We start from the raw sequence: 57,494 nt of genomic DNA, 5'->3' as shown, positions 1-57,494 counted from the left end.
TCCTGTTCGAATAAATCTGCCAGCCGCGCTCGAGAATCCGCGGGAAACACCAGCACACGCCAAGGATGTAGACCACCATGATCTGGTGCGCTCAACGCCGCCTCGATCATCAGGTCGATCTCCTGGCTGTCCGCTCCCGGTGCCTCAAGTCGCTTCGGTGAGACGGAGCGTCGATCCAGAAGAGGGGCAATCGCCTTTCTGCTGTTCGAAACCGCAAATACATGCTTGAGGGTGGAAATGGCCTCCGACAAGCCTTGGGCCCAGACAACGACCTTCTCGCCTTCAGTCGTGAACCCCCGAAAGACTGTCCCGGTTTTCACCAGGGAGCAGCCGTACTCGCGTTCGGCTTCTGCCACAGCTTTCTTCAGCTGCGCTTGAGAGATTTGACATGCAATTGCTGCTGCCGCCCAGTCCTGCTCCCGATGGAGGACCAACAGGTAGGAAATGTGATCTTGCTTCACTAAAGCCCTCTACTAAACATGATCGTCGCGAAGTACGAACAAGGCATTGATTATTCGAACCAGCTTATGAACGGTGATATGGGCGAGCCGTGTTCGTCATGTCTTTGCCCATAGAGCGCACACCTTCTTGAATCGATGTCTGTCCTTGCAAAGCCACGCCTGCTTGCGCAAATCTTTGAGGGGAGGATGTGGCGTTCAGTCTGCAGCCCCTGAATATCGAACCAAGGGACGCAGCATGGGTTTGAGCGGATCAGGCGTGTTGTCCAACTCGGACAGCGCATCCGCCTGTTCATACAAAGCAGCAGTCACGCCTGGTGAGTACGCCTGGTGCAGGTTGGCCACTTCAAGGCGGGTATACAGAGCAGACGCGATGGCCTTGCGGTGCTCTGGCCGCTCGAGATGGAGCCCCCAGATTGACTCCTCCAACAGTATTTCCAGCACTTGCAGCCGCTCTTCAACGCTGAGCTTTTCGCTTCCCATACAGGTCTCAATTCAAATAGGCATAAGAGTTCGGGAGGCAGTGGCAGGTGGAAGCAGGAGGAGCCGCTGCGCGCCAACTAGACGAAGTCTGCATGCCAGTCTTCGTTGTATTCAAGTATATATTACGAAGAAATGAGCCACCCACTGAATACGGTGGGTGAGAATTAGGCAGCACTGCTTGCTCATGGTTTGCGAGAAGCAGGCCAGCGTTTCTGACGGAATTGATGCGATGCCTTCACCGCCCTGCCCTCGTGGTGACGGGGAGGCGATGAGCGTTAAGCGATGAAACTCGTACTTGAGCCGCAGCACGAAGCTCAATGCCATGAGAGATTCTTTGCACTACGCCACTGCGGGCAAGTGCCTGTGCCGTCAGCCTGCCTAGCTGCTATGGACCAAGGCGACCAGCTTGTCCAGATCGGCTTGACATGCCCTAAGAGCATGTTGCTCGATACGCCTATACAGAGCAATCACCAGATGCCCCGTTTCAGTGAGCTCCGTACCACCTCCATGAGAGCCGCCCGTCGATGTAATCACCGCCGGCTTATTCAGCGCATGATTGATGCCATCGACCAGCAACCAGGCCCGACGGTAGGACATGCCCAGGGATTTGGCTGCCGCAGCAATGGATTTGGTTTCGTTAATGGTCTCCAGGAGTTCGATTTTCCCTGGGCCGATGGCAATGATGTCACCGGCCATAACACGCATGCGCAGCTTCACTTGCGGTGAAGCGAGATTGGAGCGTGAAGGTGTATTGGACATGTGGTTTGAAAGCACAAGATGTGAAGTTACTGAAGGCTCAGCGTAACCACGTCACCCTGGGCGGAACTATTTCGGCACAGCACGGATTATGACGATGGCTGAAGCCTCAAGTCCGAAGCATCAGCGTAGTCAACAGGCTCGGTTCATATGGTCGGAGTGCCAAAACCGCGGAATATCGAGGCTGAATGCGCGGCAATAGGCCTTCAGCTCTTTTGCGTGAGCCCTGACCGCGGACTTTGCCGTGAATCATTTGCTCGCTCGTGACTGCGCAGCCCCCGGAGCCGTGGCTCAGCTGAGCGCTGTGAAATGATGGCCGACAGGCCGCGACGTGACCATGAGCAGCTCCAATCGCGGCAAAGCCGTCTCCTGGCACAGGACTGCATTGTGTCGATATGCGACAGCCGCAAAACCAGCCCTTGTTGCCAATCGACTCTGCGATCTGCTGATTCCAGCGCTTCACTCCATATCGGAGCCTGTGACGCCGCATACTGGAGCAAATTGCAGGCTCTGCAACCTCGAGCTTGGCAAACGTGCCTCCCTGGCGCCTTTTGGCTCCAGGTTGTCGAGAACCGGCAGCTACCATGAGCTGCGCACACAGACATTAGCTTTAGCATTGGCATGGCTTGTAAACCCAATCTGCCTGCAATAGGCTTTGATACCTCCTGTCAACATCTGTGAAGTGCGCATGGCGGATCATCACAGCCCAATTCAGGAGGCTCGTCCCTGATGACGCGTGCGATGTCAGCGGCGGTGTGTATGGGTCGCGCGCAAGGAGACTCTGATGTCTCATTTCTCGTTCGCTCGTTCGGCCAGCCTCGTCGCGCTGGCAGTGATTCCTATGGCATCCTGGGCCATCCACGGCACCGAAGGTGTCGAGTGGGGAGCACCGCCTCCGGTTCTCGCCAAAGGAGCCAAGTTCGCGGTACTCCTAGGTGATCCCAATCAACCCGGCCCCTATGTGGTGCGTCTGTCCGTGCCCGCCGGCTATCGCGTCTTGCCGCATTGGCACAGTCAAGCCGAGAACGTGACCGTCATTTCGGGCACGGTCATGATCGGGATGGGCGACAAGTGGGACTCGAAGGCACTCAAAGTCCAAAAAGCCGGCAGCTTCGGTTCGATTCCGGCCAAGGCCAATCACTTCGCCATGTTCAAGGTTCCAACAGTGATCCAGATCCACGGGGAAGGCCCATTCGACCTGAACTACGTCGATCCGGCGGATGATCCGCAGAAGGCGCACAAGTAAACCCAAGTTGCACTCCCAGCGTGCTCTCGGCAGGGCCGCTGCGTGCCCCCTCGCGCAGACCAAGCGCATCAAGAACAGGTTGGCAGATGGCATCGTTCCCGGTCAGCATCGTAGATACAGGGCATTTGACATTCTCATGATGTCAGGGTTGAGACTTGACTCACAACCTTGAAAGGAGCATGCAATGACTGCTTTTCGTGTGACCGACATGACATGCGGTGGCTGCGCGGGGCGCATCAAACGATCCATTGTGGCCATGGATGACAAGGCCTGTATCGAGTTTGAGCTTAAGGAGCGAACCGTGCTTATCTCGGGAACCGCATCTGACGCCGAGTTTGCAGAAGCCATCCAGGATGCTGGGTATACGCCTGAGCTGATTGAACCGACCTCCGCCCAGGCAGGCGATGCAGGCCCAAATACTGCTCGATGCAAATGCCGGGCAGTTCATCCCGGTGTTTCATGCTGCGGTGGCGATGATGCGCCCTCATGAGCTTCGACGACGGCTCGAGTGATGGGCAGAGCGGATTGAGCCAAGGATCTCGCCAGAGCGACCGGTTCACTCCCTGAAGCGCTGGTGCATCCATCGTTCTCCTCATAACTCCCGACTCTTCATACTGCGATTGCAACCCCGCTGATCTTCGATGGATGAAATGAAAGCGGCCTAAAAGGCCAGGCTTTCATTTCGGAGCGTCGGCCATGGCCAGCTTGAGCGTGCCTTGCTGTGGGGTGCTATCGCCACCACCACCGCCGCCACATGCTGCCAGGCCGGCAGCAATCAAACCCAAACCCGTCCAGCACAAGGCCTTGGCAGATCGGAATCCATGCAAGTTGCTCATACCTTACCTTTTTGAAAATAAAGACAGCGCAATGCTAGGAGTACCCTTGGATACAGTGTTACGACTCGTAGACCCCGCATTCGAGCCAATCTCTGAGCAGATCCAATCATGCTCTACCTTCGGTAACAATGCCATTGAAACCTGCCTCCATATGCCACAGTCATCGCCGAAAATAGGACATGGCCGAGGTGATCCAGGTATGGGGTCCATGAAGGCTCGGATACCAAGCCTGCATTGCCGCCATCGAGCAATCATTGATAGAGAAGTACAGACAAAAGCCATGCTGCGCAGCAAATTCGGAACACTGCTGGTGATCAGTGCGGCACTTTCTTGTGCGGCAGGATTTGCTCTGGATGCCCAGGGCAGCATCGCAAACCTTGAGCTTTGGATAGCTTTGGCAGTCCTGCTGCTCCTCAGCGGTGCAGTCCTGATCGTCCTGGGACAGAACGACTAGCCCTTTGAGGCCGAACGACGCTGTTGCCGGCATTAATCGCGACCGCCAGTTCCAGGCCCTGGGCAAAAGAAATAGTGACGTCACCGAGATCCTCCCGATCATTCTCAGGGCCTCGCTGCAGCTCACGGTGACATGCGTCAGATCGAAAGGATTTCTATGAAAAAAGTGCTAGCGCTGGTCGCCACAGCTTTGCTGCTCAGCGGCTGTGTCGTGTATCCGAACGGCTACTACGACGACGGATACAGAAAACCCCACCCTCATGGGTGCCCACCTGGGCAGGCCAAGAAAGGCAACTGCTAGCACTGAACCTCGCTGTGCTCAGCCCATAAGCACTTGCAGGCATGAATCCATCTGATTGACTGTCATTGGCCCACCATGGAGCCACCGTCGACACAGGCTGACTGCCGGCACAGACCGGGACCAGGCGGTCACCAACTAAGGCAAATTTTCTAGACGACGCAGAGCCACCAGTTGCCATATCGACAGAATGAATGTTGCCAGCATCAACGCAATCGACATGGGCTGAATGAACGACTCGCTGCCTTGGAAGAAGAAAAACGCGTGAATGCCTACGGTTAAAAGGCCGAGACAGGCCAAGAGCTTGTAGTAAGGCAAGCCGGTTTTCAGGTTGGCGACAACCCGGCTGTGCGAGTACATGACCAATCCAATGATTGGAATATTGAGGAGCAGGTTGATTTGATTGCCGCCAGGAATGAGGAACAGCTCCCATTCATGCCAGTAGGCTGCGTCAATTTGATGCGTGATCAGGATGGTGGCATTTGCCAGAAAAAGAAGGCGAAGGCGGTCTTGCATGGGCATTGACAGTGCTTCTGTCTATTTTGCGGACATAAAGACTACCCTGGCCGGACTCTTCAACCAATTCAATCGGGGATAGCCTCTCACGACCAAGAGCGATCGGTCATGAGCATTTGCGGACCGCTCGGGCTGAACTTGAGCAAGTGACTTTGACGCCTTGACGCAGGCTGCTCCCCATGCAGTCAACGTGCCCCAAACCAGCCGTTGCCCGCAAACCCGTCAGATCCGGCCACGGGAAGACTGCACAGGCCAAGCATTCACTGCCGCAACCAATCCGCAAGAATTCGATTGCCGATGCCTGCTTGGTATCCACTTTCACCGGTCAAGCATCGCCGGTTGGCTGAATGCGTCAGCTCGTCGCGAATGCAGACAGTCTGTTGTCTCGGCCAACTCCATGTAGATATGGACTCAACGCACGATCAAAACCGGCATCCGTGCCAAGCGCAAGACTTTGCAAGTCACAGACCCGAGCAGTACGGCTTCTGTTGCCGTTAGCCCGTGGGAGCCGATGCAAATACCGAAGCAGCCAAGAGATTCAGCCAAACCCACGATAGCGATTGCATCATCACCCATGACGACATGAAGATGCCAGGGGATAAGGGTAGCTGATTCTGCGAGCGCTCGGCGCGCCCGGGCCGTGGCTGCCCAGCCGTATCGACCCAACTCGGTTTCCGCAGCCTCTTTGCTCAACCAGGGCTGCACATTCACGAGGTCAAGCATGCTGCCTTGCCCCATTGCCACCAAACGGGCACCAACGGCAACAGCACGCGAAGAGCATGCAGAGCCGTCCACTGCCACCAGCCAACGTTCGCCACCGGTATTTGCACAACTGCACTTGCCTTTCCACGTCAATGAAATCAGCCTGCCAAGGCTATCGCGCCGCTCGAGATCAGGCGCAGGCATGAGTGCAGGCATCGCTGCATCGCTCATAGAACACTCCTTGAAGATTTTCGGCCTGAGAGCTTCACGCTAAGCAGCACGGAAATCAGGACAATCGAGCCAACAATGAGTAGCGACCAATGCACGGGCATATGAAACCAGGGCATCATCAGCATCTTGCCTCCGATATAGATCAATACCAGAGCAAGGCCGTACTTGAGCAGATGGAAGCGTTCGGCCATGTCGGCCAGCAGGAAGTACAGCGCCCTCAAACCCAGTATCGCGAAGATATTGGATGTAAAAACGATAAATGGGTCGGTGGTGACAGCGAAGATGGCCGGAATACTATCCACGGCAAAGACCAGGTCACTCGCCTCAATCATCAGAAGCACCAAGAACATCGGTGTTGCATGAAGCAATCCATCGATGCGTACGAAAAACGACTGGCCGTGAAAGCCTGGCGCTATACGCATGTGGCAGCGCAACCAGCGTAGCAGTGGATTCTTTTCCAGATCGGGCTTTTGCTCAGCCATGATCAACATCTTGCCGCCCGTGACCACGAGCAGCAGCCCAAAAACGTAGAGCACCCACTCAAACTCGGAAACGAGCCAGATTCCGCCAAGAATCATTGCTGCCCGCATCACGATCGCTCCAAGAACCCCATACAGCAGCACGCGTCGCTGCAACTCTGGCGGGACAGCGAAGTAGGTAAAGATCATCACGAAGACGAACATGTTGTCTACCGACAATGCCTGCTCGATGAGGTAGCCGGTAAAGAATTCAAGTGCCTTGCGATTGGCAATTTCACGACCTGCGGTAGCGTCCAAATACCACCATAACAACGCGCCGAATGTGGTGGCAAGAGCCACCCAGGTGGCAGTCCAGCTTGCAGCTTCCTTGGCCGACACGCGGTGAGCCTTGTTTCCTCCGAGGACAAATAGATCCAGGCCCAGCATGATGAGCACAAAGACAATGAAGCCGATCCACATCGGGCCGGTTGCCAAAGTTTCGATGTTGTGCATGAAATGGCCCCAAGCGTTTGCTTCTTTGCCTTGAGATACTGCTTGCACCATGGGCCGCTGACATGCCCCGGCCAACTGCAGAGACAAGGCGAAACAACGGCGTAGCGAGGGCAGTGCGAGCGGCTCTCAACGTCGCTGTCGAGCTCTTAACTGGAAGCCATCCATAGAGCCACAATGCCCGCTCCGGCACCGACTCCCGCTGGAATACCAATGCGCTCCAGTTTCGAGGCAGGCTCGCCCGGGATCACCTCTACAGGCACGCTGGTTCGCTCAAGCACCTGATTCGTCACTGAATTCTCGATAAGACGCACCAAGGAGCTCTTGCGCGCCGTGCTCATGACAATCAGGTCGCAATGAAGCCTGCGCGCGACACCCACAATGCAGTCAACCTTGTTGCCGACTTCCGAGTGGACAGCATAGGGAATCCCGGCGGCATCCAGCATTTGTCGAGTGCTCAAGAGCGCCGACTCCGTCTGCTCGTGATGAAACTCCATCCGGTCACTCCTGCTTGAGTAATCGGTGATGAGTTTCGAGAATGGCGGCTGCACGTTCAGGAGATGAATCTCCAGATCTTCGCTCTTCCTGAACTCGTCGATCACGTGACGTATTGCAAACAACGAATTGGCTGATCCGTCTGACGGGACAAGAACTCTCAGCATGGTGCTTCTCCTTTGAGGTGAGCTGCTTGGTGCAGTGACTCACCTGAGTGGATCCTCGTTCAAAGACTGCTTGCGCCTTCTGATTCGAAGGTTTTCTGCCGAGCACTTCTCCTGGCCCTGGACGACACCAACAATAGCCATCCAGCAATTTAATAAAAGCAGATAATTCAGAAGCAATAGCTCCGAAAAGCCGAACAATGAGCCCTGGCTTTAGTTACAGGCACCTTTACTATTTTTGGGTTGTCGCCAAAGAAGGAGGCATGGCCCGTGCTGCCGAGCGCCTGGGCATGGCTGTACAAACTGTTAGCACCCAAGTTCGTGAGCTGGAGCGGTCACTGGGCTATGCACTGCTCAAACCTGCAGGGCGAGGCGTTGTCCTGACAGACGCAGGACTTGCCGCCATGCGGCAGGCAGAGCAAATCTTCCAGCTAGGGGAACAGCTGCCTGCAGTAGTGCGTGACGCAGTGGGCATGCCGACCATGCGTTTGATCGTCGGCATCGCCGACGAGTTGCCCGAACTGGCGGTGCGAAGCCTGATGCAACCTGTGATGCAGGAACCCCATCTTCGACTTTTGTGCTTGGTTGACGAATTCGAGGATTTGCTGGGTGACCTGGCTTTGCATCGACTTGATGTCGTTCTAGCCGACCGTGCCGCTCCTCCAAATCCCAACCTCAAGGTCTATAGCCACTCTCTGGGCTCATCCCCATTGGCCTGGTATGCACCTGCATCCTTGTTTGCGGCAGCTCGGCAAGACTTTCCGCAGTCTCTGGCCAAAGTTCCCGTACTTCTGCCAACGGCCCATGCGGCAGTGCGCGCAAGGCTTGATCAGTGGTTTGAACGAGAGTCCATCAAACCGCATGTCATAGGCGAGTTCGAGGACAGTGCATTGCTCAAGACGTTTGGAGCAGCTGGCATGGGTGTCTTTCCAATGGCCAGCCTGGTTCACGAAGACTTGACGACCCGATATGAGGTGAAGCGTTTGGGCGATTGCGAGGGTGTGGAGGAACACTTCTTCGCGATTGGTGCAAGCAGGAAGGTACTACATCCGCTGGTGCAAAAGCTATTTTCGACCAGAGGCTAGATTGCCTCGAGAAGCAAGCGCTCAGTACTGTCGGCGAATCGAGGTGTGATGAAGCTCGCCCCTGCGATCACAAACCGTCTATGGCCGAAATCCCCAAGAGCCATCAAAGCAGACTGTTGTGAAATGTGAAGAAAGCGCTGTGCTGACTTATTCAAGCACAATCTTTACAAGCTCGATATCACCAGTGCAGGTGCTTAGACAATATGAAATCAACTCATTGGTTTGCTATTGATCGCAGTCACTTCTCCAGCATTTCCTATGCAATGCTCTTCGTGGCTGGAGCAATTGCGCTCTCGATGGCGGCGATCTGCGCGACAGCTCTTTATCAAAGTCGAGTGGACACGATGAAGCACGCGGTGGAAACATCGCGTAATGTGGCTCTTCTCGCCGAAAATGATGTGGTTCGAAATCTCGAACTCTATGCGCTGTCATTGCAGGCCGTGATTGATGGATTGAACGATCCCGAAGTCATGGCGGCATCGCCGCACCTGCGCGAAGTTGCCTTGTTCGACAAAGCGGCGACTGCATCCTATTTGGGATCAATTCTGGTCTTGGATACCGAGGGAAACATTGCCCTCGATGCACGAAAAGTCAAGCCAGGCAATGTCAACTTCTCCGGCCATGACTTCTTCGCCGTGCATCGAGAAAATTCAGTCAAGGGGCTCTATGTGGGAGACCCATACGCATCACCGCTGCATGGCGGCGCCCTGAGCATTCCCCTGAGCCGTCGGCTTTCTCATGCAGACGGCTCTTTCGCAGGCGTAGTGCTGATCGATGTCCAGCTTGAATATTTCAGAAAACTATTTTCCGGACTGTCGCTGGGTGAGAATGGATCGCTTGCATTGATACGAAAAGATGGCGCGATGATGATGCGCCAACCCTTCGATGCCAAGGTCATAGGGCGCAATATACGCAACGCAAGCACATTCAAGCGGTTCATTGCGGAGCCTGAGGGCAGCTTTTCAGATATTTCCTACCTTGATGGCACTCATCGCCTGTACTATTTCAAGAATCTTCCGAGCTTGCCGTTCATTATCATGGTCGCGAGAGCGCACTCCGATATTTTCACGGCTTGGCGACAACGTGCACTGATCATTGCCTGTCTGATGGGGGTGCTCACAGCAGCCTTCATCGGCTTGTCCATTGCTTTCGTGACACAGCTCAAGCGACGAATACGCGCCGAGTCGGAGCTGGCCTTGCTAGCTCGTACCGATGGGCTGACGGGCTTGAACAACCGCCGCAGACTCGACGAAATGCTGGATCAGGAATGGCACCGGGCAAGACGAAACCATAGTATTTTTTCATTGCTATTTGTCGACATTGACAGGTTCAAGGTCTACAACGACACATACGGACACCAAGCTGGGGATGACGTCATCGCAACCATAGCCAAATGCATTGGTGACAGTATTCGCAGGCCAGGAGATATCGCAGCTCGTTATGGAGGAGAGGAGTTCATCGTTGTTTTGCCGGATACATCTCTAGAGGGCGCGTCATGCATTGCGGAAAACATCCGCGCCGCCGTCTCGCAACTCTCTATCGAGCACTCAGGAAGCGAATTCGGCTACATCACAGTCAGCATCGGTTGCGCGGCATGGGAGCCAGAACACGATGCAGATGTAGCCTCGGTGATCCGTTCGGCCGATGAGGCGCTGTACAAGGCCAAGACGACAGGTCGCAACAAAGTTGTTGTATTCACCAAATGTCCGACACAGCGAATAGCAGAATTTCGGGACACCACGGAAAGCCATAGCCAGTCCCTGATCTGAATCCGTCGTGGAAGCGGCCCCAGTGCTGGTGCACGATGAACACAAGAAAGAATGACGAAAGATTGCAATGCCGCTCAACAATGTCTGCGTTGCCCTGCCAGCAGCAAAGGCTGCAACGGATCTTGCCGACGGCCAGAAGCTGTCTGTCACAAACTTCAGCTTCTGCACTGGCGAGCTGCATTACGATCGACGCGAAAACTGCCGCTACATTCCCAGCGAGCCACTCGACCGATATCAAGTTGAGGAGCAGGATGCATGTGCATTGGCTGCTCGGGCTCCCGGTCGCCACAGACAATGTTGAAAGGCCATGCTCAGCCTGGATTGCTGGAGCGTGACCTGCGAGCTCAAGGGGCTCAGGCTGAGAGCACTACAGCCACTGGCCCTGCGGGCATTGTGAATGCGGCGCTAGCTCCGCATCTAACGGTCAATTCAGCAGGAGTGAAGAGATGTCATATATCGATGGTTTCGTGATCGCCGTCCCCACCGCCAACAAGCAGAAGTTCATCGAGCACGCGCGCAAGCTCGACCCGATATTCATCGAGCTGGGCGCAATCAGGGTGATCGAGGCTTGGGGAGATGACGTCCCCGATGGCAAGGTCACCGACTTCCGCCGCTCGGTTCAGGCCACTGCCGAGGAGACGGTTGCTTTTTCATGGGTCGAATGGCCGGACAAGGCCACGCGCGACGCAGCCATGAAGAAGATGATGGAAGACCCGCGCATGGACCCATCCGCCCCTGACAACCCGCCCATGCCCTTCGACGGCAAGCGCATGATCTTTGGGGGTTTCGAACAAGTCGTCGAAGTGAAGCCCTGAAGTCTGATGTTCAGCTCATTGAGCTGTCAGGTTCAAGCCCAGGCGACATCCCCCTCTCACCAGTTGCTTGATGCAATGCAGCCTGGTCTCCACCTAGCTGCGCCGGTGATCCCTGCGGCATTCTCCTCATTGCGATGCACAAAGACATCGCCCTTGCGCATCCGGGCATTCTCTCTAGGGGGAGTGATGGGTGTGGCAGGGCGACATGCAGGGGGCTGTGCGTCATGAACTCCACGAGCCGTGACGATCAACCGCAACTCATCGCCGTGGGTTGCGCCTGCAATTGCGGCAGTACCGCCACCCCGGGAATTTGAGTCCGGTGGGCTCAGCAAGCAGAAGCAGCCCGCCCTCACTGGATTGATGCGCCACTTGCCGATACCGGCTATCGCCACCTCCGGCACAAAGCCGGCAGCTGAGCGCTGCCTTGTACTGCGCCCAGTTGGTGCTCGATAGCGGGGCTGGACTGCTGCGGCGACACTGATTGATTCAACAATGCCGCCGCAAGCATCTGCCAGATGCGCCCTTCAATGACGGAAGCACCTGGGCACACATGGGCATCCATATGTGGCCGGGTGCATGCCAATCGTGCTTATTTGGGAGAGAACAGGAAGTTCATCACATCGCCGTCCCTGACGATGTACTCCTTGCCTTCGGCGCGCATCTTGCCGGCATCCTTGGCACCTTGTTCGCCCTTGAAAGCGACGAAGTCTTCAAAGGCAATGGTCTGGGCACGAATAAAACCGCGCTCGAAGTCACCGTGAATCACGCCCGCAGCCTGGGGAGCCGTAGCGCCGACACGCACAGTCCAGGCACGCACTTCCTTTTCACCTGCGGTGAAATAGGTCTGCAGGCCCAGCAGCTTGAAGCCAGCACGGATCAGGCGATTCAGGCCAGGCTCTTCCAGACCCAGCTCCTGCAGGAACATATCGCGGTCTTCGTCTTCCATCTCGGCCATCTCGGCCTCGATCTTGGCGCAGATGGCGACCACGGGTGCGCCCTGAGCTTCTGCATATTCCTTGAGACGATCCAGAAAAGGATTGTTTTCAAAGCCGTCTTCGGACACGTTGCCCACAAACATGGCGGGCTTGGCAGTGATCAGGCAGAAAGGCTTGAGCAGGGGCGCATCTTCCTTGGACACCGACACCACACGGGCGGGCTTGCCTTCATTCAGGGCAGCCTGAATGGGAGTCAGCAGTGCCACCAGCTTGGCGGCTTCCTTGTCGTTACCGGACTTGGCGGCCTTGCTGTAGCGATTCAACGCCTTTTCCACCGTGGCCAGGTCGGCCAGGCACAGCTCGGTCTGGATGACTTCGATGTCGGAAATCGGGTCCACCTTGCCCGCCACGTGAATCACGTTGGGATCTTCAAAGCAGCGCACCACGTTGACGATGGCATCGGTTTCACGGATATGGGCCAGGAACTGGTTGCCCAGTCCTTCGCCCTTGGAAGCACCAGCCACCAGGCCGGCGATGTCCACGAATTCCACGATAGCGGGAACGATGCGCTCGGGCTTGACGACCTCGGAGAGCTGATCCAGACGCGGATCGGGCACTTCCACCACGCCGGTGTTGGGCTCAATCGTGCAGAAGGGATAGTTCTCGGCCGCGATGCCGGCCTTGGTCAGGGCGTTGAAAAGAGTGGACTTGCCCACGTTGGGCAGGCCCACGATGCCGCATTTGAGGCTCATGGAAATTCCTTATGTATCAATGCACTATCGAGCACCACACCCATGTGGCGGAAGTGCCCGATCCGCATCGTCGCGAATCCGGTTCTTTTGAAGCGTGACCCATAGGCACTCTGTTCACCCAGAGTTTCGTCCCGGTTTGGCCACGGAAAGCCCCCGATTGTAATGACCCGGCAATCTCTGCTCATCTGCGGTAGATTGCGCCACTGTTCCGGCCAGAAGGCAAAAAAGCCTGCGCAAAGACAGGCCTGGGAGAAAAAGTCCGGGAAATGTCGGATCAATCAGCGGTCAACGCCGGCGAACTCTGTCGCATGGGGCCAAACAGTTGCTCCAGCCCGGCCGTCTCCTCCAGCCGTCGGAACTGGGATTGCGGACTGCACAGATATTTGGTCATGCAGGGAGTCCGACAGCTGCGCATCAAGGCGGGCACCTTCTGGGCAAACTCCAGCACCCAGTCTCCGGCCTCACAGCCAATATGGCCATGACCGTCCGGCAGACAGAAATCTCTGTCGGGGGCACGAAAAGACAGGCGAGCGATCTTTCCGGCAAAAGCACTGCTGCCGGTGAGAACCACGAAATCGCCAGATTTGAATTCAGCCATGTCGCCCTCCCCCTCATTGCTGCTGCCAATGGCCTTATTGGACACTGGTTCTGCTGCATCACTATTACAGGGATGCCCCAAGTCTTTGAGGGTCAAAGGCCTACAACCTCAATCAAAGCGCAGATTGCCCGCCAGTTGCTGGCCCACAGCCAGCTCTGCTGCAGCACCCGCAACGTCCGGCAGACCCAGCACCATGGCATTCATACCAAAAGTAATAGCACCATCCACGCGCGGATTTTGGCGATAGCTGGAAATTGAATATCCCACTGCCGTGCCGGGTACGGCGGTGTCGGGATCTATATCGGGAATCGGGCAGCGCGTACAGGGCTTGCAGGGCAGCAGGCTCAGACCGGGCAACTGGGGCAGATCCAGCTGTTCCACACGATCTTCATCATGGGCTTCGATATCGGCAATCACGATATTCGGACGAAAGCGTCGCGCATCGACAGCAGCCTCGCCGGCCTGCGTCAGTCGCTGATTGAGCTCGTCCACGGCCGACTGGCTGAGCAGCAGCAAAGGGTAGCCGTCGGCAAAATGCACCGGAGCGTCGCCATCGCCCACCCAGCGTTCGCTGGCCCGGCGCGGTTGCGAATTATCAAAGCGCACCAGATGGCAGTCCTGCGCCAGAGCCCGGCTCAGCCAGCTGCGTGCAGGCGCGGCCCATTCGCCGAGGTCCCAGGCATCGACCGTATCCTTCCAAACCCGCGCACGGCATTTGCTGCCCTGTACCAGCAAAGGAATCTGCAAGCTGTCCATACCCGGAAAATGCAGCAGCAAGTATTCGTCCGTAATCTCGGGCCTGATCAGCGCCATGCGCGGATGACTGCGCTGGGTCAAGAAATCGCCATTGGCATCGACCACCATCCAGTGCCTGTCCCATTGCAGGCCATGGCGCGAGAGCGCGGCCTTCGGCACGGCAATACCGGCGCAGGATTTGACGGGGTAGATCCACAGTTCGGCAATCCGGCCCTGCACGTCATAGGCGGTGTCGGTCATCACATCTCCTTCGATTACGGATTCATCTCTCATTTTGCCCTCTAGTCCCTGCTTGACCTGCACAGCCCGCTATCAACAACATAGTTGGCTGCGGTCGGCGACCGCATGGCATGAGGTTTCCTCTATGGGCGCAGGCCCTGCCCGCGCCTCCTACAATGCCGGACATGGCGCAAACCTTTGATGTATGTATTCGTGGAGCCGGCATTGTGGGCCGGACCTTGGCTCTTTTGCTGGCGCGTGAGCGTCTGCGTGTGGCGCTGGTGGCGCCGCCACAGCCTCGATCCCCGCAAAAGGATGTGCGCGCCTATGCGCTCAATGCCAGTTCCAGGGCCGTGCTGCAGTCGTTGCGCTGCTGGCCTGACGACGAGGATGCCACGCCCGTGGTCGGCATGCAGGTGTTTGGCGATCTGGACGGCCAGGTTCAGTTCGACGCAGCTTCTCAGGAAGTGCCAGCACTGGCCTGGATTGTCGATGTCCCCGCGCTGGAGCAGCGCCTGGCCGAGGCCGTGCGCTATCAACCCCAGGTGGAAATCGTCAAGGAACCGGTGGAGGCCGCACTCACCGCCGTCTGCGAAGGCCGCTCCAGCAGCACGCGCACCGAATTCGGCGTGGATTTCTCCGTCACGCCCTATTCCCAGCACGCCATTGCCACCCGGTTGAGCTGTGAGCTGCCGCATGGCGGCATTGCACGTCAGTGGTTCACGCCGGAAGGAATCCTGGCCTTTCTGCCCATGGGCGGGCCCGACGGTCACGAAGTGGCCGTTGTCTGGTCGCTGGAGCAATCACTGGTGCCTGACTGGCTGGAAAGCGACGAAGAGAGCTTTACCACCCGCCTGCAGTCCATCAGCCAGGATGCGCTGGGCCAGTTGGAGCTGGTGGCCGAGCGCGCCACCTGGCCTCTGCAGCAGGCTGTAGCCGATCGTTGGTGCGGACCGCTGGACAGGAACAGCCAACAAAGCTGGGTGCTGGCAGGTGACGCCGCCCACAACGTCCACCCGCTGGCCGGCCAGGGTCTGAACCTGGGCCTGGGCGATGTGCAGACTCTGGCACGCATCCTTCAGGAGCGCGACTACTGGCGCAGCCCCGCCGATCTGAAGCTGCTGCGCCAGTACGAGCGTGAGCGCAAGGCATCTCTGGCCCCCATGGGCCTGGCCATGGACGGGCTGCAGCAGCTGTTTGCCCGTCCCGAAGTGCCTGTGCAGATGCTGCGCAACTGGGGCATGAAGGGCTTTGAGCGCAGCGGCCTGCTCAAGTCCTGGATGGCCAAGCAGGCCATGGGTCTGCTCTGAGACGCGGGCTCAGGGAACCCTTGGCTCAGTCCGTACTCCAAGCAACAGCCCTGCCGTCCATGCATAGTGGATGGCAGCCGATCTCATTCTTTCCACGCTGCAGCGCGCTGCAGCCCACGACATCTTCCATGAAACTTGTTGCCTGCCTGCTGGCCACCGCCAGCCTGACCTTCGGCCTGAGCGTGCATGCCCAGGATGCCAACCTCAAGAAGACGCTGACCGAGCGCATTCCCCAGCTCGAAAAAATCGACGAGGTGCGCTCCACCCCCATGAGCGGCCTGTACGAAGTACGCGTGGGCACGGACATCTTCTACACCGATGCCAAGGGCAACTATCTGATTCAGGGCGAGCTGATCGACACCAAGGCGCGCCGCAATTTGACCGAAGACCGCATGACCCAGCTCACGGCCGTGGACTTCAAGCAGTTGCCCATCAAGGACGCCATCACCATCGTGCATGGCAAGGGCGAGCGCAAGATGGCCGTGTTTGAAGACCCGAACTGCGGCTACTGCAAGCGCTTCGAAAAAGACCTGCAGAGCGTGGACAACGTCACCATCTACCTCTTCCTCTACCCCATCCTGAGCCCGGACTCGGCCGAGAAGTCGCGCAATATCTGGTGCGCCAAGGATCAGGCCAAGGCCTGGCATGAGCAGATGCTGAACAGCAAGAACGCGCCAGCCGCCCAGTGCGATCCTGCCGCCATCCAGCGCAATCTGGCTTTCGGCCGCAAGTACAAGATCACCGGCACGCCCACCGTGATTTTCTCCAACAATGTGCGTGTGCCCGGCGCCATCTCGGCTGCCGAGGTCGAAAAGCACCTGGCCGCCGCCAAGTAATCCCTGTCTCATTGCCGGAGCAGCGTGCACCTGATGCAGTTTCAGGCACGCTGCGATAGGTTCGCATGCTCCGGCCCGCATTTCTGGAGCTGCCATGACCTCTGTCCCCAATGCCTGCGGCATTCGCCCCGACATCCGCTTCGCCGTGCAGGCCAGCGCGGTGGACGCCCATCTTTTCGATGTGCAGCTGCATATCGCCCAGCCCGCGGCGCAGCAGCTGCTGTCGCTGCCGGTGTGGATTCCGGGCAGCTATCTGGTGCGCGAGTTTTCCAAGAATCTGCAGGGCTTGAAGGCCACGCAGAACGGTCAGCCCGTGGCCGTGCAACAGCTCAGCAAGAATCAATGGAAAATCGCCTGTAACGTTGATGCAGATTGCGTTATCAGCTATCAGGTTTGCGCCTACGACACCTCGGTGCGCACAGCCTGGCTGGATCGCAGGCGTGGTTTCTTCAACGGCACCAGCCTGTGCCTGCGCGTGCATGGTCAGGAAAACCGCCCCCATGCGCTGGAGCTGCTCGCCAGCCCTGCCACACAGGGCTGGCAGGTGGCCACCGGCCTGACGCCCGCGCAAGTCGATGCCAGCGGCTTCGGTCTCTACACGGCTGCCCATTACGACGAGCTGGTGGACTGCCCCGTGGAGATGGGCCGGTTCTGGCGTGGCAGCTTTGTAGCAGGAGGCGTGCCCCACGAGTTCGTGGTGGCCGGTGCCGCGCCCAGCTTTGATGGCGAGCGCCTGCTGGCCGATACGCAAAAGATCTGCGAGGCCGAGATCGCCTTCTGGCATGCCGACGGCAGCCAGCTGCCCATGGATCGCTATGTCTTCATGCTCAATGTGGTGGATGACAACTATGGCGGCCTCGAGCACCGCAACAGCACGGCATTGATCTGCGGCCGCCGCGATCTGCCGCGCAAGGGTGAGGCCAAGGCCGGCGAGGGCTATAACACCTTGCTGGGCCTGATCAGCCACGAGTACTTCCACACCTGGAACGTCAAGCGCCTGCGCCCGACCGAACTGGCCCGCTACGACTACGAGCAGGAGAACTACACCGAGCTGCTGTGGTTCTTTGAAGGCTTCACCAGCTACTACGACGATCTGTTCCTGCGCCGCGCCGGACTGCTGGACAACAGCCAGTACCTCAAGCTCGTCACGCGCACCATCAACCAGGTGCTGCAAACGCCGGGCCGCCTGGTGCAGTCCGTGGCCGAGGCCAGCTTCGACGCCTGGGTCAAGTACTACCGCCAGGACGAGAACACCGCCAATCACACGGTCAGCTACTACACCAAGGGCTCGCTGGTCGCTCTGTGCCTCGATCTGGCGCTGCGCGCCAACGGCACCAGCAGCCTGGACGATGTGATGCGCGGCCTGTGGCGCAGCAGTGAAGGCGGCCCCATCAGCGAAGCCGATGTGCTGGCAGTGGTCAGCGAAGTGGGCAACCCTGAGATTGCCGGACAGCTGCAAGCCTGGGTACATTCCACCGAGGACCTGCCGCTGCGCGAGCTGCTGGTCCTGCATGGCATCAAGAGCAAGGCCGAGCCCGCACAGTTGGCGCAGAAACTGGGTCTGCGTGTCCAGGAAAACCACAGCGTGCAGATCAAGACCGTGCTGCGCGGCGGCGCTGCCGAGCAGGCCGGCATGATGGCTGGAGACGAGTGGCTGGCCGTCGAGGCCGATGGTCAGCGCTGGCGCATCAGCAAACTGGACGATGTGCAGCTGTACGCGGCCGGCTCCAATCAGCTCACGGCCTGGGTAGCACGCGACCAGCAGATTCTGCAGCTGACGCTGAACACGGGCAGCCTGCTCGCCAAAGCCGCCAGCGAGGATGCAGATAGCGCCAGCCCCATCAGCAATCTGGGGCTGGAAATCAGCGACAAGGCCGCCGCAGAGCGCTGGCTGACGGGCATTGCGGCCTGAGCCCGGCCCCAAAGTGGCGCTGCAGCGCGACAGCTGGCAGCCAGACTCAGCGGTTATTCTTGGCAGCAGCCATTCATTCTTTAGCAGGAGACAAACTTGGCCTACGAAACCATCGAAGTCCGCGTGGAAGCGGACAAAGTCGGCGTCATCACGCTGAACCGTCCCAAGCAGCTCAATGCCCTGAACGACCAGCTCATGGACGAACTGGGCGATGCGCTCAGGAAGTTCGATGCCGACAAAAGCATTGGCTGCATGATCATCACCGGCAGCGAACGCGCCTTTGCCGCCGGTGCCGACATCGGTGCCATGGCCAAGTACAGCTTTGCCGACGCCTATGGCGGCGACTACATCACGCGCAACTGGGAAACCATTCGCAGCATCCGCAAGCCCGTGATTGCCGCCGTCGGCGGCTTTGCCCTGGGCGGCGGCTGCGAGCTGGCGATGATGTGCGACTTCATCATCGCTGCCGATAACGCCAAGTTCGGCCAGCCCGAGATCAAGCTGGGCGTGATTCCCGGTGCCGGCGGCACGCAGCGCCTGCCCCGCGCCGTGGGCAAATCCAAGGCCATGGACATGGCTTTGACCGCCCGCATGATGGATGCCAGCGAGGCCGAGCGCGCCGGTCTGGTCAGCCGCGTCGTGCCTTTTGACAAGCTCATGGAAGAAGCTCTGGGTGCGGCCATCATCATCAGCGGCTTCTCCCAGCTGGCCGTGATGGCTGCCAAGGAATCCGTGAACCGTGCATTCGAGAGCGGCCTGTCCGATGGTGTGATGTTCGAGCGCCGCCTGTTCCATGCCCTGTTTGCCACCCAGGACCAGAAGGAAGGCATGGACGCGTTTGTGAACAAGCGCCCCGCCCACTTCACCCATCAGTAAGCACCAGATTTTTCGCAAGAAATTTCAGAAAACCACTTGAAGCAGCCATTTTTTGCATATAATCGCTGTCTTCGGTCGTATAGCTCAGTTGGTTAGAGCGCAGCATTCATAATGCTGATGTCGTAGGTTCAAGTCCCACTACGACCACCAAACAGGAAACCGCAGTGCTTGCAAAAGCACTGCGGTTTTTTCTTTATCCCTGAGACCGCTGCAGGCCGCACACAAAAAATCCCAACTTGGCTGCCAAGGCCATTTCTTCCTATACAATTGCGGGCTGTCGGTCGTATAGCTCAGTTGGTTAGAGCGCAGCATTCATAATGCTGATGTCGCAGGTTCGAGTCCCGCTACGACCACCAAATCCAGGCCCCAGTTGCTCACGCAGCTGGGGCTTTTCGCTTTTTACAGAGGCGACATTGCGCCGCACTGCTCTTTCTGCCCCGCAGAAATCAACGCAGTCCGCGCCGCCATGCTCCAGCCGCTCAAACCTCCCCTTCAAGGACTTTTTCGTGCCCGTTGCACCTCAAGGATGCTGCACGCACGCTGCGTGCCCGCGCGCTGGTCTTGCGCCCAGCGAGGGCCTGCTTTTTTCTGCAAAAGCCGGCCTGCAGGCACCCACAGTCCGTCTTCGCTCAAGGACTCTCCCGTGACCATACAAACCACAGGCGCCGTGGCAGGCACAGCCGCGCCCGCCGCTCCAACAGAAGTCAACGGATACAGCTGGAAAGCACTCATCGGTTCGGCCGTCGGCTACGCCATGGACGGCTTTGACCTGCTGATTCTGGGCTTCATGCTCTCGGCCATCTCCAAGGACCTGAACCTCACGCCCGGCCAGGCCGGCTCTCTCGTGACCTGGACCTTGATCGGCGCCGTCTTCGGGGGCATCGTCTTCGGCATGCTCAGCGACAAATACGGCCGCATCCGCGTGCTGACCTGGACGATCGTGCTGTTTGCCGTCTTTACCGGCCTGTGCGCTTTTGCACAAGGCTATTGGGACTTGCTGATCTACCGCACCATCGCCGGCATCGGCCTGGGCGGCGAGTTCGGCATCGGCATGGCACTGGCCGCCGAGGCCTGGCCCGCACGCCATCGCGCACGCGTCTCGTCCTATGTGGCGCTGGGTTGGCAACTGGGCGTGCTGGGCGCAGCCATGCTGACCCCGCTGCTGCTGCCCTCCATCGGCTGGCGCGGCATGTTTCTGGTCGGCGTGATTCCTGCTGTCGTGGCCTGGGTCATCCGCAACAAGCTGCATGAGCCCGAAGTTTTCGTGGCGCGCAGCAAGAAGGAGCAGCCCTCGGCCATGCAATGCCTGAAACTGCTGATGAAGGACAAGGCCACACGCAAGATCAGCCTGGGCGTGATCGTGCTGACCTCCGTGCAGAACTTCGGCTACTACGGCATCATGATCTGGATGCCCAGCTTTCTGTCCAAACAGATGGGCTTCAGCCTGACCAAGTCGTCCGTGTGGACGGCCGTCACCATCATCGGCATGTCGCTGGGTATCTGGGTCTTCGGCCAGCTGGCCGACCGCATCGGCCGCAAGCCCACTTTCCTGATCTTCCAGGTCGGCTCCGTGATTTCGGTGCTGGCCTATTCCCAGCTCACCGATGCCACGGCCATGCTGTGGGTGGGAGCCATCATGGGTCTGTGCGTCAACGGCATGATGGGCGGCTATGGCGCCGTCATCAGCGAAGCCTATCCCACCGAAGCCCGCGCCACGGCGCAGAACGTGCTGTTCAACATCGGCCGCGCCGTCGGCGGCCTGGGCCCGGTCGTCATCGGTGCGCTGGCCATGGCCTACTCCTTCCAGGTGGCCATTGCCCTGCTGGCCGCCATCTATGTGCTGGACATGCTGGCCACGGTCTTCCTGATCCCCGAGCTCAAGGGCAAAGAGCTTCAATAAAGATCGCTGCCATCGCAGACTCACCAAGCGCCAGAGCCTTCAAGCCTGGCGCTTTTTTATTACCGCCGGGCCATCCCAAGGCAACAAGCGCACCCTCGGGTCGCCCGGCGCGGGGGCAACACGAGGCGGGCAGATGTGAGGCCGAGCCCCTTATCTGCGCTGCCCGAACACTTCGCTGACCAATTCCCGCAGCCACTGGTTCGCGGGCTCCTGCGCAAAGCGCCAGCTCCAGTGCAAAGAGACATCGAAAGCACTCTCTGGCAGATCGGCCTGCAGCACCACATAGCCGCCCTGTGCTTCAAAGGTCTCGGCAATCTCGGCGGGCATGATGACGGCCAGATCCGTCTGATGCACGATGGAAGGCACGGCCATGAAGTGGGCCGCCGACAGCCGTACCTGATCCTGCAACTCGAGCTTGTGCAGAATGCGCAGCGTCTCGGAATGCGAGCGCACGGCCACATAGTCGAGGCCGCGCAAATGTTCAGCGCCCAGCCTCTCGGTCTTCAAACCATTGAGCACCGGGTGCCCCTGACGCAGCAACAGGGCGTAGTGATCGGACAGCAGCACCTTCTGCTGCGTGCCCGTCACGCCAGGCAGAAAGCCGATGGCGATATCCAGCGAACCACGATCCAGCGCATCGGCAATCTCGCCCATGGGCATTGGCAGGGTTTCCAGCTGCACATGGGGCGCCCGGCCTCTCAAGGCCTGCATCAGCGGTGGCAAGAAGCGCGCCTCGCCGATGTCGCTGAGGTGAATGCGAAAGCACTGATTCGCCTGCAAGGGGTCGAAGGTGTGCGCCTCCGCCAGAGCCACCTCCAGGGTTGCCAGCGCCGTTCTCACCGCCTGAGCCAGCCGCTCGGCGCGTGGTGTGGGGCGTACGCCGCCATGCATGCGCTCGAACAGCGGATCGCCCAGCAAATGGCGCAGCCGCGTCACCGCCTGGCTGGCTGCGGGCTGGGAAAGACCCAGCTCCTGCGAAGCGCGGCTGACGCTGCCGTGGCGGAACACCGCATCGAAAACGCGCAACAGATTGAGATCCAGACCCGATATATCCATGAAACGAATATCTCTTAGATGATTTATTCAATTGCTGGAAATTATCTATCAAGGCAGGATTGACGCCAACAGTGCCAAGGCCCAGTGCCAGCCCGACCCAAGGAGAATTTTTTGCTCGCCAACACCGCCCCCAATGCCCAGGCCGCCGAGGTCTTCACCGTACGCCACGCCGTCATCAACATGCTGCGCGAGCTGGGCATGACGCGCATCTTCGGCAACCCGGGCTCCACCGAGCTGCCTTTGTTTCGCGACTATCCCGAGGACTTCTCGTACATCCTCGGTCTGCAGGAGACCGTGGTCGTGGGCATGGCAGACGGCTACGCCCAGGCCACGCGCAATGCCAGCTTCGTGAACCTGCACTCAGCCGCCGGCGTGGGCCACGCCATGGCCAATATCTTCACGGCCTTCAAGAACCGCACGCCCATGGTCATCACGGCCGGCCAGCAGACGCGCTCGCTGCTGCAGTTCGACCCCTTCCTGCATTCCAACCAGGCCGCCGAGCTGCCCAAGCCCTATGTGAAGTGGAGCTGCGAGCCCGCGCGTGCCGAGGACGTGCCACAGGCCCTGGCGCGCGCCTACTACATCGCCATGCAGGAGCCGCGCGGCCCGGTCTTCGTCTCCATTCCCGCCGATGACTGGGATGTGCCCTGCGAGCCCATCACGCTGCGAAAAGTCGGCTTCGAAACCCGACCCGACCCACGTCTGCTGGACAGCATAGGCCAGGCGCTGGAGGGTGCGCGCGCACCGGCCTTCGTGGTCGGAGCGGCCGTGGACCGCAGCCAGGCCTTCGAGGCCGTCCAGGCCCTGGCCGAACGCCACCAGGCGCGCGTCTATGTGGCACCCATGAGCGGGCGCTGCGGCTTCCCCGAGGACCATGCGCTGTTCGGCGGCTTCCTGCCCGCCATGCGCGAGCGCATCGTGGACAGGCTTTCGGGCCATGACGTGGTCTTCGTCATCGGCGCACCGGCCTTCACCTACCACGTCGAAGGCCACGGCCCCTTCATCGCCGAAGGCACGCAGCTGTTCCAGCTCATCGAGGACTCCGCCATCGCCGCATGGGCCCCCGTGGGCGACGCTGCCGTGGGCAATATCCGCATGGGCGTGCAGGAGCTGCTGGCCCGCCCCCTGGCGCGTCCGCGCCCTGCGCTCCAGCCCCGGCCCGCCATACCTGCACCGGCGGCACCCAAGCCGGGCGAGCTGATGAGCGATGCCTTCCTCATGCACACACTGGCCCAGGTTCGATCGCGTGACAGCATCATCGTCGAGGAGGCGCCTGGCTCGCGCTCCATCATCCAGGCCCACCTGCCCATCTACGCTGCCGAGACCTTCTTCACCATGTGCAGCGGCGGGCTGGGCCACAGCCTGCCTGCTTCCGTAGGCATCGCGCTGGCCAAGCCCGACAAGAAGGTCATAGGCGTCATCGGCGACGGCTCGGCCATGTACGCCATCCAGGCGCTGTGGAGCGCAGCCCATCTGAAGCTGCCGGTCACCTACATCATCGTCAAGAACCGCCGCTACGCTGCCCTGCAGGATTTCTCCAGGGTGTTCGGCTACCGTGAGGGCGAGAAGGTCGAAGGAACGGACCTGCCCGACATCGACTTCGTGGCCCTGGCCAAAGGCCAGGGCTGCGACGGCGTGCGCGTCACCGACGCAGCCCAGCTGCCCCAGGTTCTGCAGGATGCCCTGAGCAGCCCGCGCGCCACGCTGGTCGAGGTCGAGGTCGCCTGACCCGGCCCCGCGCCCTCGGAGACAAGACATGCACAACACACAAGAGCCGCAAGCGGCCACCGTCGGCATCCTGGGTGCGGGGGCCATGGGCACCCTGTTCGGCACCCGGCTGGCCCGGGCCGGCATCCCCGTCACGCTGGTGGATGTCAACGCGCAGCTGCTCCAGGCCATACGCGAGCATGGCGTGCACTGCGAGACCGACCAGGGCCCGTTGCACGCCGGCGTTCAGGCCCTGCAGGCCCATGAGCTGACGCAGCCACCCGCGCGCTGGCTGATCTTCACCAAGGCCGCCCACACCCAGGCCGCGCTGCAAAGCATTGCCCACCTGATAGGGCCTGAAACCCTGCTGCTCAGCCTGCAAAACGGCATAGGACATATCGAGACCCTGCACGGATTTGCCGATTCCCGGCAGATCGCCGTGGGTGTGACGACATGGCCGGCCCGGTTGCTGGCTCCCGGAAAAGTGAGTTCGCTGGGCAGCGGCAAGATCCGCTTCATGCCACGCACCGGACAGGTGGACGCCGGCTTCCAGGACTTCTGCGACGACCTCAACCGCGCCGGACTGCATTGCGAGATCGACCCCGAGGTCGAGACCGCCATCTGGGAGAAGCTGGCCTTCAATGCGGCCTTCAACGGCCTGTGCGGCATCACGCGCCAGACCGTGGACGGACTGGCCAGCCCTCTGGGCCGCAGCCTGATCCGCGAGGTACTGGACGAGGTCGTTGCAGTGGCTGCGGCCAACGGCATCGCTGTGGACACCCTCCGCATCCAGGCCACGGTGGAAGACGCACTGAATCACCATGTGGGCCACCAGCCATCGCTGCTGCAGGACCTGCTGGCGGGGCGTCCCACCGAGACCGATTCCATCCACGGCGCGGTGGTGCGCGCGGGCGAGCGGCATGGCATTGCCACGCCCATGACACGCACCCTGCACCGGCTCATCAGCATGACACAGCAGCGCACGCCATAGACCCCGGACTCGGCGAAGACGCATCGAAGGCTCGGGAAAGACAGCGAAAACAAAGAGAAAGACAGCAGGGACCGGGCCCATGGATTCAACAACAAGGAGACAACATGCGCAGAACCTTTCTCAAAGCCGGCGCTGCTTGCGGTGTACAGCTCATGCTGGGTACGGTCCACGCCCAGCCGGCGTCCGGCAGGCCCATGGAGTGGGTGGTCGGCTTTGCTGCGGGTGGCGGCTCGGACTCCGTTGCGCGCTCCGTGGCAGAGGCCTGGGCCAAGTCCCTTCATCGCAACATCGTGGTGATCAACAAGCCGGGCGCCGGCACCAACATCGCCGCAGAATATGCGGCGCGCTCGCGCGACTATGGCAACCTGGTCTTCACCGCCAACTTCGCCACCCTGGCCGCCAACCCGCATCTATTCCCCAAACTGGCCTACAACGCCGAGCAGGACTTCGTCCCCATCAGCCTGCTGGCGCACTTTCCGCTGCTGCTGGTCGTCAACAACGAATTGCCGGTGCGCAGCTTCCAGGAATTCGCGGCCTGGGCCAGGGCCAACCCCGACAAGCTCAGCTATGGATCTCCCGGGCTGGGAACCGTTCATCACCTGGCCACCGAACTGCTGGCCCAGAAGATGGGCGTGAAGATGACCCATGCGCCCTATCGTGGCGCCGGCTTGGCCATGCTGGATGTGATCGGAGGTCAGATTCCCTTCATGCTGCTGGACAGTGCCGCAGGCCTGCCCCACATCAACGCCGGCAAGGTCCGTGCCATCGGCGTGGCCAGTGCGCAGCGACTCAAGAGCCTGCCCCAGATGCCCACGCTCATCGAGCAGGGCGTGGCCGGCTTCGAGGCCTTCGCCTGGCAGGGCCTGGTCGCCCCCAGGGGCACGGACGACACCACCATACAGATGTGGTCCAGGACGCTGCAGGAAACCCTCAAGACTCCGGCTGTGCAGGCCCGTTTCGAGACCCTGGCCCTGGAACCCCTGCCCAGCACCCCAGAGCAGATGCGTGAATTCTGGCTCTCCGAGAAGAAGCGCTGGGGAGAGGTCATCAAGACCGCAGGCATCAAACTGGACTGATCGATATCAATGACAAACAGGAAAACACATATGGAGACTCCCATCAATCAACGCCTCTCTGCGCACAAGCCGCTGCGCGCCCTGATCACCAAAGGCTGGGCCAGCCTGGGCATGGCGCTTTGCCTGGCGCCGGCCGCCCAGGCGCAGGCATGGCCAGATCGTCCCATCCGCCTGATCGTGAACTTCGCCCCTGGCGGCGCCGCCGATGTGATGGGGCGCGCGATCTCGCCCACCATGAGCCAGGTGCTGGGCCAGTCCGTGGTGGTGGACAACAAGCCCGGAGCCAACGGCAATATCGGTATCAGCGAAACCGTACGCTCTGCCAAGGACGGCTATACGCTGCTGCTGAGCAGCGGTGGCGGCATCAGCATCAATCCGCTGATCTACAGCAAGCTGCCGTTCAACCCTGAAAAGGACCTGGTCCCCGTGGCGGCCGTGGCACGCGTGCATGTGTTCCTGGAAACCAACCCCAGCCTTCCTGTGAGCAATGTGCAGGACTTCATCAAGCACCTGCAGGCCAATCCCGGCAAGCTGTCCTACGGCTCGCCAGGCCCGGGCAGCTCGCCTCATCTGGCCGGTGAAATGTTCAAGCGCGCGGCCAAGGTCGATGCCAGCCATATTCCCTACAAGGGTGCCGGCCCTGCCTTGACCGATGTGCTCAGCGGTCAGCTGCAATACTGGTTCGATCCGGGCCCGGGACTCAAGCAGGTCGAGGCCGGCAAGCTCAAGCTGCTGGCCATAGGCAGCCCGCACCGCTCGCCTCTGTACCCCAAGGTACCCACGCTGGCCGAAAGCGGCCTGCCGGGCTTCGATGCCGACACACTGTTCGGCATCTACGCGCCGGCCGGCACGCCCGCACCCGTGGTGGATGCCGTGCGCGCCAGCGTGATCAAGGCACTGGAGCAAAAAAGCGTGGTCGATGTGATCCAGGGTCTGGGCGCCACGCCCGAGCCGCGCATGAGCCGCCAGGACTTTGTGGACCACCATGCCAAGGAACGCGCCCGCTTTGCACCGCTGATCAAGGAAATCGGCTTGAAAGTGGACTAAGAAATTTCAGTTCAACGTGGGAGTCCGGTTACCCGAAAACTCCCTTTTGACCGCCCGTCTGAAAGGACCGGCGGTCTTTTTTTACAGGACTTACGCAAACAAGAATGCACAACAGGCATGCCTGCCGACAAGGCACCAGGCCTGATCCGGATTTGCGCAAGTCGTGTTTCAGTGGGAGGCCACCGCCACCACTACCGCAGACTCGGCCACCTCCAGCCAGACACTGTCATTGGCCACCAGCCCGCTCATCGCTGGCGCAAAGCCCACGATCTGAGCACCCCAGCTCAAACGACAGATGGCTTCGTCGCAAGCCAGGCTCTCTTCTGTCACCGTGGCTGCACCATAGGTCGCACGCTGCACCACGGCAGGCCAGATATTGATGGGCTGCGTGGACGCAGCAGGCCGCTCCTGCCCCAGCCAGACCTTGACCGCCGTGGCCTTGCACAACGCCAGCACCTGCACACCGGGTGCCAGACCCAGCAGCTCATAGCTTTCGGGCGTGATGCGCGCAGCAATCGTCCAGTCCGAGCCTGCATCGCTTGCGGCACGCAGCCAGACCCGAATCTGCCCGCCTATGGACTCGACCTTGAGCACGCTGCAGGGCCACTGATTGCGCATGCTGGTCATCAGGCCCAGATTGGGTTGCCCGCCACCTGGCGTGCCGGCCTGCATGCGTTGCAGCAACTCGGTACGCAAACGCATCATGGCCTCGGCCGCATGCAGCAATTCTTCGCCCGCCGGCGTGATCTGTGCACCGCCCCCCCCAGTGCCGCCCACGCTGCGCTCGACCAGCGGCACGCCCGCCAGATTGGTCAGGGTATCGATGGCCTGCCAGGCCGCCTTGTAGCTCACACCCACGTCACGCGCTGCCTGAGAGATGGAGCCGCTTTGCGCAATGCCGCGCAGGATGGCGATGCGACGGTCGGCCATGTCATAGCCCAGCGCCTGGGAAACCGAGTCGGACGATAGTGCGCCACCCGGCGCAGCCTCGTCGACGGGCATATCCAATTGTTCTTGTTCGAAATTTTCTGTGTCTGACATAGACCGCCATCATGCCCTGACAGCCAATTTCCTCGCTCGACCTCAGTTGTTCATTCACGTTACACTCGCTATTCCATTAATGAATAGCGAAATCTCAATGACTCAGATCACTGCCCGCTCCACCGGTTTTTCCTTTCAACTGGCTCGCTCTGCGGCCGTGATCGGCACAGTCGTGCTGGGCCTGTGGTCTGCTCAGGCGCAGGCCGCTGAGGTGGCGGTTGCCGTGGCAGCCAACTTCACCGCTCCCATGAAGAAGATTGCGGCCGAGTTCGAGAAGGATACAGGCCACAAGGCCGAGCTGTCGTTTGGCGCCACCGGCAAGTTCTACGCCCAGATCAACAACGGCGCGCCCTTCGGCATTCTGCTGGCCGCCGACGACACCACACCCGATAAGCTGGCCAAGGAAGGCAAGGGCGTGACCGATTCGCGCTTTACCTACGCCATCGGTACGCTGGTGCTGTGGAGCCCCAAGGCCGGCTATGTGGACGACAAGGGCGAAGTGCTCAAGACCGGCGACTACAAGCACATCGCGATTGCCAACCCCAAGCTGGCCCCTTATGGCACGGCGGCCATGGAGGTGCTGAACAAACTCGGCCTGAGCGCACAGGTGCAGCCCAAGGTGGTGATGGGCGAGAACATTGCCCAGACCTACCAGTTCGCTGCCACCGGCAATGCGCAGTTGGGTTTTGTGGCGCTGTCCCAGGTCATGGAGAACGGCAAGATTCGCGAGGGTTCGGCCTGGCAGGTCCCCGGCAATATGCATGAACCCATCCGCCAGGACGCCATTGTGCTCAACAGCGCCAAGGACAACGAAGCCGCCGCGGCTTTGATGAAGTACCTGCGCAGCCCCAAGGCACATGACATCATCCGCTCCTACGGCTACAGCTTCTGACGCCTGACCGGCAAGTCCTAGAGCCCGATTTACTCCAACCAATCCGCTCTACCCTTGGCGCTGCTCGGCTAAGCTGGGCACTCCAAGGGTCTTTTTTTAGACTTGCGCAAATCCGGATCGGGCATGGTTTGAGTCGATAGAAATGTCCGTTGTGCATACTTGTTTGCGCAAGCCCAGTTTTTGATTCCATGCAACTGAATGCCGAAGACTATGCAGCCATCTGGCTCACGCTCCAGCTCGCGGGCGTGACTACCGTGCTGCTCATGCTGTTGTGCACACCGCTGGCCTGGTGGCTGGCCCATACCCGTTCGCGCTGGCGCGGCCCGATCGGTGCCGTGGTGGCACTGCCGCTGGTACTGCCGCCCACCGTCATCGGCTTCTATCTGCTGGTCACCATGGGCCCCAACGGACCCGTAGGCAAGCTTACGCAGGCCATGGGACTGGGAAATCTGCCTTTCACCTTTGCCGGTCTGGTGGTCGGCTCGCTGATTTACTCGATGCCGTTTACGGTGCAGCCGCTGCAGCGCGCCTTCGAGGCGCTGGGCTCGCGCCCCATGGAGGCTGCAGCCAGCCTGGGCGCCAGTCCGCTGGACCGCTTTCTGACCGTGGCCCTGCCGCTGGCGCGCCCCGGGTTCATCACCGCCGCCGTGCTGACCTTTGCCCACACCGTAGGCGAATTCGGCGTGGTGCTGATGCTGGGCGGCAACATCCCCGGCGTGACACGCGTGGTCTCGGTACAGATTTACGACCATGTGGAAGCCATGGAGTACGGCCACGCCCATCTGCTGGCGGCCGGCATGGTGGTGTTCTCCTTCATCGTGCTGCTGGCCTTGAACTGGTTGCAGCCCAAAGCGGAGCGCCGCGCATGACAGTCACCCATTTCATCACCGCACAGCTCAAGCTGAGCCGGCCGGACTTTGAACTCGATGTGGATCTGCAGCTCCCCGGCCATGGGGTCACGGCCCTGTTCGGGCCTTCGGGCTGCGGCAAGACCAGCTGTCTGCGCAGCCTCGCTGGGCTTGAGCGAGCGCAAGGCCGCGTCACCGTCAACCAGACCGTGTGGCAGGACGACGCCGGCCGACAATGGCTTCCCACGCACCAGCGAGCACTCGGCTATGTGTTCCAGGAAGCCAGTCTGTTTCCGCATCTTTCGGCGCAGCGCAATATCGATTACGGCCTCAAGCGCACGCCACAGGAACGCCGCAAAGTCTCCAAGGAGCGGGCCGTGGAACTGCTGGGCATCGCCCATCTGATGGATCGCATGCCCGCCACGCTGTCGGGCGGCGAACGCCAGCGCGTGGCGATTGCACGGGCTCTGGCCACCAGCCCCGAAGTGCTGCTCATGGACGAGCCACTGGCCGCGCTCGATGCCCAGCGCAAGGCCGAGGTTCTGCCCTATCTGGAGCAGTTGCAGCGGCATCTGCGGATTCCCGTGATCTATGTGAGCCACTCCATGGACGAGGTTGCGCGCCTGGCCCAGCATATGGTGCTGCTCGGCGCGGGCAAGGTGCTGGCGCAGGGCTCCGTCACCGAACTGCTCTCCAGCCTCGATCTGCCGCTGGCCCATGGAGACGTTGCCTCCAGCGTGGTCCATGCCACGGTGCAGGCCCATGACGCTGCCGACCATCTGAGCACGCTGATCTTCGACGGCGGACAACTGCAGCTCGTCATGGCCCGTCCGCGCGAATTGGGCAGCACGGTGCCGCTGCGCGTGCAGGCGCGCGATGTCAGCCTGAGTCTGCTCAGGCCCGAGGGCAGCAGCATTCTCAACATCCTGCCGGTGCAGGTGCTGGGCCTACGCGAAGACGGGCCGGGGCAGGTCATGGTTTCGCTGCAGGCGGGCGACACCCGGCTGCTGGCCAGAATCACCCAGCACTCGGCCAAGGCCTTGCAGCTGCAGGCCGGCATGCCGGTGTATGCACAGATCAAGGGAATGGCACTGCTGGACTAAATGCTTGATGCATATCAAGAATTTTCCGTTTCATACCCGAGGCCTGCGCTAGCCTTTGCTGGACAAACATTCGCTTACTGAATAGATTCGCGTTCCTTTGACTTTTATCTAAGAGTCAAATGACAAAAAGCTTGAGGGCTTTTGTCGCGCTTCCTCGCTTTGCGAACCTGGCTATGCCAGCCGGTTCAATTGCTTGCCATTGGCATCCCTCAACATTCGACGTGGCCCGTGAGGTCCGGCAATGCGTGAGCAATCGTCAAGGTCGAGGCCCCGAGTCCGGGCTGTTCCCCCGGCTCACGGGTGGCTGCATCTGTGCATGCAGCCACCTGCAAACCTAACGCCCTCCATGGTCATGGGAGCGCGGTTGAAGAAAACAACACATGATGAATCACGGCAGAAGACGTTTCTTCAAGCTGTGCGGTGCCGGTGTCGCCGGTGCCACTGCTGCATCCCTGGGCTTTGCCCCATCGGTGGCCATGGCCACACTGCCCCGCCAGTACAAGCTGCTGCGCGCCAAGGAAACCCGCAACAACTGCACTTACTGCTCGGTGGGCTGCGGCATGCTGATGTACAGCCTGGGCGACGGCGCCAAGAACGCCAAGTCCAGGATCTTCCACATCGAGGGCGACCCCGACCACCCCGTCAGCCGCGGCTCGCTGTGCCCCAAGGGTGCAGGCGCGCTGGACTACATCCACTCCGACCAGCGCCTGAAGTACCCCGAGGTGCGTGAAGCCGGCAGCAACGAGTGGAAGCGCATCAGCTGGGACGAAGCCAACGAACGCATCGCGCGCCTGCTCAAGGACGATCGCGACGCCAACTTCATCGAAAAGAACGACAAGGGCCAGCGCGTCAACCGCTGGCTCAGCACCGGCATGCTGGCCTCCTCGGCCGCCTCCAACGAAACCGGCATCCTCGACTTCCGCTTCGGCCGCGCGCTGGGCATGGTCGGCTTCGACTGCCAGGCCCGCCTGTGCCACGGCCCCACGGTGTCGGCCCTGGCCCCCTCTTTCGGCCGCGGCGCGATGACCAACCACTGGGTGGACATCAAGAACGCCAACGTGATCCTGGTCATGGGCGGCAATCCCGCCGAGGCCCACCCCGTGGGCTTCAAGTGGGCCATCGAAGCCAAGATCCACAACAAGGCCCACCTCATGGTGGTGGACCCGCGCTTCAACCGCACGGCCTCGGTGGCCGACTTCTACGCCCCCATCCGTGCGGGCTCGGACGCCGCCTTTCTCATGGGCGTGGTCAACTATCTGCTGCAGCACGACAAGATCCAGCACGAATATGTCAAGGCCTATACCAATGCCAGCCTGATCGTGCGCGAGGACTACGGCTTCGACGAAGGCCTGTTCAGCGGCTATGACGCCGACAAAAAGGCCTACGACAAATCCAGCTGGACCTATGAGCGCAATGCCGAAGGCCATGCGCTGACCGACGAGAGCCTGCAGCACCCGCGCTGCGTGCTGAACCTGCTGAAAAAGCATGTAGAGCGCTACACGCCCGAGATGGTGCAGACCATCACCGGCACCCAGGTCGCCGACTTTCTGCATGTCTGCGAGCAACTGGCCAGCACCTGCGTACCGGACCGCACGGCCACCTTCCTCTATGCCCTGGGCTGGACCCACCACACGGCCGGCGCGCAAATCATCCGCGGCGCGGCCATGATCCAGCTGCTGCTGGGCAATATCGGCATGGCCGGCGGCGGCGTCAACGCGCTGCGCGGTCACTCCAACATCCAGGGCTATACCGACCTGGGCCTGCTCTCGACCCGCCTTCCCGGCTATCTGAACCTGCCCGAGGACAGGCAGCAAACCATAGAACAGTACCTGGCGGACGCCACGCCCAAGGCCGACCTGCCCGGCCAGGTCAACTACTGGAAAAACACGCCAAAGTTCTTCGTCAGCCTGATGAAGGACCTGTACGGCGAGCACGCCACGCGCGAGAACAGCTGGGGCTACGACTGGCTGCCCAAGTGGGACCGCAGCTACGACATGCTGGCCTACTTCGACCTGATGTATCGCGGCAAGGTCAACGGCTACATCGCCCAGGGTTTCAACCCCGTGGCCGCCATGCCTGACTCGGGCAAGATCCGCGACGCCCTGTCCAGGCTGAAGTTTCTGGTCATCATCGATCCGCTGCAGACCGAGACCTCCACCTTCTGGAAGAACCACGGCGAATTCAACGACGTGGACCCCGCAAAGATCCAGACCACGGTGTTCCGCCTGCCCTCTTCCTGCTTTGCCGAGGAGAACGGTGCCATCGTCAACTCCGGCCGCTGGCTGCAATGGCACTGGGCCGCGCAGGAGCCGCCGTTCGAGGCGCGCCACGACGGTCGCATCCTGGGCGGCATCTTCATGAAGCTGCGCGAGCTGTACGCCAAGGAAGGCGGCACCTGCCCCGAGCCCGTGATGAATATGCGCTGGGACTACCACGATCCTCACGACCCCCATCCCGAGGAAGTGGCCAAGGAAGCCAACGGCTACGCACTGGCCGATCTGTTCGACGACAGCGGCAAGCTGATCGCCAAAAAGGGCGAGCTGCTGTCCGACTTCGGCATGCTGCGCGACGACGGCACGACCTCCAGCTACTGCTGGATCTTTGCCGGCTCGTGGACCGAGGCTGGCAATCAGATGGCCCGCCGCGACAACACCGACACCGGCCTTGGCAACACGCCGGGCTGGGCCTGGGCCTGGCCGGCCAATCGCCGCCTGCTGTACAACCGCGCCTCGGCCGACCCGGCCGGCAGGCCCTGGGACCCCAAGCGCCAGATCCTGCATTGGGATGGCAGGAAATGGGGCGGCTCCGACGTTCCCGACTACCCCCTGACCGCCGCACCCAACAGCGGCGTGAGTCCCTTCATCATGCAGCCCGAGGGCCTGGGACGCCTGTTCTCCGCCAAGGGCATGAACGACGGCCCCTTCCCCGAGCACTACGAGCCCACCGAAAGCCCGATTGCAGCCAATCCGCTGCACCCCAAGGTCAGCAAGAGCCCCGTGGCGCGCGTGTTCGCCGACGACGCGGCCCGCATGGGATCGCGCGAGCAGTTCCCCTATGTGGCCACGACCTACTCCATCACCGAGATGTTCCGCCACTGGACCAAGCACTCGCGCCTGAACGCGATCGTGCAACCCGAGCAGTTCATCGAGCTGTCGGAAAAGCTGGCCGACAGAAAAGGCATCAAGGCCGGCGACATGATCCGGGTCTCCAGCAAGCGCGGCCACATCAAGGGCAAGGCCGTGGTGACCAAGCGCGTGATGACGCTGCAGGTCGATGGTCAGGAGATCGAGCAGATCGGCATCCCCTGCCACTGGGGCTACGAAGGCACGACGCGCAAGGGCTATCTGGCCAATACGCTGAGCCCCGGCATCGGCGATGCCAATGCCCAGACCCCCGAGTTCAAGGCCTTTCTGGTCAACATCGAAAAGGCATAAGGCGAGCACCCATGACCATGCAATCCCAAGATATCGTGCGGCGCTCGGCCACCAACGAGCTCACGCCCGCCGCGCGTGCCCGCGACCACAAGGCAGAGGTCGCCAAACTCATCGACGTCAGCATCTGCATTGGCTGCAAGGCCTGCCAGGTGGCCTGCAGCGAATGGAACGATCTGCGCGACGATGTGGGCGAGAACTTCGGCGTCTACGACAACCCTCGCGACCTCTCGCCGGAGAGCTGGACACTGATGCGCTTTGACGAGTACGTCAACGAGCAGGGCAAGCTGGAGTGGCTGATCCGCAAGGACGGCTGCATGCACTGCGAAGACCCGGGCTGTCTGAAGGCCTGCCCCCAGCCCGGTGCCATCGTGCAGTACGCCAACGGCATTGTTGACTTCCAGTCCGAGCAATGCATTGGCTGCGGCTACTGCGTTGCCGGCTGCCCCTTCAACATCCCGCGCATCAGCAAGAAAGACAACAAGGCCTACAAGTGCACGCTGTGCTCGGACCGCGTGGCCGTGGGCCAGGAGCCGGCCTGCGTCAAAACCTGCCCCACGGGCGCTATCGCGTTCGGCAGCAAGGACGACATGCTGATCAAGGCCGAAGGCCGCGTGCAGGAGATGAAGACCCGCGGCTTTGACCAGGCCGGCATCTACGACCCGCAAGGCGTGGGCGGCACCCATGTGATGTATGTGCTGCACCATGCCGACCAGCCCGAGCTCTATCACAAGCTGCCCAAGGATCCCAAGATCAGCGCCGTGGTCGAGGGCTGGAAAGGCTGGTTCAAGCCGCTGGCCGCGCTGGGCTTCGTGGCCACGCTGGCCGGTGCCGCGGCCCACTACATGGCCGCCGGCCCCAACGAGATCGACGAAGACGATGCGGGCGAGGACCGCGCCAAGAAAGGAGAAACGGCATGAACAAAGACCGCATGATCTTGCGCACCCCGCTGCCCGACCGCCTCTGCCACTGGGCCATGGTGGTGTGTTTCTTTCTGGTCGCCATGTCGGGCCTGTCCTGGGTGTTTCCCAGCCTGAACTGGTTCAACAGCGTCTTCGGCACGCCGCAGCTGGCGCGGCTGCTGCACCCCTTCTTCGGCATCGTGGTGTTTGTGGCCCTGGTCTATCTGTTCGTGCGCTTTGTGAAATACAACCTGTTCGTCAGGGAGGACCGCATCTGGGTGGAGAACGTGAAATCGGTGGTGACGGGAGACCACAGCCAGCGGCTGCGCATCGGCAAGTACAACGCAGGCCAGAAGCTGCTGTTCTGGGGCATCATGAGCCTGATCTGCGTGCTGCTGCTCACCGGCCTGGTGATCTGGCGCGCCTACTTCGCCCATCTGTTCCCGATTCCCGTGCTGCGTGTCGCGCTGGCGCTGCACGCTCTGGCGGGCGTGGGCCTGATCCTGCTGATCCTGGGCCATATCTATCTGGCCTTCTGGGTCAAGGGTTCGATACGCGGCATGGTCACCGGCTATGTCAGCCATGCCTGGGCCCGCGCCCATCACGACCGCTGGCATGAGGAGATCAGCGCCAAACCTGCGGCAGCAGGCAAAGCCAAGACAGGGGGCACACGATGAGCATCCATCTGGTTCCCGAATCCGAACGCTCGCCGGGAGTGGGCCATATCGCTCCCGTGCAGTTGCCCGCCGCCAAGCTGCCCTATGCCCGTCGTGCCAGCCGCCTGCAGCATCTGGCCCAGGGCCATGCCATGGCCGAGTATCTGCTGTGGGCCGCCGAGCTGGCCGGCGCCCAGCAGGCCACGGCCGAGGCCCTGCCCCTGCCCGAGCAGGAAGCCGTCGGCCTGGGCGCAGCCCTGCAGCAGCGCACGCAAACGCCTTTGCATTCGGCCCAATGGCCTCGCTCGGCCCACTGGCTGGCCCTGCTCGACGAGCTGCTGAACCGGATGGCACAGCAGTCCCGCATGCAGACTCCCGCCATCCGGCAGGCATTGGCGCGCTTGCAGCAGGCCGATGCCGCGCAACGCCAGGCCTGGGCCGACGCCCTGCTGACGGCCCTGCGCAGCGAAGCACTGGCCGACGACGCGGTCCTGCCCGAAGCGGGCGTGGCCCAGCTGTTGTGGAGCGCACTGTCGCTGTACTGGCGCCAGCTGGCCAGCCAGTTGCCCGCCGCCGGGCGGGCCGAGCCGGGCGAGCAGCGCCATCTCTGCCCCGTCTGCGGCCATGTGCCCACGGGCAGCCTGGTGCTTGGTGGCGCCCAGGCCGGCGTGCGCTATCTGCAATGCAGCCTGTGCGAATGCCAGTGGCATGTGGTGCGCAGCAAGTGCAGCAACTGCGACAGCACGCATGCACTGGACTACTGGTGCCTGGAAGACGAAAAAGCCCCCATCAAGGCCGAGAGCTGCAACGAATGCCAGACCTACCTCAAGGCCTTCTACCAGCAGGCGGACCACCAGCTGGAACTGGTGGCCGACGACCTGGCCAGTCTGGCCCTGGATGCCGAGATGGAGGAAAAAGAGCTTGCGCGCAGCGGCATCAACCCGCTGATGCTGCCGCTGCTGGCCTAGGCCCTGGCCGCCGGTCTGCACCGCCTCCTGGCCGTGCAGGCCGCTATGGCCCGCTGCCCCCCATGCATCTACAGGCCTGCCGTGCCAGGCTCTGAGCCGGAGTCCGCCCCTTGCCGGCAAGGAATGCGCCTGCTGACTATCATCAGCCCATGACCGAGTCCGCCTGCCCCATCCCTGCCCAACCGATAGCACCGCTGCACACCCATGCCGTGAGCCTCTTCAACGCCGGGCAGCAGGAGCGGCAGGAGCGCGTGCTGGCGGCCGAGGTGCCGATCGCGCTGGTCTTCAACGGCATCTCGCATGCGGTGATGATGGGTTCGCCCACCGATGTGGAGGACTTTGCGCTGGGCTTTGCGCTGACCGAGGGCATCATCGACAGCGCAGCTGACTGCTACGGCATCGAAGCCCGCCCCGTGTCTGCCGCAGCGGCCGGCCTGCCCGAAGGCATGGACGGCATGGAAGTGCAACTCGACATCGCCTCGCGCTGCTTTGCGCGGCTCAAGGACAAACGCCGCAGCATGACGGGCCGCACGGGTTGCGGTGTCTGCGGAGTCGAGAGCTTTGCGGCGCTGGACCTGTCGTTTGACGCCCTGCCGCCCCGGGACTGGCTGGAGCGGGTCGACGCAGCCACCGTGCTCAAGGCGATTGACGCCCTGCCGCCACACCAGATTCTCAATGCCGAGGCCGGCGCCATCCATGCCGCAGGCTGGGCCACGCTGGCGGGCGACATCACGGATGTGCTCGAAGACGTGGGCCGCCACAATGCGCTGGACAAGCTGGTCGGCCGGCTGGCGCGCACGGGCCGCCTCGGCGAACCCGGCTTTGTGCTGCTGTCCAGCCGCGGCAGCCATGAACTGGTGCGCAAATGCGCCAAGGTCGGCATCGCGGCGCTGGCCACGATTTCCGCGCCCACCGTCATGGGCGTGCGCATGGCGGAGCTGACGGGCCTGCGCTTCTGGGGGCTGTGCCGTCCGCCCAAGGCCGTGCTCTATGCCGCGGGCGGCAAAGCCTGAGCAAGCCCTGCTGCCAAGCGCCAGCCTCTAGAATCACGGCATTGCGGCCATGACTCCAGCTCTGACCGCCCCACGATCAGCCCCTGGATATACACCATGAACCGCTGCACCACCACCCGCTTCAGCCGCCGCCTTTGGGGCTGCGCCCTGCTGGCTGCTGCCGCCAGCGCCAGCCTGCAGGCCCTGGCCCAGGGCCTGCCCTCGGACGACACGCGCAACTTTCCGCCCACGGCGCAGTTCGGCGAACTGACGGTCACCAATTTCCCCGAAGTGGCCATTAACGGCACGACCATCCGCACCACGCCGGGCTTTCGCCTGTTCAGCCGCGAACGCAGCCTGGTTTTTGCCAGCAACTATGCAGGCCAGAAACTGCTGGTGGGCTATGTGATCGAGCCACAGACGCAGGGTCTGCACATGGCCTGGATTCTGACCCCGGCCGAAATCGAGAAATACAAGCCGATCCAGCCGCGCACCCTGCTGCAGCGCGTGTTCGGCAGCTGAGTCCGGCCCGCGCCGGCCGCTATTGATTGACGAGCTGCTTGCGCTTTTTCAGCAAGCTTTTCGAACTGTTTCCATATCCAAATCGAGTGATGGCAGGCGCCAGCCGCTATCACTTTGTGCTTGCAGACACTGCAGGCCCACCTGACAAGAGCGCCCCATGAGCAAGAAAGTCTTTATCAAAACCTTTGGCTGCCAGATGAACGAGTACGACTCGGACAAGATGGCCGATGTGCTGGGCGCGGCCCAGGGTTACGAGCCCACGCAGAACGTGGACGAGGCCGATCTGATCCTGTTCAACACCTGCTCGGTGCGCGAGAAGGCCCAGGAAAAAGTGTTCAGCGATCTGGGCCGTATCCGCCATCTCAAGGAAAAAGGCGTGCTGATCGGCGTGGGCGGCTGCGTGGCCAGCCAGGAGGGAGCAGAGATCATCAAGCGCGCTCCGTTTGTCGATGTGGTCTTCGGTCCCCAGACCCTGCACCGCCTGCCCGAGCTGCTCAATCAGCGTGCGGCCAAGGCCAAGCCCCAGGTCGACATCTCCTTTCCCGAAATCGAGAAGTTCGACCACCTGCCGCCGGCGCGCGTGGAAGGCGCTTCGGCCTTTGTCTCCATCATGGAAGGCTGCTCCAAATATTGCAGCTACTGCGTCGTGCCCTACACACGCGGCGAGGAAGTCAGCCGCCCCTTCGAGGACGTGCTGGTGGAAGTCGCGGGCCTGGCCGAGCAAGGCGTCAAGGAAATCACGCTGCTGGGCCAGAACGTCAACGCCTACCTGGGCAAGATGGGCGACAGCAGCGAGATGGCCGACTTCGCGCTGCTGCTGGAATATGTGGCCGAGATTCCCGGCATCGAGCGCATCCGCTACACCACCAGCCACCCCAACGAATTCACGCCACGCCTGATCGAGGCCTACGCCAAGATTCCGCAACTGGTCAGCCATCTGCATCTGCCCGTGCAGCATGGCAGCGACAAGATCCTCATGGCCATGAAGCGCGGCTACACGGCCATGGAATACAAGAGCACCATCCGCAAGCTGCGCGCCATCCGTCCCGATCTGGCCATGAGCAGCGACTTCATCGTGGGCTTCCCCGGCGAGACCGAGGAAGACTTCCAGAAGATGATGAAGCTCATCCACGATGTGCGCTTCGACAACTCGTTCAGCTTCATCTTCAGCCCCCGCCCCGGCACGCCTGCAGCCAATCTGCACGACGACACGCCGCACGAAGTCAAGCTGCGCCGCCTGCAGGAGTTGCAGGCCGTGATCAACACCAACATCAAGGAGATCAGCGAAGAGCGTGTCGGCACGGTGCAACGCCTGCTGGTCGAAGGCGTGAGCAAGCGCGACGGCAGCGAGCTGATGGGCCGCACCTATTGCAACCGCGTGGTCAACTTCCCCGGCAACGAGCGTTTGATCGGACAGATGGTGGATGTGAAGATTACCGAAGCCAAGGCCTACACCTTGCGCGGCGAAGTCCTGGTCAAGGATTGACAGCCCGACAGTCCCAGCCTCATCCACAAAAAGCCTGCCTGCAATTCCAAGGCAGGCTTTTTTCATGACTGGTTATAAATTCTGTAACAAATGGTGATCCCTTGCCGGATGGCACACGCCTCTTCAATCCGCCGCTAGGATGGTGGCCTATTGGGGCCAAGCTGCCTCGGATTGAACTCTGGACACCATGAACCAAACTGCCGCACTGCAGGGCGATGCCATCTACGCCCTGCTGGACCAAGCCCATGAGCTACTGAACGACTACAACGACGACAAGCCCGGCAGCATCAGCCGTCAGGACCGCATCGCTGCTGCGGTGGAGTTGATGGGGCAGCAGAACTTTGCCCCAGCCACCGTGCAGGAGCTCGAGCGCGTTCACGACTTCTGGCTCTACCTCGATCAGCCCGAAGCGGCCAACAAGCTGCTGCAGCAGCATCGCGACACCGCCCTGGCCGCTGCCGACGAACTGAGCCCCGCAGAGGCCGCGCTGCGCCTGAGCCTCAGCGACATCCAGAGCCGCATGGGCTTTGATCAGCCCTCCGCGCGCGCCCTGCTGGGATCGGCAGCGCTGGCCATTGCCCGGCTGCCCGAGGATGTGGACAGCGACAACTACTGGCATGGCTGGCACTGGATGGCCTCGCAGCTCCAGGCCTGGGAAGCTGCGGCCACGGGCCTTGAGCTGCAACGCGCCCAGGAGCGTCGCAACCCCGATCTGGCCGAAGATGCGGCCTACCTCGATGCCATCCTCTGCGTTCGCAAGGCGGAAATGGCTCAGAAAAGCGGCCACGCCAGCGAGTCAGCCAGCCTCGTGCAAAACGCCATCAATATATTGCGTGATGCCGCGCCCGATCAGCAGGTGGACTTTGACCGCTGGATGACGCTAGCCGACCATGTGCTGCCGCTGGCCCCGCAAAGCCTGCCCGCCCTGCTCATGGCCTGCGAGCAGCAACTGGCCGCTCTGGAGAATCCCCCGCCCTCGCAGGCCGTCAAGGCGCATCGCCAGGTCAAGATCGTGCGACTGCAAGCCCAGGCCTGTGCGCAGGCCGGTCAGCTGGAGGCAGCTCTGCAACTAGCGCCTCAGGGACACTTCGGCCTGACGGATGACTCGGGCGATCCCTTCAGCGCTTCCCAACTGGGTTGGCTGGTGCAGGCCGGTCGCTTGAAGGAGGCCGCCGATCTGGCGCTGGAGAGCGTGCTCCACGCCCGCCCCGTCTCGGCCGTGGCCGCTTTTCAGCTGGCCAAGGAACAGTTCAGCAACGACCCGGCCAACGCCATCACCTGGGCGCTGGTTCTGGCCATTGGCCAGACTGACGAGGACATGCGCCAGCTGCTCGCGCAAGAAGAGATGCCACTGCATCCGGCGGATTTCTATCTGAACATGGTGCGCGCAGCCCAGCCGGCCCATCCGGTGCTGGCTCTGCTCGACGGCCTGCGTCTGGCACGCAAGCGCCAGATGGAGCAGGCTCTGCCGCTGCTGGAAATTGGCGTGGGCCAGCACCCCGAGATGGCCGACAGCGACAAGCTGCCCGCGCTCTGGGCTGCCCGCTTTGCCGCGCTGCCGCTGGAAGAAGCGCTGGCTCGGCCTTTTCCCCAGGGCCATGGCGCGCACTGGTGCTACGCCGCCGGCGTGGTCCTTGACGATGCAGACGATCTGGCTCCGCTGATGGGCGGCAAGAAGAAAGTGCCTGCGCAGGAGGTGCGCGAGCCTCTGGTCGTGCGCTACTACGAGGAGGGTCTCGCCCGCTTCGAGCATTTCTGGGCGACTGGCCAGGGCCGCTTCAAGGATGGCGACCTGCATGTGTACTCCATGCTCTGCAACAACCTGGCCATCAAGTACCGCTTCATGGACCGCTACGACGAGGCCGCCGAGCTGCACCACAAGGGCCTGGGCAGCAGCCCGTTTGCCGAGCATCACAACGGCCTGCTGTGGTGTGCCGTGGGCAAGGACGACGACGCGCAGACCGTGGTCGAGGCCGAGCGCCTGTGGCATTTCGCCCAGGAGCATGGCTACAGCCGCCATGAGCCCACACGTTACTTCTCCACCGTCGCCCTGTCGCTCTACAAGCTCAACCGCGATGACGAGATCAGCATCTGGATGGAGCGTCTGGACCAATGGTTCCACGACCTGGATGAAGACGAGCAGCGCGACGTGCGCCGCAACTACCTGGCGTCCCTGATGTCCATGCTGGACTTTTTCTCCAGCACACGCCCCGAGCTGGTGCTGCCACGTCTGCGCGCGCATCAGCAAGAAGTCATTGCGCTGCAGGACTGCTATCCGCTGCGCCGCCTGGCCTGTGCGCTGGAAGCCTACCCCGAGCTGCTGGAAGAATCCGTGGCACTGCACAAGCAGGCCAACAGCTATCTGGACAAGGATGACGACGAGGACGAGCGGCGCATGTCGCAGTCCGGCATAGAGCGCGCCGAGCGCAAGCTGGCCGAACGCGACGCCCAGGCCGGTGCTGCGGCATCGGGTCGCAAACCATGGTGGAAATTCTGGTGAATCAGGTCGTCGAAAAAGCCGCTGCCGCCAGTGCCTACAAGGCGCGCGATGTCGTCAACGCCCCGGCCATCAAGCAGCGCATCAAGGAGCGCAGCGCAGAGCGCGGCGACGCAGCCGATGTCGCTGCCTGGCTGGGCAACCACTTCTACCGCCATGTGGTGGGCAATCTGCAGGCCGACGAGCCTGCCGTGCTGCGCATTGCCGACGTCCGGCAATTGCAGGAGCTGGCCGGCCGCCAGGAGCCGCCGGCCTGGGCGCTGGAGCGGCTGGAGCGCAGGCAGGTCGGCTTCGAGCTGCCCGAGCTCTGGTGGGTGCAGCCCGACAGCGCCGCCCTGCTGGCGCTGGAGACACGGCTGGTGGAATTTCTCTCCACCCGCAAGGGCACCTCTCTCGAAGGCAAGCTGCAGCGCGTGAACTGCCCGCAGGCGCTGGCGCGCTGGACGCTGGAGCATCTGGCTTTCGAGAAAAAACAGAACAGCGGCCGGGTTGAACACAGCCAGAGCGCCGTGCACGGGTTGCTGCGCGGCCAGCACGGTACCTTTGTGGAGTTTGACGGCACAAGTGCGCAGATGCGCCAGGAAATGGCTTATGAAAGCCAGATGATGGGCCACTGCGTGGGCCAGTTTGCCAACCGCAAGTCCTTCAGCGGCGGCTATGGAGAACATTACGCCGAGGGTCTCGAGTCGGGGCGCATGCGGCTGTTCAGCTACCGCACGGGCACGGCCCAGCCCCGCATCACCGTCAATGCCTATGTGCAAAAGGACGGCAAGCTTCAGATCGAGCAGATCAAGGGCAAGCAGAACCGACCGCCGATTGCACGCTATATGCCCGATGTGGTGACCCTGCTCAACCATCTGCCGCTCAATGACGAGGTGCCCGAGGACGCGCTGTCCATGGGCATTGTGCGCCGCCCGCCCGAGCTGCTGAAGTCCCATCCAGGGCTGGCGCCCTGGTGCTCGGTGCAGGAGCTGCAGACCGACGACGAACAACTGTGGCTGATGCAGCAGCACCCCGCCCTGCTGCCCCGGCTCAATCTGCAGTCACCACTGATGCAGTGGATGGTGGCGGCACGCAAGGACTCGCTGGACAGCGAAGTCATTGAACGCATGCCCAAATCCGCCGCACTGAAACAGAGCTTGCTGATGGCCAGAAAGCGTCCCGGTCGCCCAGGAGTTCGCACATGAGCGGATGGACGATCTTTCTGCTCATCGTGGCCCTGATCTACTGGGTGCTGCGCGGCGGCTTCAAGCGCCTCAAGGAGGCCAGGCAACGCGGCGACATCATCAGCTACCAGGCGGGCAGCCAGGAGCGCAACTGGGCCCTGGCCCTGGCCCACCCCATGGCCTACCACGCCATGCAAGGCGGCTTTGCCAGCGATCTGCATGGCGCTGACGATGCGCTGGCCAGGCAGTTGCGCCCCATGATCCTGCACCATCTTGGCCTGCGCACCGACCTCAGCGACGAACAGGTGCGCCAGCAACTGCCCGACGCACTGCGCCAGCGCTGGTTCATGCTGGATCTGCAGCGCCTGCAGCGCAGCGACGACGTGCGCGCCGCAATGGCGTTTGCCTGCGCGCGCGTGACCTTTTTTGTGCGCAGCGCCAGGCTGCTGGAATGGACGGACGAAGCCCTGCATTGGGATATCCTTCAGCTCAACGCCCAGCGCGCCCAGCAATGCTTCGACAGCTGGCTTGCTTTCGGTCAGGCCTATGCACAGGGCCGCGCTCAATGGCTGGCACAAGGCCGCAGCGATGTGCTGGGCAAGGCCTTCACGTCCGAAGAAGTGGCGCAATGGGTGACGCAGGAGCAGCACCCCTGGCATGCGATGAGCTGGAATCTGCCGCTGACCGGCGATGAGGCAAAGCCCGCCTCCGAGCCTGCGGCATAAGTGCGGGACACCCGCAAAAACCGAGGGACTGCCAGGCAGTCCCTTTTTACATCCGCGGCGCGGGCATTCAGGCAAAGATGCTTCGGGCTTCCGTGAATCGCTTGGCGAAGTACACATTGTCCATGCGTACCCGCTGCACCGTTCCGCCGCTGGACGGCGCGTGCACAAACTGTCCGTTGCCCACAAAAATTCCCATATGGGAATAGCGCCCGCCCAGAGTGTTGAAGAACACGAAGTCGCCGCGCATCAGATCGCGTCCGTCCACCGGGTTGCTGGCCTGCGCCCATTGCGATGTGGTGCGGGGCAGGCGCATTTCCGTGATGCCCCCCACGGCCCACTGAATCAGACCGCTGCAGTCAAAACCGCCCTCGGGAGAGTTGCCGCCATAGGTGTAAGGCGTGTTGACAACCAGCATGGTGCGCGCCAGCAGCGACTCGCGCAGCTCTGCATCCAGACTCAGGGCATTGGCCGGGCGCACGGAAGATCCGCCTTGCGCAGCAGACCGGGGCTTGTCTTTGGTGGTGGAACACCCTGCCAGCGCCGCAAGCAGCGAACCCGCCAGCATCAGCGCGCCGCGGCGCTCCAGACATTGAGGCAGAGGTTGCCGCTGACCCGCCTCCACGAAAGTCCTGTCTTGTAGCTTCATGGAAAGGCATGTTCTCAGAAAGCCGCCCATACAGCCACCTTCTATCCACAATTACTGCGCTTCTTTACAAAAAAGTGAGCTGCTCTCGCTAGTCATTCCTTTGATTCAGATGCATTTCTCATCCAAACCCATGAACAACAAGCGCAAGCAGCTCACTTTTTATAGATCGCTGATCTCAAACCAAGCACCCCCCAACTCAGGGACAGCGAGCAAGCGCCTATGCCGGCCGCGCCGCCGCGCAGCGAGGCTGTCGTCCCCCTTGGGAGCGCCCGGCCAGGGGAAGCCGCGCAGCGGCTCAGGGGGAGCTATCAGAACGGCAGCTTGGGCATGCCGCCGCCGCCCATCATGCCCTTCATGGCCTTCATGCCGCCCATCTTCTTCATCATCTTCATCAGACCGCCGCCCTTGAACTTCTTCATCATGGTCTGCATCTGCTCGAACTCCTTAAGCAGGCGGTTGACTTCCTGCACCTGCACGCCGGCGCCGTCGGCAATACGCTTTTTGCGCGTGGCCTTGATCAGGGCGGGGTTCTTGCGCTCCTTGAAGGTCATGGAGCAGATGATGCCTTCCTTGCGCTTGATCTCGCGCTCGGCCTTGTCCATATCGACCTGACCGGCCTTGCCGGCCAGCTCGGCGGGCAGCTTGTCCATCAGGGTCGAGAGACCGCCCATCTGCTTCATCTGCTGCAGCTGGGCCAGAAAGTCGTTGAGGTCGAAGCCGTCGCCGCTCTTGAGCTTCTCGGCCATCTTCTGCGCGGCTTCCATGTCCACGCCCTTGGTGACCTGCTCGACCAGGGCCACGATGTCGCCCATGCCCAGCACGCGCTGTGCGTGGCGGTCGGCATCGAAGACTTCCAGGCCGTCGATCTTTTCCGAGACACCGGCGAACTTGATGGGCGCGCCCGTGATCTGGCGCACCGACAGCGCCGCACCGCCGCGCGAATCGCCGTCAAGCTTGGTCAGCACGATACCGGTCAGCGGCAGCGCTTCCTTGAAGGCCTTGGCCGTGTTGACCGCATCCTGGCCCTGCATGGCATCGACCACGAACAGGGTTTCGACGGGCTTGAGCGTGGCGTGCAAATCCTTGATTTCGGCCATCAGCAGCTCGTCGATGGCCAGACGGCCGGCCGTATCCACCAGCAGCACATCGAAGAAATGCTTTTTGGCGTAGTCGATCGCAGCCACGGCGATATCGTGAGGCTTCTGGTCCGGCGTGGAGGGAAACCACTCGGCGCCAGCCTGGGCCGTCACGGTCTTGAGCTGCTCGATCGCCGCAGGGCGATAGACGTCTCCCGAGACCGTGAGCACCTTTTTCTTGCGCTTTTCGATCAGATGCTTGGCCAGCTTGGCCGTGGTGGTGGTCTTGCCGGCGCCTTGCAGACCAGCCATCAGAATGACGGCGGGAGGCTGGGCATTGAGGTTGATGTCGGCCACGCCTTCGCCCATGGTCGCCGCCAACTCCTTGTTGACGATGGACACCAGCACCTGGCCGGGCTGCAGCGAGCTGATGACTTCCTGGCCCAGCGCCTTTTCCTTGACGCGGGCAATGAAGTCGCGCACCACGGGCAGGGCCACGTCGGCCTCCAGCAAGGCCATGCGCACTTCGCGCAGCATGTCCTGCACATTGGACTCGGTGATGCGGGCCTGGCCGCGCATCTCTTTGACAAGGCGCGAGAGTTTATCGGTGAGTGCGGAGGCCATAAGCAAAAAGCATTCGAAAGTTATGGATGGACGGGAGTCGTGCGCGAGCGCGCAGCACGACTCTCCGGGCAGCTTGCGGACCCAGCTCAGGCGAGGCGAAGCTGCATGAACAGGCATTTTACCCGCTGCCCTTGATTGACGATGCCCCGCAGGCTTGTCCGTGATCTGCCTCAGGCGTGCAAGGCCGCTGCGCCCTGCCTCACAACTCCCTCGAAAAAGAGACCAGGCCGGTCTTGAATGGACCTGAATCAAGCTCTGCTGCAAGTCCTTGCGCGTGGCGCAGGACTGGCCGGCTGGGCGGGAAGACTGGAGACATCGCCCGGCAGGAGAAAATCCTTGAAGAACGGGCTCGAAAGTCGACGATCTGCTCGCAAGCGCTCAAACCCACGCTCATGACCGGGTTCAGACAGCGCTTTATGCGCAAAATTGCCGGACGGCAGCGGCCTGCAAAAGATGAGTGAGGGCCAGCGGCACTATCATAGAAAGCATGCTCTCCCAACCGCTCACCGCAGCTGGCCCCATTGGCTGGATCCTGGCCATGGCCGCAGCCATTGCCTACGCCATTCCTGCACTTGCCACCCAGCACCTGCAAGAAGCCGGTGCCCGTCGCTGCCTGCGCCTGGCCTGGGCACTGCATGCCCTGCTGCTGGGCTGGGGTCTGCTTGGCGAGTTGCCGCACTTCGGCTTTGCTCCTGCACTCTCTATCACTGCCTGGCTGGTGCTGACCGTCTATGTGGTGGAGCAGCAGCTCTACCCGCAGCTGCGCTCGCGCTGGCCGCTGTCCATGCTGGGCAGCGTGGCCGTGCTTCTGGCCGTGGTGTTCCCCGGCACACCGCTGCACGTCAACGCCTCGCCCTGGCTGCCGCTGCATCTGGCTCTGGGCATTGCTTCCTACGGCCTGTTTGCCGCAGCCGTCGTTCATGGCGCGCTGATGAGCCATGCCGAGCGGCAGATGCGCCAGGGCGGCGACCATGACAGCGGACTGCCGCTGCTGACGCTGGAGCGGCTGACCTTCCGTTTTGTCGGAGCGGGCTTTGTGCTGCTGACCGCCACACTGGCCGCAGGCTGGCTGTTTGGCGAGCAGCTCTACGGCAAGGCATGGGTGTGGAATCACAAATCCATTTTCTCCCTGCTGTCCTGGCTGGCATTTGCCGTGCTGCTGTTCGGCCGCAAGCGATTCGGCTGGCGCGGCCAGAGCGCCGTACGTGTTCTTTATATCGGCGCCATCTTTTTGCTGCTGGCCTATGCCGGCTCGCGGTTTGTGATTGAAGTCCTGCTGGAGCGCGCAGCATGAAGTATTTGCTGGTCCTGCTGGTCGTGGTGGTGGCTGTCGGAATCTGGCGCAACAAACGCCGCGCTGAAGTGGCCGATCAGACCAGGCCTGCCAGCACCCCCAAGCAGGCACAGACCATGGTAGCTTGTGCTCACTGCGGCCTTCACCTGCCGCAAGCAGATGCTGTCAACGACGCCTCGGGCAAGATCTTCTGCAGCGCGGAACACCGCCGCCTGGCCCAGCAAGACACTGCCCGCCACTGACCGCATGGTGAACTCCGCCTCGCCCTGGCAGCACACCGCCATCCCGCTCGATGAAGCCATCAGCCGGCGCGCGGACGCCAGTCTCAACGCCCCGTTCGTGCGCCTGTGGCAGGCCTTCCTCAGCGGCCGCGTGCTTCTGGCGCTGGCCCTGGTGCTGCTGCAGACGCTGAATCTGCAGCTGCAGAACATCAGCTCTCCCCTGGCCTGGCTGATCTGCTTCACCTATCTGACGCTGACCGTCGTGCTGCGCCTGGCTGCCGGACGTCATTTGCCGGCGCCTCGCGCAGCCCTGCAATGGCTGCCCGTGATCGGCGTCGACATTGCGGTGATCTTTCTGCTGCAGATCTTTCAGGTCGGCTCGCTCAACTACACCGCGCTGCTGGCCATTCCCGTCCTGATCTCCTCGGCGCTGGGTGGACTGATGCTGGCCTTTGGCACCACGGCCAGCATCACGCTGCTGACGCTGGCCTACACCTTCTGGCAATACCATGGCGGGCTCAACGACGGCGCCCAGTCTTACTACCAGACGGCGTTTTCCTGCGCCGGCTATTTCTGCGTGGCCTATCTCACGCACGAGCTGGCCAAACGTGTCCGGCGCGAGCGTTCCCAGGCCCTGTTCAACCGCTTGCGCACCCAGACCCAGGAGCAGGTCAACAGTCTGGTGATCAACCACTTCTCCGACGGCGTGCTGGTGGTCGACTCGAGCTTGCTGGTTCTGCAGGCCAACCCAGCTGCCTTGCAGCTGCTGGGCCTGCCCATAGATCACCCCCAGCCTTTTTCCCTGCAGGCCCACAGCTGGTGGGAGCCGCTGGCGCATTCGACACAAGCCAGCTTTGCCCATGCCCGCCCGCTGTCCGCCACGATTCACCTGCAGGCTCATGAACGACACGGCGCCACGGGCATGCATGTGCGCACACGCATCACCGAAGTTTCGGCGCCCTATCTGGACGAGGGTCCGCAGGCGCAAGCCAGCCATTCGCTTTGCGTCATGTTTCTTCACGACCTGCGCGAAATGGAAGCGCAGCTGCGCACCGAAAAGCTGGCCTCCATGGGCCGCATGTCGGCTGCCGTGGCTCATGAAATACGCAACCCGCTCGCTGCCATCACCCAGGCCAATGCGCTGCTGGCCGAAGACCTGGCGAGCCAGCCCGGCCCCCAACAGCTATGCCGGATCGTGGGGCAGAACGCCGACCGACTGGCCCGCATCGCCGAAGAAATCCTCAACCTGGCACGCGTGCAGCAGGGCGCAGAAACCCATCAGGGCCAGTCGCTGCCGCTGGACACCCTGCTGGCCCAGATCAGCCATGAATGGCGCATACAGGCCGCTCCGCCGCGCCAGCTTCTGCTGCGGCTCAATGCAACGGCCCGCCACATCTTGTTCGATGAAGAGCATCTGCGCCGCGTGCTGATCAACTTGCTGGACAATGCCCAGCGCCACCGCAGCCATGCCGGCAATGAGGCGGGCCTGCAGTTGATCAGCGGCCACGGGCCCTTGAACGGTCAGATCCAGGGTCTCGCACCGCAGGACGACACCTGCTGGTTCATGGTCTGGAGTGATGGGGCACCGCTGGAGTCCAGCGTCGAGCGCCATCTGTTCGAGCCGTTCTTCTCCTCTCAAAGCCGCTCCAGCGGCCTCGGACTCTATATATGCCGCGAGCTGTGCCAGCGCTACGATGCCTCCATCAGCTATCAACGCCTGGCTCGCAGCACACCGCAAGGCGAGGTGAACGGCAATGCCTTTATCGTGACTCTGCGCAGCGGCCCTTCATCCCTCGCGAGCCACTCCCTGTTTGACTCGATCATGGTGTAAGCCCAGTGACATCATCGCCTCACTCATCCGCAGCGGCCAACATTCTCGTGGTCGATGATGAACCGGATCTGCGCACGCTCTACGAGCTGACCTTGCTGCGGGAAGGCTACCGCGTGGAAACCGCGGGCTCGGTCCAGGAAGGCATGACTCAGTTGCAAGGCCGCAATTTCGATGTCTTGATTACCGATATGCGCCTGCCCGACGGGATCGGCATGGAGCTGCTGCTGCAACTGCGCGATCAGTCGCGCAGCGAGCGCTGCATCGTCATGACGGCCTACGGCTCTGCCGAAAACGCCGTCGAGGCCCTGCGCGCGGGCGCGTTCGACTATCTGACCAAGCCCGTGGACCTGCGCCAGTTCCGCCAGGTCGTGGCCTCGGCCGTGCAAGGCATTGGCGCGGTGCCCAAGCCCGGCAACCCGCAGACCAGCGACAGCTCGGCCGCCAGCGGCACTGGTGCGGGAACGCCAGCTGGCGCCCTGGAGGCTCTGGTTGGCAAGTCTCAGGCCATGCAACTGGTCAAGCAGCGCATTGCCAAGGTCGCCAAAGGCATGGCTCCCGTGCTGATCCACGGTGAATCCGGCACGGGCAAGGAACTGGTGGCACGCGCCCTGCACGGCTGCAGCCAGCGGGCCGGCGGCCCCATGGTCGCGGTCAACTGCGGTGCCATCCCGGAAAGCCTGCTCGAAGCCGAGTTCTTCGGTGCCCGCAAGGGCTCCTACACCGGTGCCACGCAGGACAGGCCCGGCTACTTCCAGGCTGCACAGGGCGGCACCTTGTTTCTCGATGAAATCGGCGACCTGCCCCTGGCCATGCAGGCCAAGCTGCTGCGCGCCATTCAGGAGCGCAAGATTCGTCCACTGGGCAGCACCCAGGAAGAAGCCGTCGATGTGCGCATCGTCAGCGCCACCCACCGCGATCTGGGAGCGGAAGTGCAGGCAGGCAATTTCCGCCAGGACCTGTTCTACCGCCTCAACGTCATCGAAATCGAGCTGCCCGCGCTGCGCGAGCGCCGTGAAGACCTGGGCCAGCTATGCCAGGCTTTGCTGCAAAAGCTGGCCCGCGAATCCGGACTGGCTACGCCGGAGCTGGACGACATCAGCCTGAGCCAGATAGCCCGGCTCCCGCTGCCTGGCAATGTGCGCGAGCTGGAGAACGTGCTGCACCGCGCCATTGCACTGGGCGAGGAAGGCCCGCTGCGTCTGCCCGAATCCGGCGTGCCGGCCGAGTGCGCTGGTGTGGCGGTAGCGGCTTCCTCGGGCGCTTGGGCATCGAGCGCACCGCCGCCGCAAACTCAGCACGCAGGCAGTCCGGCCACGCTGCCGGAGGATCTGCAAGGCTGGCTTGATGAGCAGGAGCGCAGCATCCTGGTCAGAGCCCTGCAGGACAACGGCTTCAACCGCACAGCCACGGCGGCCAGACTGGGCATCAGCCTGCGCCAGATTCGCTACCGCATCGACCGTCTGGGCATAGACCTGCCGGCCGAAGGCAGCAAACACCAGAGCGACAATGTCTGATTCCACGCCCCTTTCCTCCTCCCTGGCCCAGCCCTGGCAGGCCGGCTGGTATGGTGCGGCGCGTCAGCTGAGATCTCCCAATTTCGGCCCTCGCCCCGAGGATGCGCAGATCGATCTCGTCGTCATCCACTCCATCAGCCTGCCTCCGGGCCAGTACGGCACAGGCGCGGTGCAGCAACTGTTCACCAATCAGCTGGACTGGGACGCCCACCCCTATTACCAGGGCATTCGCGGCCTCGAAGTCTCGTCACATTTCTTTATCACGCGCCAGGGCGAGATCTGGCAGTTCGTCAGCTGCGACGACCGCGCCTGGCATGCCGGTGTCAGTCAGTGGCGCGGGCGCGAGCGCTGCAACGACGACTCCATCGGCATCGAACTCGAAGGCCTGGAAGGCCTGAGCTTTGAAGCTCCGCAGTACCAGGCCCTGCAGCAGCTTTGCATGGCCATCGCGGCGCACTATCCGGTGCGCTACATCGCCGGACACGAGCACATCGCGCCTGGGCGCAAGCAGGACCCCGGACCCGGTTTCGACTGGCAGCGGCTGCAGCAGCAGCTGGCCAGCACAGACGGCACGCGCAGCTGGGAATTTCCCCCCAATCCTGCAGCCTCAGGCGCAGCCTGAAATCTTCATAGCACCTACCGCCTTTCAGCACTCGATTTCACACATATTCGCAGCTGAAATCTTTTATTCGTAGGCGCTATGCGCTCCTCATTTTGAGAATCCCAAGCATCCATCGTTGCGGGGCTTCGAAACGGCATGTCAATGGCGCGCGCGCAACAACTGTCGCCTGCATCAAACACGCAAATTTTTTACATATTTCCGGCCCGATCTGCCGCCGCGCGCAACCGCGCCACAGGCCTTTATTCATGCGGGATGAAGTCATTTTTGCGGCTGTCAAGCGGCGCTCGAAATGCCAGATTCAGTAGTTTCATCAGGTCGCTCGGATTTAAGCGCGATACACTACCGGTAGTGTTTTGAAGAGCCTCAGACCCCATATCTAGTGTTTACAAGTTGTGCACACCCTGTGCAAACCATGTGTAAACCGAGGCGCCGAATCGTGTTTTTGATGGCCTGCCCACAGTGCAGGCCTTTGTCTGCCTATCCACATACTGACTCAGAGGAACTTATGCAAGAAGCGTTGAACTCACTGCCTTCTGCCGCGCCTGCCGGCGCAGCCAATTCTTCCTCCCCCAATGACAGCTATCAGATCATCCGCCGCAGCGGCGATGTGGTGGCTTTCGCGCCCCAGAAGATTGCCGTGGCCCTGACCAAGGCTTTCCTGGCTGTGCGCGGCGCGCAGGGCGCGGCGTCTGCCAGCGTGCGCGACACCGTCAACGAACTGACCGAAGGCGTGGTGCGCGCACTGGTGCGCTCGCGTCCCGATGGCGGCACCTTCCATATTGAAGATGTGCAGGATCAGGTCGAGCTGGGCCTGATGCGCGCCGGCCACCAGGACGTGGCCCGCGCCTATGTGCTGTACCGCGAGCGCCGCAACCAGGAACGTGCCGAGCAGAAGAAGGCCGCCGAAGTGGCCGCCGCTGCCGCCGCCAAGCCCGTGCTGCATGTGACCGACAACGGCCAGCGCGTGCCCCTGGACCAGGAGCGTCTGGAGGCTCTGATCGTCGCTTCCTGCCGCAATCTGAATGCCGACATCCAGTCCGCGCCCATCGTGGCCGAGACCCTGCGCAATCTGTACGACGGCGTGCCTCTGGCCGAGGTCTACAAGGCGTCCATCCTGGCCGCCCGTACGCTGATTGAAAAAGACCCCGACTACACCTACGTCACCGCCCGCCTGCTGCTGCACACCATCGTGCGCGAAGTCATGGGCCGCGACGTGCAGCCCGCAGAAATGCAGACGGCCTATGCCGACTACTTCCCCGGTTTTGTGCAAAAGGGCGTGGACAACGAGCTGCTCAACCCCGAGCTGCTGAGCTACGACCTGCCCCGTCTGGCCAAGGCCCTGAAGGCCGAGCGCGACGAACAGTTCGACTACCTGGGCCTGCAGACCCTGTACGACCGCTACTTCCTGCACGTGCGCAAGACCCGCATCGAGCTGCCCCAGTCCTTCTTCATGCGCGTGGCCATGGGCCTGGCGCTGAACGAGCCTGACCGCAATGCACGTGCCATCGAGTTCTACGAGCTGCTGTCGTCCTTCGACTTCATGTCGTCCACCCCGACGCTGTTCAACAGCGGCACGCTGCGCTCGCAGCTGTCGTCCTGCTACCTGACCACCGTGCCCGACGATCTGGACGGCATCTACGAATCCATCAAGGAAAACGCTCTGCTGTCCAAGTTTGCTGGCGGCCTGGGCAATGACTGGACCCGTGTGCGTGCCCTGGGCTCGCGCATCAAGGGCACCAACGGCGAATCGCAAGGCGTGGTTCCCTTCCTCAAGGTGGTCAACGACACGGCCGTCGCCGTGAACCAGGGCGGCAAGCGCAAGGGCGCAGTCTGCACCTATCTGGAATCCTGGCACCTGGACATCGAAGAATTCCTGGAGCTGCGCAAGAACACCGGCGACGACCGCCGCCGCACCCACGACATGAACACGGCGAACTGGATTCCCGACCTGTTCATGAAGCGCGTGATGGAAAAAGGCCAGTGGACCCTGTTCTCGCCCGCCGACGCTCCCGATCTGCACGATCTGTACGGCGAAGCTTTCGAGAAGGCCTACACCGCCTACGAAGCCAAGACCGACAGCGGCGAGCTCAAGCTGTTCAAGCGCGTGCCTGCCGTGGACCTGTGGCGCAAGATGCTCTCGATGCTGTTCGAGACCGGCCATCCCTGGATCACCTTCAAGGACCCCTGCAACATCCGCTCGCCCCAGCAGCACGTGGGTGTGGTGCACTCGTCCAATCTGTGCACCGAGATCACGCTCAACACCAGCGACACCGAAACTGCGGTCTGCAACCTGGGTTCCGTGAACCTGGTCCAGCACATCAAGGACGGCAAGATCGACCACGACAAGCTGCGCAAGACCGTGAACACGGCCATGCGCATGCTGGACAACGTGATCGACATCAACTACTACGCCGTGCAAAAGGCCAAGGACTCCAATCTGCGCCACCGCCCCGTGGGCATGGGCCTGATGGGTTTCCAGGACGCGCTGTATGAAATGCGCACCGCCTACGCCAGCCAGGGCGCCGTCGAGTTCGCCGACGAAGCCATGGAAGCCATCTGCTACTACGCTTACTGGGCATCGACCGAGCTGTCCAAGGAACGCGGCACCTACTCCACCTTCAAGGGCTCGCTGTGGGATCAGGGTATCCTGCCTCCCGACACCCTGAAGCTGCTGGAAAAGGCCCGCGGCGGCTATGTGGAAGTGGATCGCTCCGCCAAGCTGGACTGGGATGCCCTGCGCGCCAAGATCGCCCAGGACGGCATGCGCAACTCCAACTGCGTGGCCATTGCGCCCACCGCCACCATCTCCAACATCGTGGGTGTGGATGCCTCGATCGAGCCTTCGTTCGGCAACCTGTCCGTGAAGTCCAATCTGTCGGGTGAATTCACCGTCATCAACCAGTACCTGGTGCGCGACCTCAAGCGTCTGGGCCTGTGGGACGACGTGATGGTCATGGACCTCAAGCATTTCGACGGCTCGCTGCGCGCCATCGACCGCGTGCCGCAAGAGATCAAGAACCTCTACGCCACCGCGTTCGAAGTCTCGCCCGAATGGCTGGTGGAAGCCGCCTCGCGCCGCCAGAAGTGGATCGACCAGGCCCAGAGCCTGAACATCTACATGGCCGGTGCATCGGGCAAGAAGCTGCACGACACCTACATGCTGGCCTGGCTGCGCGGTCTGAAGACCACCTACTACCTGCGTACCACCAGCGCGACCAATATCGAGAAGTCCACCGTGCAAAGCCGTGTGCTGAACGCCGTGTCCTCCGGCGCTCCTGCCGCTTCGGCTGCTCCTGCGGCCAAGCCTGCGGTGAGCGCACTGGAAGCCGCTGCCGCCGCTGCCCGTGCCCAGGCACCTGCCACGGACATCAAGTTCTGCGCGATCGACGATCCAGGCTGCGAGGCTTGCCAATAACTGGCTGGCTCCCCCTGAAGCGCTTGGCCTAGGCGGCCCCGCGCCTTCCCCCTCTCTGGCGCTGAGCGCCGGAGGGGGACGACACCCTCGGTGCGCGGCGGCGTTTCCTCGGTGTCTCTCGCTTTAGAGTGCACCAGTATTTGAGTGGTGCCACTCCATCAATAAATGACTGAAAAGCTGGATGTCGATTGCATTGCACCCAGCCTTTTCCCCCTCAAGGAATAAATATGCTGAGCTTTGACGACGACACCTTTGCCCCTTCCGCCACCAGCGCAGAAGCCGGCGCGTCCACCAGCACCCACAAGCGCGTGAATGCCGCCGACAAGCGCATCATCAACGCCAAGACCGACGTGAACCAGCTGGTCCCCTTCAAGTACAAGTGGGCCTGGGAAAAGTATCTGGCCACCTGCGCCAACCACTGGATGCCGCAGGAAGTGAACATGACGCGCGACATCGCGCTGTGGAAGGACCCCAACGGCCTGACCGAAGACGAGCGCCGCATCGTCAAGCGCAATCTGGGCTTCTTTGTGACGGCCGACTCGCTGGCCGCCAACAACATCGTGCTGGGCACCTACCGCCACATCACGGCGCCCGAGTGCCGCCAGTTCCTGCTGCGCCAGGCCTTCGAGGAAGCCATCCACACTCACGCCTACCAGTACATCGTGGAATCGCTGGGTCTGGATGAATCGGAAATCTTCAACGCCTACAACGAAGTCCAATCCATCCGCGACAAGGACGAGTTCCTGATCCCCTTCATCGAAGCGATCATGGACCCCAACTTCCACACCGGCACGCCCGAAACCGACCAGACTCTGCTGAAGTCGCTGATCGTTTTTGCCTGCCTGATGGAAGGTCTGTTCTTCTACGTGGGCTTCACGCAGATCCTGGCCCTGGGCCGCCAAAACAAGATGACGGGCGCCGCCGAGCAGTACCAGTACATCCTGCGCGACGAGTCCATGCACTGCAACTTCGGCATCGATCTGATCAACCAGCTCAAGCTCGAGAACCCCCATCTGTGGACGGCCGAGTTCAAGCAGGAAATCACGGAGCTGTTCCAGAAGGCTGTGGAACTGGAATATCGCTATGCCGAGGACACCATGCCACGCGGCGTGCTGGGCATGAATGCATCCATGTTCAAGGGCTATCTGCGCTACATCGCCAACCGTCGCGCCACGCAGATCGGTCTGGAGGAACTGTTCCCCGGTGAAGAAAATCCCTTCCCCTGGATGAGCGAAATGATCGATTTGAAGAAAGAACGTAACTTCTTTGAGACACGAGTGATCGAGTATCAGACCGGAGGCGCACTTTCTTGGGATTAATTGCTTCTAAGCAGGCACAATGCGAGTCATGACTTGCTTCACTTCATTGCTACAAAAAACTGAGATTTTTGGCGTGAAGCAAATTTGTGTTCCTAGCGATGCGTAACTCCACATCGCTTTGAATCGTCCGGCACCGCAAGGAACCGGACGTCTTATGCAAATCAACGAAGGAGAAAATGATGGCAACTGCGAAGAAGACGGCCGCCAAGGCCACAACCGAGAAAAAGACACCTGCCAAGAAGGCGGCCGCGCCCAAGGCTGAAGCTGTGAAGAAGGCAGCTGCAACCAAGACCGCAGCCCCCAAGGCCGCTGCTCCAGCAAAGGCTGCACCCAAGAAGGCTGCAACCGCTGCCAAGGCTGCTGCTCCTGCAAAGGCTGCGCCCAAGAAGGCTGCAACCGCTGCCAAGGCTGCTGCTCCTGCAAAGGCTGCACCCAAGAAGGCTGCAACCGCTGCCAA

52 protein-coding genes and 2 tRNA genes (1 of these 54 running past the window's edge) are annotated in these 57,494 nt (G+C 61.6%); 38 read left to right on the top strand and 16 right to left on the bottom strand.

The window, feature by feature from the left end; translation table 11 throughout:
• The 4 genes from AAIL67_RS15465 to AAIL67_RS15450 all read right to left on the bottom strand — a co-directional run.
• Window positions 1-461, bottom strand: the 5' portion of a protein-coding gene (locus AAIL67_RS15465; RefSeq protein ID WP_343484334.1) for a nitroreductase. The gene continues 457 nt to the left of window position 1, outside the view; 461 of the gene's 918 nt are visible here — the first part of the coding sequence; its start codon is at window positions 459-461; the stop codon falls past the left edge of the window.
• 195 nt (window positions 462-656) lie between these two features.
• A complete protein-coding gene (locus tag AAIL67_RS15460; RefSeq protein ID WP_003071094.1) occupies window positions 657-941 on the bottom strand; it encodes a hypothetical protein in 285 nt (94 codons plus the stop codon).
• Between the two features lie 111 nt (window positions 942-1,052).
• On the bottom strand, window positions 1,053-1,265 hold the full coding sequence (locus AAIL67_RS15455) for a hypothetical protein (RefSeq protein WP_343484333.1): 213 nt from the start codon (window positions 1,263-1,265) through the stop codon (window positions 1,053-1,055).
• Window positions 1,266-1,319: 54 nt separating this feature from the next.
• The gene (locus AAIL67_RS15450; RefSeq protein ID WP_003071090.1) at window positions 1,320-1,637 is read right to left on the bottom strand and encodes a LysR family transcriptional regulator; all 318 of its coding nucleotides are present in this window, start codon (window positions 1,635-1,637) and stop codon (window positions 1,320-1,322) included.
• Between the two features lie 844 nt (window positions 1,638-2,481).
• Here AAIL67_RS15450 and AAIL67_RS15445 point away from each other — a divergent pair.
• Window positions 2,482-2,943, top strand: coding sequence for a cupin domain-containing protein (locus AAIL67_RS15445; RefSeq protein ID WP_034378205.1), 462 nt, complete (start codon window positions 2,482-2,484; stop codon window positions 2,941-2,943).
• Between the two features lie 184 nt (window positions 2,944-3,127).
• Window positions 3,128-3,433, top strand: coding sequence for a heavy-metal-associated domain-containing protein (locus AAIL67_RS15440; protein WP_343484332.1), 306 nt, complete (start codon window positions 3,128-3,130; stop codon window positions 3,431-3,433).
• Window positions 3,434-3,620: 187 nt separating this feature from the next.
• Here the strand turns inward: AAIL67_RS15440 and AAIL67_RS15435 are convergent, their stop codons facing one another.
• Complete coding sequence (locus AAIL67_RS15435; RefSeq protein ID WP_343484331.1) at window positions 3,621-3,779, bottom strand: hypothetical protein; 159 nt, start codon at window positions 3,777-3,779, stop codon at window positions 3,621-3,623.
• 208 nt (window positions 3,780-3,987) lie between these two features.
• On the opposite strand from AAIL67_RS15435, the gene AAIL67_RS15430 reads away from it, so the two are divergent.
• Window positions 3,988-4,233, top strand: coding sequence for a hypothetical protein (locus tag AAIL67_RS15430; protein WP_156507135.1), 246 nt, complete (start codon window positions 3,988-3,990; stop codon window positions 4,231-4,233).
• Between the two features lie 435 nt (window positions 4,234-4,668).
• Here the strand turns inward: AAIL67_RS15430 and AAIL67_RS15425 are convergent, their stop codons facing one another.
• From AAIL67_RS15425 to AAIL67_RS15410, 4 genes are all read right to left on the bottom strand, one after another.
• Entirely contained in the window at window positions 4,669-5,052 is a 384-nt protein-coding gene (locus AAIL67_RS15425; protein WP_034357754.1) for a DUF6713 family protein, read from the bottom strand.
• Window positions 5,053-5,457: 405 nt separating this feature from the next.
• Window positions 5,458-5,979 (bottom strand): universal stress protein, encoded by a 522-nt coding sequence (locus AAIL67_RS15420; RefSeq protein ID WP_063664813.1) that lies wholly within the window; start codon window positions 5,977-5,979, stop codon window positions 5,458-5,460.
• Entirely contained in the window at window positions 5,976-6,950 is a 975-nt protein-coding gene (locus AAIL67_RS15415) for a TerC family protein (protein ID WP_034357758.1), read from the bottom strand. Before AAIL67_RS15415 ends, AAIL67_RS15420 begins: the two co-directional genes overlap by 4 nt.
• Before the next feature lie 146 nt (window positions 6,951-7,096).
• Window positions 7,097-7,609 (bottom strand): universal stress protein, encoded by a 513-nt coding sequence (locus AAIL67_RS15410; protein ID WP_224648868.1) that lies wholly within the window; start codon window positions 7,607-7,609, stop codon window positions 7,097-7,099.
• 197 nt (window positions 7,610-7,806) lie between these two features.
• Between AAIL67_RS15410 and AAIL67_RS15405 the strand changes: the two genes are divergently transcribed.
• The 3 genes from AAIL67_RS15405 to AAIL67_RS15395 all read left to right on the top strand — a co-directional run bounded on the left by AAIL67_RS15405 (window position 7,807) and on the right by AAIL67_RS15395 (window position 11,275).
• Complete coding sequence (locus AAIL67_RS15405) at window positions 7,807-8,691, top strand: LysR family transcriptional regulator (protein ID WP_034357761.1); 885 nt, start codon at window positions 7,807-7,809, stop codon at window positions 8,689-8,691.
• Between the two features lie 203 nt (window positions 8,692-8,894).
• The gene (locus AAIL67_RS15400; protein WP_343484330.1) at window positions 8,895-10,460 is read left to right on the top strand and encodes a sensor domain-containing diguanylate cyclase; all 1,566 of its coding nucleotides are present in this window, start codon (window positions 8,895-8,897) and stop codon (window positions 10,458-10,460) included.
• Window positions 10,461-10,906: 446 nt separating this feature from the next.
• Window positions 10,907-11,275 carry a DUF1428 domain-containing protein gene (locus AAIL67_RS15395; protein WP_224648869.1) on the top strand — a complete coding sequence of 123 codons (369 nt, stop codon included), beginning with the start codon at window positions 10,907-10,909 and terminating at the stop codon, window positions 11,273-11,275.
• A gap of 589 nt (window positions 11,276-11,864) precedes the next feature.
• Here AAIL67_RS15395 and ychF read toward each other — a convergent pair.
• From ychF to AAIL67_RS15380, 3 genes are all read right to left on the bottom strand, one after another.
• Window positions 11,865-12,962, bottom strand: a complete 1,098-nt coding sequence (gene ychF / locus AAIL67_RS15390; RefSeq protein ID WP_003071057.1) for a redox-regulated ATPase YchF — start codon at window positions 12,960-12,962, stop codon at window positions 11,865-11,867.
• 274 nt (window positions 12,963-13,236) lie between these two features.
• Window positions 13,237-13,656 carry a hypothetical protein gene (locus tag AAIL67_RS15385; RefSeq protein WP_241781199.1) on the bottom strand — a complete coding sequence of 140 codons (420 nt, stop codon included), beginning with the start codon at window positions 13,654-13,656 and terminating at the stop codon, window positions 13,237-13,239.
• Window positions 13,657-13,668: 12 nt separating this feature from the next.
• On the bottom strand, window positions 13,669-14,556 hold the full coding sequence (locus AAIL67_RS15380; protein ID WP_343484329.1) for an MOSC N-terminal beta barrel domain-containing protein: 888 nt from the start codon (window positions 14,554-14,556) through the stop codon (window positions 13,669-13,671).
• A 164-nt stretch (window positions 14,557-14,720) separates the two neighbouring features.
• Between AAIL67_RS15380 and AAIL67_RS15375 the strand changes: the two genes are divergently transcribed.
• The 7 genes from AAIL67_RS15375 to AAIL67_RS15345 all read left to right on the top strand — a co-directional run bounded on the left by AAIL67_RS15375 (window position 14,721) and on the right by AAIL67_RS15345 (window position 21,369).
• On the top strand, window positions 14,721-15,845 hold the full coding sequence (locus AAIL67_RS15375) for an FAD-dependent monooxygenase (RefSeq protein WP_174447016.1): 1,125 nt from the start codon (window positions 14,721-14,723) through the stop codon (window positions 15,843-15,845).
• A gap of 128 nt (window positions 15,846-15,973) precedes the next feature.
• Window positions 15,974-16,681: a DsbC family protein gene (locus AAIL67_RS15370; protein WP_003071046.1), complete on the top strand. Its 708-nt coding sequence runs from the start codon at window positions 15,974-15,976 to the stop codon at window positions 16,679-16,681.
• Between the two features lie 94 nt (window positions 16,682-16,775).
• Entirely contained in the window at window positions 16,776-18,593 is a 1,818-nt protein-coding gene (locus AAIL67_RS15365; protein ID WP_343484328.1) for a peptidase M61, read from the top strand.
• A gap of 96 nt (window positions 18,594-18,689) precedes the next feature.
• On the top strand, window positions 18,690-19,469 hold the full coding sequence (locus AAIL67_RS15360) for an enoyl-CoA hydratase (RefSeq protein WP_034394305.1): 780 nt from the start codon (window positions 18,690-18,692) through the stop codon (window positions 19,467-19,469).
• Window positions 19,470-19,542: 73 nt separating this feature from the next.
• Window positions 19,543-19,619: transfer RNA gene (locus AAIL67_RS15355), tRNA-Met, on the top strand.
• Between the two features lie 129 nt (window positions 19,620-19,748).
• Window positions 19,749-19,825 (top strand) — tRNA-Met (locus AAIL67_RS15350).
• Between the two features lie 293 nt (window positions 19,826-20,118).
• Complete coding sequence (locus AAIL67_RS15345; protein ID WP_231905927.1) at window positions 20,119-21,369, top strand: MFS transporter; 1,251 nt, start codon at window positions 20,119-20,121, stop codon at window positions 21,367-21,369.
• A gap of 150 nt (window positions 21,370-21,519) precedes the next feature.
• On the opposite strand, the gene AAIL67_RS15340 is transcribed toward AAIL67_RS15345, so the two are convergent.
• On the bottom strand, window positions 21,520-22,425 hold the full coding sequence (locus AAIL67_RS15340; RefSeq protein ID WP_063664836.1) for a LysR family transcriptional regulator: 906 nt from the start codon (window positions 22,423-22,425) through the stop codon (window positions 21,520-21,522).
• A gap of 111 nt (window positions 22,426-22,536) precedes the next feature.
• Here AAIL67_RS15340 and mdlC point away from each other — a divergent pair, with 111 nt between their 5' ends.
• From mdlC to AAIL67_RS15320, 4 genes are all read left to right on the top strand, one after another.
• Window positions 22,537-24,153, top strand: a complete 1,617-nt coding sequence (gene mdlC / locus AAIL67_RS15335; protein ID WP_343484327.1) for a benzoylformate decarboxylase — start codon at window positions 22,537-22,539, stop codon at window positions 24,151-24,153.
• A 28-nt stretch (window positions 24,154-24,181) separates the two neighbouring features.
• Window positions 24,182-25,123: a 2-dehydropantoate 2-reductase gene (locus tag AAIL67_RS15330; protein ID WP_343484326.1), complete on the top strand. Its 942-nt coding sequence runs from the start codon at window positions 24,182-24,184 to the stop codon at window positions 25,121-25,123.
• Window positions 25,124-25,227: 104 nt separating this feature from the next.
• A complete protein-coding gene (locus AAIL67_RS15325) occupies window positions 25,228-26,199 on the top strand; it encodes a tripartite tricarboxylate transporter substrate binding protein (protein WP_343484325.1) in 972 nt (323 codons plus the stop codon).
• Between the two features lie 30 nt (window positions 26,200-26,229).
• Window positions 26,230-27,246: a tripartite tricarboxylate transporter substrate binding protein gene (locus AAIL67_RS15320; protein ID WP_224648879.1), complete on the top strand. Its 1,017-nt coding sequence runs from the start codon at window positions 26,230-26,232 to the stop codon at window positions 27,244-27,246.
• Between the two features lie 168 nt (window positions 27,247-27,414).
• Here the strand turns inward: AAIL67_RS15320 and AAIL67_RS15315 are convergent, their stop codons facing one another.
• The gene (locus AAIL67_RS15315) at window positions 27,415-28,287 is read right to left on the bottom strand and encodes a TOBE domain-containing protein (RefSeq protein WP_224648880.1); all 873 of its coding nucleotides are present in this window, start codon (window positions 28,285-28,287) and stop codon (window positions 27,415-27,417) included.
• Between the two features lie 97 nt (window positions 28,288-28,384).
• On the opposite strand from AAIL67_RS15315, the gene modA reads away from it, so the two are divergent.
• The 13 genes from modA to AAIL67_RS15250 all read left to right on the top strand — a co-directional run bounded on the left by modA (window position 28,385) and on the right by AAIL67_RS15250 (window position 44,475).
• Window positions 28,385-29,179, top strand: a complete 795-nt coding sequence (modA, locus tag AAIL67_RS15310; protein ID WP_343484324.1) for a molybdate ABC transporter substrate-binding protein — start codon at window positions 28,385-28,387, stop codon at window positions 29,177-29,179.
• 188 nt (window positions 29,180-29,367) lie between these two features.
• Window positions 29,368-30,048, top strand: a complete 681-nt coding sequence (gene modB, locus AAIL67_RS15305; RefSeq protein ID WP_343484323.1) for a molybdate ABC transporter permease subunit — start codon at window positions 29,368-29,370, stop codon at window positions 30,046-30,048.
• On the top strand, window positions 30,045-31,130 hold the full coding sequence (gene modC / locus AAIL67_RS15300) for a molybdenum ABC transporter ATP-binding protein (RefSeq protein ID WP_224648882.1): 1,086 nt from the start codon (window positions 30,045-30,047) through the stop codon (window positions 31,128-31,130). The genes modB and modC overlap by 4 nt, the downstream gene beginning before the upstream one ends.
• A gap of 383 nt (window positions 31,131-31,513) precedes the next feature.
• Window positions 31,514-34,564, top strand: coding sequence for a formate dehydrogenase-N subunit alpha (fdnG, locus tag AAIL67_RS15295; RefSeq protein WP_082877421.1), 3,051 nt, complete (start codon window positions 31,514-31,516; stop codon window positions 34,562-34,564).
• An 11-nt stretch (window positions 34,565-34,575) separates the two neighbouring features.
• Complete coding sequence (fdxH, locus tag AAIL67_RS15290) at window positions 34,576-35,481, top strand: formate dehydrogenase subunit beta (RefSeq protein WP_063664844.1); 906 nt, start codon at window positions 34,576-34,578, stop codon at window positions 35,479-35,481.
• Window positions 35,478-36,140, top strand: a complete 663-nt coding sequence (locus AAIL67_RS15285) for a formate dehydrogenase subunit gamma (protein WP_343484322.1) — start codon at window positions 35,478-35,480, stop codon at window positions 36,138-36,140. The genes fdxH and AAIL67_RS15285 overlap by 4 nt, the downstream gene beginning before the upstream one ends.
• On the top strand, window positions 36,137-37,087 hold the full coding sequence (gene fdhE / locus AAIL67_RS15280) for a formate dehydrogenase accessory protein FdhE (RefSeq protein ID WP_343484321.1): 951 nt from the start codon (window positions 36,137-36,139) through the stop codon (window positions 37,085-37,087). The genes AAIL67_RS15285 and fdhE overlap by 4 nt, the downstream gene beginning before the upstream one ends.
• A 149-nt stretch (window positions 37,088-37,236) precedes the next feature.
• Window positions 37,237-38,100, top strand: coding sequence for a formate dehydrogenase accessory sulfurtransferase FdhD (gene fdhD / locus AAIL67_RS15275; protein ID WP_343484320.1), 864 nt, complete (start codon window positions 37,237-37,239; stop codon window positions 38,098-38,100).
• A gap of 96 nt (window positions 38,101-38,196) precedes the next feature.
• Entirely contained in the window at window positions 38,197-38,601 is a 405-nt protein-coding gene (locus AAIL67_RS15270; protein WP_343484319.1) for a hypothetical protein, read from the top strand.
• Window positions 38,602-38,758: 157 nt separating this feature from the next.
• Window positions 38,759-40,087, top strand: coding sequence for a tRNA (N6-isopentenyl adenosine(37)-C2)-methylthiotransferase MiaB (gene miaB, locus AAIL67_RS15265; protein ID WP_003071003.1), 1,329 nt, complete (start codon window positions 38,759-38,761; stop codon window positions 40,085-40,087).
• A 187-nt stretch (window positions 40,088-40,274) separates the two neighbouring features.
• Window positions 40,275-42,587, top strand: coding sequence for a hypothetical protein (locus AAIL67_RS15260; RefSeq protein WP_063664854.1), 2,313 nt, complete (start codon window positions 40,275-40,277; stop codon window positions 42,585-42,587).
• Window positions 42,569-43,771, top strand: coding sequence for a hypothetical protein (locus AAIL67_RS15255; protein WP_224648885.1), 1,203 nt, complete (start codon window positions 42,569-42,571; stop codon window positions 43,769-43,771). Before AAIL67_RS15260 ends, AAIL67_RS15255 begins: the two co-directional genes overlap by 19 nt.
• Window positions 43,768-44,475, top strand: a complete 708-nt coding sequence (locus AAIL67_RS15250; RefSeq protein WP_034394331.1) for a DUF1266 domain-containing protein — start codon at window positions 43,768-43,770, stop codon at window positions 44,473-44,475. The genes AAIL67_RS15255 and AAIL67_RS15250 overlap by 4 nt, the downstream gene beginning before the upstream one ends.
• A 67-nt stretch (window positions 44,476-44,542) precedes the next feature.
• Here the strand turns inward: AAIL67_RS15250 and AAIL67_RS15245 are convergent, their stop codons facing one another.
• On the bottom strand, window positions 44,543-45,121 hold the full coding sequence (locus AAIL67_RS15245; RefSeq protein ID WP_034381317.1) for a C40 family peptidase: 579 nt from the start codon (window positions 45,119-45,121) through the stop codon (window positions 44,543-44,545).
• Window positions 45,122-45,429: 308 nt separating this feature from the next.
• Window positions 45,430-46,821 carry a signal recognition particle protein gene (gene ffh / locus AAIL67_RS15240; RefSeq protein ID WP_003070990.1) on the bottom strand — a complete coding sequence of 464 codons (1,392 nt, stop codon included), beginning with the start codon at window positions 46,819-46,821 and terminating at the stop codon, window positions 45,430-45,432.
• A gap of 487 nt (window positions 46,822-47,308) precedes the next feature.
• Between ffh and ccsA the strand changes: the two genes are divergently transcribed.
• The 8 genes from ccsA to AAIL67_RS15200 form a co-directional block, all read left to right on the top strand.
• Complete coding sequence (gene ccsA, locus AAIL67_RS15235) at window positions 47,309-48,115, top strand: cytochrome c biogenesis protein CcsA (protein ID WP_034357803.1); 807 nt, start codon at window positions 47,309-47,311, stop codon at window positions 48,113-48,115.
• Window positions 48,112-48,357 carry a PP0621 family protein gene (locus tag AAIL67_RS15230; RefSeq protein ID WP_034381319.1) on the top strand — a complete coding sequence of 82 codons (246 nt, stop codon included), beginning with the start codon at window positions 48,112-48,114 and terminating at the stop codon, window positions 48,355-48,357. Before ccsA ends, AAIL67_RS15230 begins: the two co-directional genes overlap by 4 nt.
• A gap of 4 nt (window positions 48,358-48,361) precedes the next feature.
• Entirely contained in the window at window positions 48,362-50,167 is a 1,806-nt protein-coding gene (locus tag AAIL67_RS15225; protein ID WP_034357807.1) for an ATP-binding protein, read from the top strand.
• A 47-nt stretch (window positions 50,168-50,214) separates the two neighbouring features.
• Window positions 50,215-51,681: a sigma-54 dependent transcriptional regulator gene (locus AAIL67_RS15220; protein WP_343484375.1), complete on the top strand. Its 1,467-nt coding sequence runs from the start codon at window positions 50,215-50,217 to the stop codon at window positions 51,679-51,681.
• Complete coding sequence (ampD, locus tag AAIL67_RS15215) at window positions 51,674-52,303, top strand: 1,6-anhydro-N-acetylmuramyl-L-alanine amidase AmpD (protein WP_034381326.1); 630 nt, start codon at window positions 51,674-51,676, stop codon at window positions 52,301-52,303. The genes AAIL67_RS15220 and ampD overlap by 8 nt, the downstream gene beginning before the upstream one ends.
• A 505-nt stretch (window positions 52,304-52,808) precedes the next feature.
• Entirely contained in the window at window positions 52,809-55,718 is a 2,910-nt protein-coding gene (locus tag AAIL67_RS15210) for a ribonucleoside-diphosphate reductase subunit alpha (RefSeq protein WP_343484316.1), read from the top strand.
• Between the two features lie 227 nt (window positions 55,719-55,945).
• On the top strand, window positions 55,946-57,037 hold the full coding sequence (locus AAIL67_RS15205) for a ribonucleotide-diphosphate reductase subunit beta (protein WP_034357815.1): 1,092 nt from the start codon (window positions 55,946-55,948) through the stop codon (window positions 57,035-57,037).
• Window positions 57,038-57,216: 179 nt separating this feature from the next.
• On the top strand, window positions 57,217-57,494 hold a 278-nt coding region (locus AAIL67_RS15200), incomplete at its 3' end, for a hypothetical protein (RefSeq protein ID WP_343484314.1).

Source organism: Comamonas sp. A7-5, assembly GCF_039581385.1.
Taxonomy (GTDB): domain Bacteria; phylum Pseudomonadota; class Gammaproteobacteria; order Burkholderiales; family Burkholderiaceae_C; genus Comamonas; species Comamonas thiooxydans.
Note: the sequence above shows the minus strand (reverse complement) of the source record. Positions and strands in the feature narration are given on the sequence as shown.

Bases quoted from the DNA above. Each gene is read 5' to 3' on its own strand.
- AAIL67_RS15460 (WP_003071094.1), bottom strand. From the start codon at position 941: ATGGGAAGCGAAAAGCTCAGCGTTGAAGAGCGGCTGCAAGTGCTGGAA.
- AAIL67_RS15455 (WP_343484333.1), bottom strand. From the start codon at position 1,265: ATGGCATTGAGCTTCGTGCTGCGGCTCAAGTACGAGTTTCATCGCTTA.
- AAIL67_RS15450 (WP_003071090.1), bottom strand. From the start codon at position 1,637: ATGGCCGGTGACATCATTGCCATCGGCCCAGGGAAAATCGAACTCCTG.
- AAIL67_RS15445 (WP_034378205.1), top strand. From the start codon at position 2,482: ATGTCTCATTTCTCGTTCGCTCGTTCGGCCAGCCTCGTCGCGCTGGCA.
- AAIL67_RS15440 (WP_343484332.1), top strand. From the start codon at position 3,128: ATGACTGCTTTTCGTGTGACCGACATGACATGCGGTGGCTGCGCGGGG.
- AAIL67_RS15435 (WP_343484331.1), bottom strand. From the start codon at position 3,779: ATGAGCAACTTGCATGGATTCCGATCTGCCAAGGCCTTGTGCTGGACG.
- AAIL67_RS15430 (WP_156507135.1), top strand. From the start codon at position 3,988: ATGAAGGCTCGGATACCAAGCCTGCATTGCCGCCATCGAGCAATCATT.
- AAIL67_RS15425 (WP_034357754.1), bottom strand. From the start codon at position 5,052: ATGCCCATGCAAGACCGCCTTCGCCTTCTTTTTCTGGCAAATGCCACC.
- AAIL67_RS15420 (WP_063664813.1), bottom strand. From the start codon at position 5,979: ATGAGCGATGCAGCGATGCCTGCACTCATGCCTGCGCCTGATCTCGAG.
- AAIL67_RS15415 (WP_034357758.1), bottom strand. From the start codon at position 6,950: ATGCACAACATCGAAACTTTGGCAACCGGCCCGATGTGGATCGGCTTC.
- AAIL67_RS15410 (WP_224648868.1), bottom strand. From the start codon at position 7,609: ATGCTGAGAGTTCTTGTCCCGTCAGACGGATCAGCCAATTCGTTGTTT.
- AAIL67_RS15405 (WP_034357761.1), top strand. From the start codon at position 7,807: ATGAGCCCTGGCTTTAGTTACAGGCACCTTTACTATTTTTGGGTTGTC.
- AAIL67_RS15400 (WP_343484330.1), top strand. From the start codon at position 8,895: ATGAAATCAACTCATTGGTTTGCTATTGATCGCAGTCACTTCTCCAGC.
- AAIL67_RS15395 (WP_224648869.1), top strand. From the start codon at position 10,907: ATGTCATATATCGATGGTTTCGTGATCGCCGTCCCCACCGCCAACAAG.
- ychF (WP_003071057.1), bottom strand. From the start codon at position 12,962: ATGAGCCTCAAATGCGGCATCGTGGGCCTGCCCAACGTGGGCAAGTCC.
- AAIL67_RS15380 (WP_343484329.1), bottom strand. From the start codon at position 14,556: ATGACCGACACCGCCTATGACGTGCAGGGCCGGATTGCCGAACTGTGG.
- AAIL67_RS15375 (WP_174447016.1), top strand. From the start codon at position 14,721: ATGGCGCAAACCTTTGATGTATGTATTCGTGGAGCCGGCATTGTGGGC.
- AAIL67_RS15370 (WP_003071046.1), top strand. From the start codon at position 15,974: ATGAAACTTGTTGCCTGCCTGCTGGCCACCGCCAGCCTGACCTTCGGC.
- AAIL67_RS15365 (WP_343484328.1), top strand. From the start codon at position 16,776: ATGACCTCTGTCCCCAATGCCTGCGGCATTCGCCCCGACATCCGCTTC.
- AAIL67_RS15340 (WP_063664836.1), bottom strand. From the start codon at position 22,425: ATGGATATATCGGGTCTGGATCTCAATCTGTTGCGCGTTTTCGATGCG.
- AAIL67_RS15330 (WP_343484326.1), top strand. From the start codon at position 24,182: ATGCACAACACACAAGAGCCGCAAGCGGCCACCGTCGGCATCCTGGGT.
- AAIL67_RS15325 (WP_343484325.1), top strand. From the start codon at position 25,228: ATGCGCAGAACCTTTCTCAAAGCCGGCGCTGCTTGCGGTGTACAGCTC.
- AAIL67_RS15320 (WP_224648879.1), top strand. From the start codon at position 26,230: ATGGAGACTCCCATCAATCAACGCCTCTCTGCGCACAAGCCGCTGCGC.
- AAIL67_RS15315 (WP_224648880.1), bottom strand. From the start codon at position 28,287: ATGTCAGACACAGAAAATTTCGAACAAGAACAATTGGATATGCCCGTC.
- modA (WP_343484324.1), top strand. From the start codon at position 28,385: ATGACTCAGATCACTGCCCGCTCCACCGGTTTTTCCTTTCAACTGGCT.
- modB (WP_343484323.1), top strand. From the start codon at position 29,368: ATGCAACTGAATGCCGAAGACTATGCAGCCATCTGGCTCACGCTCCAG.
- modC (WP_224648882.1), top strand. From the start codon at position 30,045: ATGACAGTCACCCATTTCATCACCGCACAGCTCAAGCTGAGCCGGCCG.
- fdnG (WP_082877421.1), top strand. From the start codon at position 31,514: ATGAATCACGGCAGAAGACGTTTCTTCAAGCTGTGCGGTGCCGGTGTC.
- fdxH (WP_063664844.1), top strand. From the start codon at position 34,576: ATGACCATGCAATCCCAAGATATCGTGCGGCGCTCGGCCACCAACGAG.
- AAIL67_RS15285 (WP_343484322.1), top strand. From the start codon at position 35,478: ATGAACAAAGACCGCATGATCTTGCGCACCCCGCTGCCCGACCGCCTC.
- fdhE (WP_343484321.1), top strand. From the start codon at position 36,137: ATGAGCATCCATCTGGTTCCCGAATCCGAACGCTCGCCGGGAGTGGGC.
- fdhD (WP_343484320.1), top strand. From the start codon at position 37,237: ATGACCGAGTCCGCCTGCCCCATCCCTGCCCAACCGATAGCACCGCTG.
- AAIL67_RS15270 (WP_343484319.1), top strand. From the start codon at position 38,197: ATGAACCGCTGCACCACCACCCGCTTCAGCCGCCGCCTTTGGGGCTGC.
- miaB (WP_003071003.1), top strand. From the start codon at position 38,759: ATGAGCAAGAAAGTCTTTATCAAAACCTTTGGCTGCCAGATGAACGAG.
- AAIL67_RS15260 (WP_063664854.1), top strand. From the start codon at position 40,275: ATGAACCAAACTGCCGCACTGCAGGGCGATGCCATCTACGCCCTGCTG.
- AAIL67_RS15255 (WP_224648885.1), top strand. From the start codon at position 42,569: ATGGTGGAAATTCTGGTGAATCAGGTCGTCGAAAAAGCCGCTGCCGCC.
- AAIL67_RS15250 (WP_034394331.1), top strand. From the start codon at position 43,768: ATGAGCGGATGGACGATCTTTCTGCTCATCGTGGCCCTGATCTACTGG.
- AAIL67_RS15245 (WP_034381317.1), bottom strand. From the start codon at position 45,121: ATGAAGCTACAAGACAGGACTTTCGTGGAGGCGGGTCAGCGGCAACCT.
- ffh (WP_003070990.1), bottom strand. From the start codon at position 46,821: ATGGCCTCCGCACTCACCGATAAACTCTCGCGCCTTGTCAAAGAGATG.
- ccsA (WP_034357803.1), top strand. From the start codon at position 47,309: ATGCTCTCCCAACCGCTCACCGCAGCTGGCCCCATTGGCTGGATCCTG.
- AAIL67_RS15230 (WP_034381319.1), top strand. From the start codon at position 48,112: ATGAAGTATTTGCTGGTCCTGCTGGTCGTGGTGGTGGCTGTCGGAATC.
- AAIL67_RS15225 (WP_034357807.1), top strand. From the start codon at position 48,362: ATGGTGAACTCCGCCTCGCCCTGGCAGCACACCGCCATCCCGCTCGAT.
- ampD (WP_034381326.1), top strand. From the start codon at position 51,674: ATGTCTGATTCCACGCCCCTTTCCTCCTCCCTGGCCCAGCCCTGGCAG.
- AAIL67_RS15210 (WP_343484316.1), top strand. From the start codon at position 52,809: ATGCAAGAAGCGTTGAACTCACTGCCTTCTGCCGCGCCTGCCGGCGCA.
- AAIL67_RS15205 (WP_034357815.1), top strand. From the start codon at position 55,946: ATGCTGAGCTTTGACGACGACACCTTTGCCCCTTCCGCCACCAGCGCA.